General features: G+C 71.8%; 51 protein-coding genes (1 of these 51 running past the window's edge). 18 read left to right on the top strand and 33 right to left on the bottom strand.

Annotated features, from left to right (window positions below):
• A protein-coding gene (locus tag ETD85_RS14905; protein WP_138690291.1) for a TetR/AcrR family transcriptional regulator crosses the window boundary here: on the top strand, positions 1 to 555 show its 3' portion. The gene continues 102 nt to the left of window position 1, outside the view; only the last 555 of its 657 coding nucleotides appear in the window; its start codon lies beyond the left edge, outside the window; the stop codon is at positions 553 to 555.
• 237 nt (positions 556 to 792) lie between these two features.
• Here the strand turns inward: ETD85_RS14905 and ETD85_RS14900 are convergent, their stop codons facing one another.
• Genes ETD85_RS14900 through ETD85_RS14890 form a run of 3 tightly spaced genes read right to left on the bottom strand, consistent with a single transcriptional unit; the run spans position 793 to position 2,324 of the window.
• Positions 793 to 1,065, bottom strand: coding sequence for a hypothetical protein (locus tag ETD85_RS14900; RefSeq protein ID WP_138690290.1), 273 nt, complete (start codon positions 1,063 to 1,065; stop codon positions 793 to 795).
• On the bottom strand, positions 1,043 to 1,453 hold the full coding sequence (locus ETD85_RS14895; RefSeq protein ID WP_138690289.1) for a DUF2199 domain-containing protein: 411 nt from the start codon (positions 1,451 to 1,453) through the stop codon (positions 1,043 to 1,045). The genes ETD85_RS14900 and ETD85_RS14895 overlap by 23 nt, the downstream gene beginning before the upstream one ends.
• Positions 1,454 to 1,511: 58 nt before the next feature.
• Complete coding sequence (locus ETD85_RS14890; RefSeq protein ID WP_420847250.1) at positions 1,512 to 2,324, bottom strand: SDR family NAD(P)-dependent oxidoreductase; 813 nt, start codon at positions 2,322 to 2,324, stop codon at positions 1,512 to 1,514.
• Between the two features lie 74 nt (positions 2,325 to 2,398).
• On the opposite strand from ETD85_RS14890, the gene ETD85_RS14885 reads away from it, so the two are divergent.
• Positions 2,399 to 3,049 (top strand): TetR/AcrR family transcriptional regulator, encoded by a 651-nt coding sequence (locus ETD85_RS14885; RefSeq protein WP_138690287.1) that lies wholly within the window; start codon positions 2,399 to 2,401, stop codon positions 3,047 to 3,049.
• 391 nt (positions 3,050 to 3,440) lie between these two features.
• Here ETD85_RS14885 and ETD85_RS14875 read toward each other — a convergent pair whose 3' ends face one another.
• The 4 genes from ETD85_RS14875 to ETD85_RS63095 are packed head-to-tail and all read right to left on the bottom strand — an operon-like array spanning position 3,441 to position 7,891.
• Entirely contained in the window at positions 3,441 to 5,630 is a 2,190-nt protein-coding gene (locus ETD85_RS14875; protein ID WP_138690286.1) for a peptidase domain-containing ABC transporter, read from the bottom strand.
• 58 nt (positions 5,631 to 5,688) lie between these two features.
• On the bottom strand, positions 5,689 to 6,687 hold the full coding sequence (locus ETD85_RS14870; RefSeq protein WP_138690285.1) for a TIGR04500 family putative peptide maturation system protein: 999 nt from the start codon (positions 6,685 to 6,687) through the stop codon (positions 5,689 to 5,691).
• Positions 6,684 to 7,664: an MvdC/MvdD family ATP grasp protein gene (locus ETD85_RS14865; RefSeq protein WP_138690284.1), complete on the bottom strand. Its 981-nt coding sequence runs from the start codon at positions 7,662 to 7,664 to the stop codon at positions 6,684 to 6,686. Before ETD85_RS14865 ends, ETD85_RS14870 begins: the two co-directional genes overlap by 4 nt.
• A 56-nt stretch (positions 7,665 to 7,720) precedes the next feature.
• Positions 7,721 to 7,891, bottom strand: coding sequence for a hypothetical protein (locus tag ETD85_RS63095; RefSeq protein WP_170246678.1), 171 nt, complete (start codon positions 7,889 to 7,891; stop codon positions 7,721 to 7,723).
• Between the two features lie 238 nt (positions 7,892 to 8,129).
• Between ETD85_RS63095 and ETD85_RS14860 the strand changes: the two genes are divergently transcribed.
• Complete coding sequence (locus ETD85_RS14860) at positions 8,130 to 8,750, top strand: hypothetical protein (RefSeq protein WP_138690283.1); 621 nt, start codon at positions 8,130 to 8,132, stop codon at positions 8,748 to 8,750.
• 23 nt (positions 8,751 to 8,773) lie between these two features.
• Here the strand turns inward: ETD85_RS14860 and ETD85_RS14855 are convergent, their stop codons facing one another.
• On the bottom strand, positions 8,774 to 9,424 hold the full coding sequence (locus tag ETD85_RS14855) for a response regulator transcription factor (RefSeq protein WP_138690282.1): 651 nt from the start codon (positions 9,422 to 9,424) through the stop codon (positions 8,774 to 8,776).
• Positions 9,421 to 11,574 (bottom strand): sensor histidine kinase, encoded by a 2,154-nt coding sequence (locus tag ETD85_RS14850; protein ID WP_240779151.1) that lies wholly within the window; start codon positions 11,572 to 11,574, stop codon positions 9,421 to 9,423. Before ETD85_RS14850 ends, ETD85_RS14855 begins: the two co-directional genes overlap by 4 nt.
• A 399-nt stretch (positions 11,575 to 11,973) precedes the next feature.
• Between ETD85_RS14850 and ETD85_RS14845 the strand changes: the two genes are divergently transcribed.
• The 6 genes from ETD85_RS14845 to ETD85_RS14820 all read left to right on the top strand — a co-directional run bounded on the left by ETD85_RS14845 (position 11,974) and on the right by ETD85_RS14820 (position 16,427).
• On the top strand, positions 11,974 to 12,591 hold the full coding sequence (locus ETD85_RS14845) for a TetR/AcrR family transcriptional regulator (RefSeq protein WP_138690281.1): 618 nt from the start codon (positions 11,974 to 11,976) through the stop codon (positions 12,589 to 12,591).
• Complete coding sequence (locus ETD85_RS14840) at positions 12,588 to 12,779, top strand: ferredoxin (RefSeq protein ID WP_138690280.1); 192 nt, start codon at positions 12,588 to 12,590, stop codon at positions 12,777 to 12,779. Before ETD85_RS14845 ends, ETD85_RS14840 begins: the two co-directional genes overlap by 4 nt.
• Positions 12,780 to 12,789: 10 nt before the next feature.
• Complete coding sequence (locus ETD85_RS14835; protein ID WP_138690279.1) at positions 12,790 to 14,067, top strand: cytochrome P450; 1,278 nt, start codon at positions 12,790 to 12,792, stop codon at positions 14,065 to 14,067.
• 208 nt (positions 14,068 to 14,275) lie between these two features.
• Positions 14,276 to 14,623 (top strand): STAS domain-containing protein, encoded by a 348-nt coding sequence (locus ETD85_RS14830; RefSeq protein WP_138690278.1) that lies wholly within the window; start codon positions 14,276 to 14,278, stop codon positions 14,621 to 14,623.
• Positions 14,620 to 15,555 carry a sensor histidine kinase gene (locus ETD85_RS14825; RefSeq protein WP_138690277.1) on the top strand — a complete coding sequence of 312 codons (936 nt, stop codon included), beginning with the start codon at positions 14,620 to 14,622 and terminating at the stop codon, positions 15,553 to 15,555. Before ETD85_RS14830 ends, ETD85_RS14825 begins: the two co-directional genes overlap by 4 nt.
• A gap of 86 nt (positions 15,556 to 15,641) precedes the next feature.
• Entirely contained in the window at positions 15,642 to 16,427 is a 786-nt protein-coding gene (locus ETD85_RS14820) for a class I SAM-dependent methyltransferase (RefSeq protein ID WP_138690276.1), read from the top strand.
• Here ETD85_RS14820 and ETD85_RS14815 read toward each other — a convergent pair.
• The 13 genes from ETD85_RS14815 to ETD85_RS14755 all read right to left on the bottom strand — a co-directional run bounded on the left by ETD85_RS14815 (position 16,414) and on the right by ETD85_RS14755 (position 29,219).
• Positions 16,414 to 17,658, bottom strand: coding sequence for an amidohydrolase family protein (locus ETD85_RS14815; RefSeq protein ID WP_138690275.1), 1,245 nt, complete (start codon positions 17,656 to 17,658; stop codon positions 16,414 to 16,416). The genes ETD85_RS14820 and ETD85_RS14815 overlap by 14 nt on opposite strands.
• The gene (locus ETD85_RS14810; RefSeq protein WP_170246677.1) at positions 17,655 to 18,437 is read right to left on the bottom strand and encodes an IclR family transcriptional regulator; all 783 of its coding nucleotides are present in this window, start codon (positions 18,435 to 18,437) and stop codon (positions 17,655 to 17,657) included. The genes ETD85_RS14815 and ETD85_RS14810 overlap by 4 nt, the downstream gene beginning before the upstream one ends.
• A 19-nt stretch (positions 18,438 to 18,456) precedes the next feature.
• On the bottom strand, positions 18,457 to 19,662 hold the full coding sequence (locus ETD85_RS14805) for an aminotransferase class V-fold PLP-dependent enzyme (RefSeq protein ID WP_138690273.1): 1,206 nt from the start codon (positions 19,660 to 19,662) through the stop codon (positions 18,457 to 18,459).
• 11 nt (positions 19,663 to 19,673) lie between these two features.
• Positions 19,674 to 20,423: an amino acid ABC transporter ATP-binding protein gene (locus ETD85_RS14800; RefSeq protein ID WP_138690297.1), complete on the bottom strand. Its 750-nt coding sequence runs from the start codon at positions 20,421 to 20,423 to the stop codon at positions 19,674 to 19,676.
• An 11-nt stretch (positions 20,424 to 20,434) separates the two neighbouring features.
• Positions 20,435 to 21,307 carry an amino acid ABC transporter permease gene (locus ETD85_RS14795; protein WP_138690272.1) on the bottom strand — a complete coding sequence of 291 codons (873 nt, stop codon included), beginning with the start codon at positions 21,305 to 21,307 and terminating at the stop codon, positions 20,435 to 20,437.
• A 12-nt stretch (positions 21,308 to 21,319) separates the two neighbouring features.
• Entirely contained in the window at positions 21,320 to 22,045 is a 726-nt protein-coding gene (locus ETD85_RS14790; protein ID WP_138690271.1) for a transporter substrate-binding domain-containing protein, read from the bottom strand.
• A 362-nt stretch (positions 22,046 to 22,407) separates the two neighbouring features.
• Positions 22,408 to 23,253: a poly(ethylene terephthalate) hydrolase family protein gene (locus ETD85_RS14785; protein ID WP_138690270.1), complete on the bottom strand. Its 846-nt coding sequence runs from the start codon at positions 23,251 to 23,253 to the stop codon at positions 22,408 to 22,410.
• Between the two features lie 138 nt (positions 23,254 to 23,391).
• On the bottom strand, positions 23,392 to 25,506 hold the full coding sequence (locus ETD85_RS14780; RefSeq protein WP_170246675.1) for a protein kinase domain-containing protein: 2,115 nt from the start codon (positions 25,504 to 25,506) through the stop codon (positions 23,392 to 23,394).
• Positions 25,507 to 25,522: 16 nt separating this feature from the next.
• Complete coding sequence (locus ETD85_RS14775; protein WP_138690268.1) at positions 25,523 to 26,494, bottom strand: NAD(P)-dependent alcohol dehydrogenase; 972 nt, start codon at positions 26,492 to 26,494, stop codon at positions 25,523 to 25,525.
• 33 nt (positions 26,495 to 26,527) lie between these two features.
• Positions 26,528 to 27,052: an SRPBCC family protein gene (locus ETD85_RS14770; RefSeq protein ID WP_138690267.1), complete on the bottom strand. Its 525-nt coding sequence runs from the start codon at positions 27,050 to 27,052 to the stop codon at positions 26,528 to 26,530.
• Positions 27,049 to 27,417, bottom strand: a complete 369-nt coding sequence (locus ETD85_RS14765) for a metalloregulator ArsR/SmtB family transcription factor (protein ID WP_138690266.1) — start codon at positions 27,415 to 27,417, stop codon at positions 27,049 to 27,051. The genes ETD85_RS14770 and ETD85_RS14765 overlap by 4 nt, the downstream gene beginning before the upstream one ends.
• Before the next feature lie 48 nt (positions 27,418 to 27,465).
• Positions 27,466 to 28,449: a phosphotransferase enzyme family protein gene (locus ETD85_RS14760; protein WP_170246674.1), complete on the bottom strand. Its 984-nt coding sequence runs from the start codon at positions 28,447 to 28,449 to the stop codon at positions 27,466 to 27,468.
• Positions 28,450 to 28,607: 158 nt separating this feature from the next.
• Entirely contained in the window at positions 28,608 to 29,219 is a 612-nt protein-coding gene (locus tag ETD85_RS14755) for a hypothetical protein (protein WP_138690264.1), read from the bottom strand.
• 519 nt (positions 29,220 to 29,738) lie between these two features.
• On the opposite strand from ETD85_RS14755, the gene ETD85_RS14750 reads away from it, so the two are divergent.
• Positions 29,739 to 31,691 carry an NHL repeat-containing protein gene (locus tag ETD85_RS14750; protein ID WP_138690263.1) on the top strand — a complete coding sequence of 651 codons (1,953 nt, stop codon included), beginning with the start codon at positions 29,739 to 29,741 and terminating at the stop codon, positions 31,689 to 31,691.
• Positions 31,692 to 31,693: 2 nt separating this feature from the next.
• Positions 31,694 to 33,916 (top strand): PQQ-binding-like beta-propeller repeat protein, encoded by a 2,223-nt coding sequence (locus ETD85_RS14745; RefSeq protein ID WP_138690262.1) that lies wholly within the window; start codon positions 31,694 to 31,696, stop codon positions 33,914 to 33,916.
• Here the strand turns inward: ETD85_RS14745 and ETD85_RS14740 are convergent.
• Positions 33,909 to 34,508, bottom strand: a complete 600-nt coding sequence (locus ETD85_RS14740) for a TetR/AcrR family transcriptional regulator (protein ID WP_240779150.1) — start codon at positions 34,506 to 34,508, stop codon at positions 33,909 to 33,911. The two genes, ETD85_RS14745 and ETD85_RS14740, sit on opposite strands and share 8 nt — an antisense overlap.
• 70 nt (positions 34,509 to 34,578) lie before the next feature.
• Here ETD85_RS14740 and ETD85_RS14735 point away from each other — a divergent pair, with 70 nt between their 5' ends.
• Entirely contained in the window at positions 34,579 to 34,995 is a 417-nt protein-coding gene (locus tag ETD85_RS14735) for a VOC family protein (protein WP_138690260.1), read from the top strand.
• Between the two features lie 66 nt (positions 34,996 to 35,061).
• Complete coding sequence (locus ETD85_RS14730; RefSeq protein WP_138690259.1) at positions 35,062 to 36,903, top strand: glycoside hydrolase family 15 protein; 1,842 nt, start codon at positions 35,062 to 35,064, stop codon at positions 36,901 to 36,903.
• A 9-nt stretch (positions 36,904 to 36,912) separates the two neighbouring features.
• Here the strand turns inward: ETD85_RS14730 and ETD85_RS14725 are convergent, their stop codons facing one another.
• The 3 genes from ETD85_RS14725 to ETD85_RS14715 all read right to left on the bottom strand — a co-directional run bounded on the left by ETD85_RS14725 (position 36,913) and on the right by ETD85_RS14715 (position 40,643).
• Complete coding sequence (locus ETD85_RS14725; protein WP_138690258.1) at positions 36,913 to 39,093, bottom strand: xanthine dehydrogenase family protein molybdopterin-binding subunit; 2,181 nt, start codon at positions 39,091 to 39,093, stop codon at positions 36,913 to 36,915.
• A 61-nt stretch (positions 39,094 to 39,154) separates the two neighbouring features.
• A complete protein-coding gene (locus ETD85_RS14720) occupies positions 39,155 to 40,159 on the bottom strand; it encodes an FAD binding domain-containing protein (protein ID WP_138690257.1) in 1,005 nt (334 codons plus the stop codon).
• 4 nt (positions 40,160 to 40,163) lie between these two features.
• The gene (locus tag ETD85_RS14715; protein WP_206058315.1) at positions 40,164 to 40,643 is read right to left on the bottom strand and encodes a (2Fe-2S)-binding protein; all 480 of its coding nucleotides are present in this window, start codon (positions 40,641 to 40,643) and stop codon (positions 40,164 to 40,166) included.
• A gap of 131 nt (positions 40,644 to 40,774) precedes the next feature.
• Here ETD85_RS14715 and ETD85_RS14710 point away from each other — a divergent pair, with 131 nt between their 5' ends.
• Positions 40,775 to 42,832, top strand: coding sequence for a SpoIIE family protein phosphatase (locus ETD85_RS14710; RefSeq protein WP_170246673.1), 2,058 nt, complete (start codon positions 40,775 to 40,777; stop codon positions 42,830 to 42,832).
• A gap of 10 nt (positions 42,833 to 42,842) precedes the next feature.
• Here ETD85_RS14710 and ETD85_RS14705 read toward each other — a convergent pair whose 3' ends face one another.
• From ETD85_RS14705 to fes, 3 genes are read right to left on the bottom strand one after another with little or no spacing between them, the layout of a single operon-like run.
• On the bottom strand, positions 42,843 to 43,973 hold the full coding sequence (locus ETD85_RS14705) for an acyltransferase family protein (RefSeq protein ID WP_138690254.1): 1,131 nt from the start codon (positions 43,971 to 43,973) through the stop codon (positions 42,843 to 42,845).
• A 54-nt stretch (positions 43,974 to 44,027) separates the two neighbouring features.
• A complete protein-coding gene (locus ETD85_RS14700; protein ID WP_138690253.1) occupies positions 44,028 to 45,002 on the bottom strand; it encodes an ABC transporter substrate-binding protein in 975 nt (324 codons plus the stop codon).
• Positions 45,003 to 45,034: 32 nt separating this feature from the next.
• A complete protein-coding gene (gene fes / locus ETD85_RS14695) occupies positions 45,035 to 46,294 on the bottom strand; it encodes an enterochelin esterase (RefSeq protein WP_206058314.1) in 1,260 nt (419 codons plus the stop codon).
• 255 nt (positions 46,295 to 46,549) lie between these two features.
• Here fes and ETD85_RS14690 point away from each other — a divergent pair, with 255 nt between their 5' ends.
• Together ETD85_RS14690 and ETD85_RS14685 are read left to right on the top strand one after the other, a co-directional pair.
• Complete coding sequence (locus tag ETD85_RS14690) at positions 46,550 to 47,623, top strand: FecCD family ABC transporter permease (protein WP_138690252.1); 1,074 nt, start codon at positions 46,550 to 46,552, stop codon at positions 47,621 to 47,623.
• A complete protein-coding gene (locus tag ETD85_RS14685) occupies positions 47,620 to 48,663 on the top strand; it encodes a FecCD family ABC transporter permease (protein ID WP_138690251.1) in 1,044 nt (347 codons plus the stop codon). Before ETD85_RS14690 ends, ETD85_RS14685 begins: the two co-directional genes overlap by 4 nt.
• 292 nt (positions 48,664 to 48,955) lie before the next feature.
• On the opposite strand, the gene ETD85_RS63090 is transcribed toward ETD85_RS14685, so the two are convergent.
• The 3 genes from ETD85_RS63090 to ETD85_RS14675 form a co-directional block, all read right to left on the bottom strand.
• Positions 48,956 to 49,123 (bottom strand): hypothetical protein, encoded by a 168-nt coding sequence (locus tag ETD85_RS63090; RefSeq protein ID WP_240779149.1) that lies wholly within the window; start codon positions 49,121 to 49,123, stop codon positions 48,956 to 48,958.
• A 142-nt stretch (positions 49,124 to 49,265) separates the two neighbouring features.
• Positions 49,266 to 49,475, bottom strand: coding sequence for a hypothetical protein (locus ETD85_RS14680; protein WP_138690250.1), 210 nt, complete (start codon positions 49,473 to 49,475; stop codon positions 49,266 to 49,268).
• Positions 49,476 to 50,176: 701 nt separating this feature from the next.
• Positions 50,177 to 53,068: a DUF4132 domain-containing protein gene (locus tag ETD85_RS14675; protein WP_138690249.1), complete on the bottom strand. Its 2,892-nt coding sequence runs from the start codon at positions 53,066 to 53,068 to the stop codon at positions 50,177 to 50,179.
• Positions 53,069 to 53,662: 594 nt separating this feature from the next.
• On the opposite strand from ETD85_RS14675, the gene ETD85_RS14670 reads away from it, so the two are divergent.
• Positions 53,663 to 54,499 carry an SAM-dependent methyltransferase gene (locus tag ETD85_RS14670; RefSeq protein WP_138690248.1) on the top strand — a complete coding sequence of 279 codons (837 nt, stop codon included), beginning with the start codon at positions 53,663 to 53,665 and terminating at the stop codon, positions 54,497 to 54,499.
• Positions 54,500 to 54,734: 235 nt separating this feature from the next.
• Here the strand turns inward: ETD85_RS14670 and ETD85_RS14665 are convergent, their stop codons facing one another.
• Positions 54,735 to 55,487 carry a methyltransferase domain-containing protein gene (locus ETD85_RS14665; RefSeq protein ID WP_170246671.1) on the bottom strand — a complete coding sequence of 251 codons (753 nt, stop codon included), beginning with the start codon at positions 55,485 to 55,487 and terminating at the stop codon, positions 54,735 to 54,737.
• Positions 55,488 to 55,670: 183 nt separating this feature from the next.
• On the opposite strand from ETD85_RS14665, the gene ETD85_RS14660 reads away from it, so the two are divergent.
• Positions 55,671 to 56,597 (top strand): extracellular catalytic domain type 1 short-chain-length polyhydroxyalkanoate depolymerase, encoded by a 927-nt coding sequence (locus tag ETD85_RS14660; RefSeq protein WP_138690246.1) that lies wholly within the window; start codon positions 55,671 to 55,673, stop codon positions 56,595 to 56,597.
• Positions 56,598 to 56,603: the final 6 nt, after the last annotated feature.

Genomic DNA, 56,603 nt, shown 5'->3' with positions numbered 1-56,603 from the left:
GCGCTCGGCGTCACGACGGCCGCGATCTACCGCCACGTGCCGAGCCGCTCGGCGCTGGAGAGCCTGGTCGGCGAGGCGATCCTGGCAGGGCTCAAGCTGGTCGACGACCCGGCGGAGCCGGCCGTCGCCCACCTGGTCGGCTTCGCCGCGCAACTGCGCTCCTTCACGCTCGCGCACCCGGGTACGGCCCAGTACTTCCAGCGGCTGTTCCCCCGGGGGCCTTCGGGCGTGCGGCTGCTCGAACACCAGATCGTCGCCCTGGGCCGACGTGGTTACGACCCGGCCGCCGCCGTCGTGCTCAGCTCGGCGATCGCCACCATCACCCTGGGCGTCACCATGGCCGAGCAGGAGCGCGAGACCGAGCTCCGCTCCCAGGCCGCCGAGGAGGCGCTGGCCGCGATGGCCGGCTCCGCGCTGCTCCAGCAGGCCATGACGGGCATCCCCGAGCACACTCCCGAGGACTATTTCGTCCTGCTGATCACCTCGACCGCTGAGGGGCTGGTCGCCCAGCTCCCGCCCGGCCGGCCGATCGCGGTCCCGCGGACCGCCCGCTGATGGCCGGAGGGTACGGCGGCGCCGTCGCCACGGCGTTCGGGGCCCAGGACCACCCGATCACCGTGGTGGCGGTCAGGACGTCACCCCGCACTTCCGGCGCCTGACGTTCGGCGCGCCGACGCTCTTCGACGGCCCGCCGATCGAGCCGGCCGCCTGGGTACGCCTGCGGGCGCCCGACCCGGGCCGGCGGGGGCGCGAGCAGGCGGCGGGCTTGACCCTGGCCGGCGCCCCCAGCGGTCAGCCGTAGTTCTGCAGCCACGCCTCGGCCGTGTGCCGCTTCCCGGCGAGCTGGATGGAGACGCGGTACCTGGTGCCGATCTTCGCGTTGTAGATGCGGCCGTACTGCGGCTTGCCGTTGCAGGGCAGCTTCCGGCCGTACTTCACGGACTTGTAGATGCCGCCCGACTTGTGCTCCCAGATGGTGAAGTACATCCGGGTCTTGTCGCCGCCGTTCCAGCACCTGGCGACGAGCTGGAAGACCTTGGCCCTAGCCAGGGCGATGTTGAGCATCCGTTGAGAAGCCGTGCAGCAGGGTCTCGGCGATCTGCTGGACCCGGGCCAAGGTGATCCCGTTCCGCTGCTCGACGGCCAGCGGGTGGTCGGTCGGCTCCAGCTCGATGAGCGGGCGTCGTCCTACTGCGCGGGTGTGCAGGTTGGCCTTGAGGTTGATCGTTGACGGCGAGTAGATCGGCAGCTCCGTCGACAGCCAGCCGAAGTAGGGCGGCTCGCTCTCCCTGCCGGGCGTCTCCCAGAGCTTCACCGCGCGGGCGAAATTCTCAGGGCTGAGCGAGACCCACGCGCCCCAGCTGAACGTCTCGCCGAGGTCGGTCACGGGGATCTCGATCAGCCCGCGCACGAAGAACGCCTGCCCCTGGATCACGCACTGGTCGGAGCTCAGCCCGCAGCCCGGGGCATCGGCATTGAGCGGGGGACCGGGTCATGACCACGGTGCACGATCAACGGAATGCGGCCAGCGAGACCGGCTGCCACTTGCGCCAGGTGGCAAGCCGCTCCTCGTACTCGGCCGCGACCGGCTCGAACGACTTGCCGAAGAAGATCCGGGCCGGCGGGTCGTCGGTGTCGGCCAGCTCCAGGATCGGCCCGCGCGTCGCCTTCGGGTCCCCGAGGTCCCACTCGATCTCGGTGGCCGCGTGGACCTCGGCGTAGTCCGGGTGCTGGGCGCTCGTACGGATGCTCCCGCCGCCGAAGTCGGTCGAGTACGGCCCGGGCTCCAGGCAGATCACGTCGATGCCGAAGCCCTGGACCTCCTTGCGCAGCGACTCCGACATCCCCTCCACCGCCCACTTCGACGCGTGGTAGCCGCCGATGCCGGGGAACGCCCGGACGCCGCCCTCGCTGGTGACCTGGATGATCCGGCCGCGACCCTGCGCCCGCAGCACCGGCAGGGCCGCCTGCGTGACCCACAGCGTGCCGAAGAAGTTGGTCTCCATCTCGGCTCGGATCTCGGCCTCGGTCAGCTCCTCGACCATGCCGAAATGGCCGTAACCCGCGTTGTTGACCACCACGTCCAGCCCGCCGAAGTGCTCGGCCGCCTGCCGCACGGCGGCGAACACGGCCGCGCGGTCGGTGATGTCGAGCCGCAGGGGCAGCACGGCGTCCCCGTACTGCTCGACGAGGGGGCGCAGGTGGCCGAGGTCGCGTGCGGTGGCGGCCACCCGGTCGCCACGGTCGAGGGCGGCCTGCGCCCACTCCCGGCCGAACCCCTTCGACGTGCCGGTGATGAACCAGATCTTGGACAACGTCCTCACCTCTCCACAATCAATGCCGTTCGTTCTAAGAGTAGCATGGACTGCATTAATTGGATGGGTGGTAGAGTCACCGCATGGAAGGCCGGCGAGATCGGAAGAAGCGGCAGACCCGCGAGCGGATCCAGACCTCGGCGCTGGAGCTGTTCACGTCACACGGCTACCGCAACACGACCATCGCGGCGATCGCCGAGCACGCGGACGTCGCGACGCGGACCGTCACGCTGCACTTCCCCACCAAGGAAGACCTGCTGTTCGCGGACGACCCGTTCGCCCCGGAGTCGTTGGCCGCCCGCCTCGACAGCCGCCCGGGCGCGGCACTCGACGCCGTCGGCGAGTGGATGCGCGACACGATGCGCGCTCTGGACGAACACGACGCCGACCAGGGCTCCGAGCCGGGCGAGACCTGGTCCCGCCGCATCAGGCGGGCCACCCTGATCGCCGAGGACGAGGATCTCCGCGGTCGGGCCCGCGCGAGCTACTACGAGCTCGAACGCCTGATCGCCGCCGCCATCGGCAAGGACGTGGGCCTGCCGCCCGACGCGCTGGCCCCGCGCCTGACCGCGTACACCGTGGTGGGCGGCCTGCGCGAGCTGTACATGACCCACGAGGCCCGCCACCGCGACACCGCTACCGGGGAGCTGCTTCCCCTGGTCGGCCGCGTGCTCGACGTCGCCCGCGCGGGCCTGGCCGAGCTCACCGCCGGGCCCGCGCCGGAGCGCCCGTGAACGCGCGCCGCCTCGTGCTCAATCCCCGGCGAAGGCCGCCGAGGGCCCTCGCCGCGATCACCCGCTGAGGCCGCCCCAGCGCGCCGGACGGATGTGTCTGGATGCAGCGAAGGTGACAGTGAGCCCTGCCCTCGACCTGGGCACTGTCAGTTCGACGGGTGTCGAAATATCGGCGCTTGCGTCACCGAAGTTGACAGTACCCGGCCGAAGATCATTACCACCACCGCAGTGCGTGCAGGAAGCACGCGACGGTCAGATGGCTCAGGCTGGGTGAGTTGTACGATCACTCGCTCCCCGATGGGAGGGTGATCTGCGTCGATGAGTTCGGGCCGTTGGACCTGCTGCCGCGCAAGCGCAAGCGGTGGCGCCTGGCCGGCGCTGCTCGCATTCCTCACCCGGCCCTGACCCCGCCGCCCCCACGGTCGGGCGGCGGGACCGGGACAGGCCGCCAGGATCCGGCCTGGGCGGCGAGGAGCTCGGCGTACCTGCCGGGCACGGCGATCAGCTCCTCGTGGGTGCCGCGCTGCACGACGCGTCCCCGGTCGAGGACCACGATGAGGTCGGCGTCCCTCACCGTGCTGAGACGGTGGGCGATGACGATGCGCGTCTGCGGGAGCCAGGCCAGGTTGGCTTCGACGATGGCCTCCGTGGCGCTGTCGAGGTTGCTGGTGGCCTCGTCGAGCAGGAGCACCTTGGGCCGGCACAACAGGGCGCGGGCCAGGGCCAGACGCTGCCGCTGGCCGCCGGACAGGCCGCCGCCCTCGATCAGCATCGTCTCGTACCTCATGGGCATGGCCATGATCTCGTCGTGCAGCGCGGCCACCTCGGCGGCCGCGACCACCCGCTCCAGCGGCGCGTCCGGGTCGTTGAGCGCGATGTTCTCGCGGATGGTGCCGTTGAACAGGGACGGGTCCTGGGTGACGACGCCGAACTGGCGGCGCAGGGTGCGCAGGTTGAGCTCGCCCGCGGGCACGCCGTCGTAGCGGATCTCGCCCTCGACCGGGAGGTGCAGCGCCAGCAGGAGCCTGGCCAGCGTGCTCTTGCCGGAGCCCGAGGCGCCCACCAGCGCGACCTTCTGGCCGGGGCTGATCGACACCGACACGCCGCGCAGGGTCCACGGGCCGCGCGGGTCGTGGCGGAAGCCGACGTCGCGCAGCTCGATCCGGCCACGCAGGCGCAGCACCTCGATGCCCTCGTTCGGTTCCGGGGCGGAGACGAGGATGTCGGAGAGCCGGTCGAAGTGGGCGCCCGCCTGCTGGAGGCTCTGCAGGCTCGTCATCAGCGAGCCGAGCGGGGTCAGCGCGGCCAGGGCGATCGCGTTGAGCGCGATCAGCGCGCCGGCGGAGAGCTCACCCTCGAGCACCCGCCAGGCGCCGATCCACAGCAGCCCGAGCGGCGTGACGACGCGGATCGCTGACACGACGGCGTCCAGGAGGCCGTGGGTGAGGCCGATGCGGACGTCCGCGTCGAGTTGCTGGGCGAAGTGCTCCGACCACTGGTCCATCGCCCTGCGCTCGGCGCCCGACGCTTTGAGCGTCTCGATGCCGCTGAGCGTCTGGATGAGGGTGCTCTGCGACTTCGACAGCGCCGCCAGCTCCTGCTGCGTCAGCAGGTGGACGCGCCGGGACGTGGCCAGCAGGAGCAGCGACTGGAGCAGCACCACGCCGGTCAGCGCCGCCCCGAAGACCGGGTCGCGGGCGTAGACGAGCACCAGGTAGCCGATGGCGAGCGGCCCGTCGAGCACCGCGGTGATGATCTGGCCGGTGAGCAGCTCCCGCAGGGTCGAGACGCTGGAGGCGCGGGTCACCAGGTCGCCGGTGCCCCGCCGGGTGAAGTACGTGTAGGGGAGGGCCACCAGATGGCCGACCACCCCCTCACTGAGCTCCTGGTCGGCGCGGGCGCGTACGGTCACCAGCAGCGCCGACCGCAGATACCCCAGGAGGAGCTGGGCCGCCCCCGCGACCAGCACCGCCGCCCCCAGCAGCGGCAGCAGGCCGGCGGCATGCCGCGGCAGGACCGTGTCCAGCAGCAGCTCGGAGAAGAGCGGCAGGGCCAGGCCGACCAGTTGCAGCAGCAGCGAGGCCACGATGACCTGCGCGAGCAGCCCGCGCCGTCGCCGCAGCAGCGTCCGTACGAACTCCCGCCGCCACGCCCCGGCCAGCGACGACGACCCGCGCCGGAACCCCGCCCCCGGCTCGAAGGCGAGCAGCACCCCGCTGAACCCCGCCGCGAACTCCGACGGGGTCAGCCGCCGCCGCCCCTGGCCGGGATCGACGATGTCCACCCGGTCGACGGCCCACCGCTCGACGACCACGAAGTGGCTGGACTCCCAGTGGACGATGGCCGGGAGCGGCACCCTGGCCAGGTCGCCGGGGGCGAGCTGGAACGCCTTGGCGGTCAGCCCGTGTTCGCGTGCGCCCGCCACGATGGCGCGGGCGCTGAGGCCGTCGCGGCCGACGCCGAGAAGGTCGGCCAACTCGGTGACGGTCGTGCGGTGGCCGTGATGGCGCAGCACCATCGCCAGGCACGCCGGCCCGCACTCGGTCTGCGTGTTCTGGAGCACCACCCGCAGGCGGCTCACCGGGCATCCCCGGTGAGCACGGCCTCGCCCGGCGGGAAGGCGCGGCGTCCCGGCACGGTCACAGCCAGTGCCAGGTGATGTCGGCCGCGGCCCGCCGCCCGGCCATGTACTCCGCGAAGCCCGCGCGGCCGGCGGCGGTGAGGGTGCGCGGGTCGGTGGGATCGGCGGGCCGGCGCTCGCGGACGACGCCGAGCAGATGGGCCTTGCCGTGGGGGACAGGGCCGACGACGGCGCCCTGGGGGGCGGCGTGCAGCGGTTCGGGCAGGTCGAGGGCGGGGCCGTCGGCGGTGGTGACGGTGATCCGCTCGCGGGAGGCGAGGGCTTGGAGGAGGGCGGCGGCGGGGTCGGGCGCGCCTGCCATCGCGGCGAGGCGATCTTCAGGGCCTTCCGCCCACAACGCCCACACCTGGTCGAACTCGGCCGGGTGGCGCTCCAGATAGGCGCGCGCCGTCTCCTGCTCGACGCGTGCACGGACCCGCTGCTTGAGCGCCAGGCCGTCGATGTGATGCGCGTAGGCCGTTTCGTTCAGGCCGACGCCGGCGAGCCAGCCCATCAGCGCGGCGCGGCTGTGCAGGCCATTCCTGATCCGGTAGGCGTCGGACGCCCGCTGCAGCTCCTCCTGGGTGGGCGGGGGCTCCCTGCCCGCCAGGTCGCTCAGGATGCAGTGATCGATCAGCTCGTCCTGGACGGTGGAGCTCCGCCCGGCCCACGACCGCAGGGTGAGCAGCGCGTTCTGGACGAGCAGGGCGTAGCCGTCCACGGTGACGACCCGGCCGGAGGCCCAGTGGGTGGAGTGGTCCACGGTCCAGGGGACGCCGTCCTCGGCCGGTGCGGTCAGCGCCACGCTTCCCCCGCCGGGGTGGGCCAGCACGAGGTCGTAGTCGACGAGGGGGCTGCCCGGCCGTACGTCGGCGACGAGCTGGGCGCGGGCGTCGGGCCTGGCCGCACGCCACTCGGCGACGGCCCGCCGCGCCTCGGGCACGCCGTCGCGGCGGCGCGGCAGCGCCCGCAGCAGGTCCACGGCTTCGGTAAGGGTGGCGGCGAAGGTACTGGTCATGCGGATTCACCCGGGTGTTCTGTGGCGGTGAGCCAGTCGGCGATGGCGGCGGAGATGGGCAGGCCGGTGGCGCTCTCGATCCAGCCCCACTGTCCGGCGGGGTTGATCTCCAGGTACACGTACTCGCCCTCGGGGGTGAGGATCACGTCGATGCAGCCGTAGTGCAGGCCGAGCGCGGCGGTCAGCTCCAGGCAGCGGCGCTCGACCTCCGCCGGCAGCCGGTGGACCGCGTACGTGGAGAACGTCTGCTCGTAGTGGCGGTAGTCGTAGCGGGTCGCGCGTGACCCCTGGGAGTGGATCTCGGCGGCGAACACCCGCTCTCCCACCACCGTGATCCGCAGCTCGACGGCCTTCCTGACGTACGGCTGGAGGATGGCGGGCGAGAGGGCCAGGCGGTGCCTGTCGGTGAGACGGCGGCGGGTGATGGGCGTGGTGTAGTGGGAGTGGTCCTCGCCGTCGACCTGGAACTCGACGAACTCCACCTCCTTGGCGATCAGCTCGCCGCCGGCCTCCTCCCAGAACGGGATGAGGTCCTCGCCGTCGTTGGTGACGAGGGTGTCGGGGGTGGTGAAGCCCAGCGCCGCCGCGACGCCGAGGTTGACGAGCTTGTTCTGGGTGCGGAAGACGTCCAGGCTCCTGGCCGGCAGCCAGCGGCCCGCGAGGGTGTGCTCCCACCCCTGCAGCAGGATGGCGGCCATCTTCTCGACGTAGCGCCGGTGCCCGTCGTCGGTGACCCCGGGCGCGCGCGGACGGGTGGGGTGGCGGTTCCAGATCGTGGTGAACCGGGAGCAGTCGTATGCACGGCCGCCGGCGCGCAGGGTGTGCCGCCAGGAGCCGCCGGTCAGGCGCGAGCTGATCGCGGCGCCGGCGGGGTAGTCGCCCGGGTCCCACCACAGGAACTCGGCGTCCCGCCTGACGAGCTCGGGGACGACCATCTCCACCGAGTCGTCGTCCTTGCCGCTGAGGATGAGAATCAACGAACTTCCTATCGTCAGAGGCGGCGTGCCCGCGGGACGCGGCCACGCCGCCTCCTCTACAGCACGACTACGGTCATGTGGTCCTGCCTGTCGACGGTCTGCCCCAGGTGACTGCTGGCGGTCCACAGGCACATCTTGACGTGGCGCTCCGCGCCGCCGACGATGGCGTCCAACGCGTCCTCGGGCAGCTCGGCTGCGCTGTCGAGGTCGTCCAAGCGAATGCTCATTCTTCTTACACCTCCCCCTGTAACGATCTTTCGTGTTCCGGACAGGACGAGATCATTCACGCCGGGCGTCCCGGGCGCCCAGAGTGCGGAGTCCCGATGCTGCCCGCGGAGGGCGGGGCCGGTGTCCCGGGCCGCGCGAGGTCAAGCCGTGACGGCGCGCGTGGCTCCGCTCCCTGGCCGCCCGGGACGCCCGGCGGGGATCGTGCTGCCATCGTCCGGCTACGAAGGAGTCACGACAGTGTCCGAGCGCATCGTCCCCAGCAGCGTCGACCCCAGCGGTACCTTTCCGCCCGCGCGCCCGGCGGCGCGTCCTGGCCACGTCCGGGCCACCGGGCTGCTCCTGGCCGCCGGCGCCACCGCCTGGGCGGTCTCCACGGTCATCGTGGGAGACAGAATCAAGGACGGCATCCACGACCTCGACACCATCACCGGGATGGTGTTCGTCGCGGGCCTGCTCGCCTTCGTCCGGCTCGTGTCGGCCACCCGAGGCGCCGGCGACGGCTGGACGCGGATCATCCCCCATGGCCTGCTGGTGGTGCTGGCCGGGGCGTTCCTGCTCAACGCGCTGTCCTTCGGCTACGCCCGCCACGACGACTTCCCGCTGCCACTGATGATCCTGGACGCCTGCTGGCCGCTCGGCCAGCTCGGCATGCTGGTCCTCGGCGTCGTCATCGCGGTGAAGGGCCGCTACCGGGGCGCCGTCCGCTGGCTGCCGCTGCTCGCGGGCGCCTGGTTCCCGGTGACCGTGATCGCCGACCTGACCGGCGGCTCGGTGGTCTCGGTGTACGTCAGCGCGGCCTGGCTGCTCGGCGTGCACGCCCACCTCGGCGTACGCCTCGCCGCCCGCCCCACCCTCTGATCAGCGGCGGGGCGGCACGCCCGTCACTGGCCGAGGCCGGCCTGCCGGGCCTGGATGATGGCCTGGGCGCGGTCGGCGACCTGCAGCTTGGCGAAGACGTTGGAGACGTTGTTGCGCACCGTCTTCGGCGACAGGGACAGGCGCTCGGCGATCAGCCGGTTGGACAGGCCGGTCGCGATGAGGTCGAGTATCTCCCGTTCCCTCATGGTGAGCTGCGGGAACGGTTTCTCGACCGGCGGGCGCAGGGTGGCGAGCCTGGCGAAGTAGCGCGTCACCCGCTCGGCCAGCGCGGGCCCGAAGATCACCTCGCCGCTGGCCACCGCCGTGATCGCGCGCAGGATCTCGGTCTGGTCGGCGCCCTTGAGCAGGTAGCCGCGGGCGCCGGCCAGCATGGCGGCGAAGACGCTCTCGTCGTCCTCGTGCATCGTGAGCACGAGGACGTGGGTGCCGGGGCAACCGGCGGTGATCCGCTCGGTCGCCGCTACACCGTCCAGCCGGGGCATCCGCAGGTCCATGACGACCACCTCGGGACGCAGCCGTACGGCCTCGGCGACCGCCTCCTCGCCGTCGGCGGCGGTGCCCACCACCTCGGCCTCGCCGGTGGAGTGGAGCATCATCCTCAGACCGTCGCGGTAGACCGGATGGTCGTCGGCCAGCAGCACGCGGGGCGTCACGGCGCGGCCACCGCCTCAGACGGCAGTGCGGGGGAGGCGGGCAGGACGGCGTGGACGCGGGTGCCGCCGGCGTCGCCCGCCGCGACGGCGCAGCGCCCGCCGAGCTCCTCCGCCCGTTCACGCATGCCGACCAGCCCCACCCCGACCACCGCGCCGGGCCGCAGCCCGCGCCCGTCGTCCGTCACCTCGACCTCCAGTTCGTCGCCCGCCACGGCGACGCGCACGTGGCAGGTGGCCGCGCCCGCGTGCCGGGCGACGTTGGTGAGAGCCTCGCAGACTATCCGGTACGCCGCCACCTCGGTCGCGGCCGGCAGCGCCGCCAGCTCACCTTCGGTCTCCACCTGGACGGCGAGGCCGCCGTCGCGGAACCTGGCGGCCTCGTGGCGCAGCGCACCTGCCAGGCCGAACTGGTCGAGAGCCGGGGGCCGCAGGTTGTGCACGAGCCGCCGGACGTCGCCGAGCATGGTGCCCAGGTCCGTCTTGACCTGCTCCAGCGCCTCGCGGGCCGCGTCGGTGTCGCGGGCGAGCAGGTTGTGCGCGGCCTGCACCTTCAGCGCGGCGGCGGCCAGCGTGGGGCCCAGCCCGTCGTGCAGGTCCCTGCGCAGGCGCCGCCGCTCCTCGGCCACGCCGGTGACCAGGCGTTCGCGGCTGTGCTGCAGCTCCTCGGTCAGCGCGGTCGCGCGGATGGCGGCGGCGGCCTGGCGGACGACGTCGGCCAAAAGGCGCTGATCGGACTCGGCCGGCCAGGTGCCGGGGCGCGGCACGAGGGCGAGCCGGCCGATCGCCGCCTCGCGGTAGGCGAAGGGCAGCACCACGACGTCCCCGGCCGGGACGCCGTGCTCCACGATGACGGTCCGCCCGTCCGCCCGGTCCAGCTCGACCCGCGCGTACGGCGAGCCGAACGTCGCCGACACCGCCTTGGCGACCTGCAGCAGCAGTTCCTCCGGCCGGGCCGACTCCTCCAGCCGCCGGGCCAGGGCCGAGACCACCTCGTACGGCTCGGCGCGTCCGGCCAGCACCCGGTCGACCCACCGCCGCACCCGCTCCCGCAGCGGGGCGTAGATCACGCCCACCGCGACCGCCGCCAGCACGGCCGCCTCCGGCTCGCCGATCAGCGCCCCCAGCCCGGCGAAGATCGGCACGTCGACCGCGACGACGGCCAGCGCGAGGCCGCCGTACAGGAGGGCCCAGCCGAGCAGCGGGTCGATGTCGTAGAGCCGGTACCTGCTCACCGCGATCAGGACCGCTGCGGCGAGCGCCACCAGGGAGGCGACGAACGCGAAGTCCTGTGGCAGCCCGGTCACCACGGCGGGCACCACGATCAGGATCGCGTTCAGCAACGCCGCCAGCGACATCCAGCGCAACTGCGCCCGCAGCGCGCCCCGCGAGCCCCTGAACCGCCACGCGAACGTCGCCACCGAGATGAGAAGGCTCACCACCAGCAGGGCGGGCGCCAGCGCCGTCCCCGCGCGCCACACCGCGTCCGGGATCGGGGGGAGCGGCGCGTCGATCCCGGGCCAGTGGCCGCCGGACGACTCCAGGCGCCAGGGGACGCCGAGGAACACCACGATTGTCAGGGTCGTCGCGCCGAGCGAGAGCCAGGCGGCCGGCCGCCAGCGCGGCGAGGGCAGGCGTCCGTCGGGGAAGAACAGCAGCACGAGCAGCGGCAGCAGGTTGAGCAGCGGTCCCAGCCGGGCGCCGGCGTATACGGCGGCCGGGGTCAGCGGGAGCGCGCCGCCGTGCCGGGTCAGCGACAGCACCGCGTACGCGCCGGCCAGGCCGTTCACGCCCGACACAACCCCTCCGACGATCAGCAGCCAGGTCATGAGATGGCGCGGCACCCGGACCGCCAGCACGCCTCCGGCGATCGCCAGGGCCACGGCGGGGACCGCGGACCCCCACACGGCCCAGTCCAGCGGCTCGGGCCGGGTGACCGTCCCCGTCGCCACGTCGATCCAGATGGCGGCCACGGCGGACAGGACGGACAACGCGGCGAGCGCCAGCGCCCCTGCCGCGAGCCGCCGATCGGCCGCGGTCGTGGACGCCCGCCACATGACGTCCGGGCGAGCCGCGGCGGAAGCATCCTGGGTGGCAGGGGCGCGCTGATCCGGCGGGACCGGGATGCGGCTGTCGGCGGGAGGGTCGGGCACGCCGCCCAGATTGTCACAGAGATCCCCGGCAGCACATGGGAGCGGTGTCCCTTCCCGGCCGGGTCACCTGTCCCGGCCGCTGTCCTGCCGGGGTCGTCCGGCTTCGCTCGCCCCAAGATGTTCTTTGTGGTGAATGCTGATCGGCACGGAGGCGATCCGAACCGCGCGCACGCACCTCACGCCGGTGCCACCACCAGCGCCAGCCGTCTGGGCAAGACCGCCGCCATCTTTCGGGTTGAACCTCCTGCCGTACACGCCGCTACTGCCAACTTCGATGACGCGCTTCCACGTCTGCTTCCGGTTGCCGTGACGGACTGTCGTCTTCAAAGCCGTCAGACAGGATGAGTCCGGGCAAGTGGAGCCCTTGACGTAGCAAATGAACGGTTTTTTAATTCGTTCATGGGGCGCATCGCAGGCGTGACCGCCGCAGAAACCCGTGACCGGCTGCTCCAGGCGGCCGCCGACGTGTTCGCCGCCCGAGGCTACGACGGCACCCGCGTGAGCGACATCGCCGCGACCGCCGGGGTGAGCAACGGCGCGCTGTACGCGCACTTCGGGTCCAAGGCCGAGCTGCTGGTCGCCGCGCTGCGGGCGCACGGGCCGCGGCTGCTGGCCACGTTGTTCGCCGCCGATCCCGACCGGTCGATCGCGGACCTGCTGCTCGTCGTCGGCCGGCGGCTGCCCCGACGCCGTGAGGCCTGCGGGCACCTCATCGTCGAGGCGATGGTCGCGGCCCGCCGTGACGAGGAGGTCGCGCGAGCCATGCGCGACTACGCCGGCGAGCGGGCCGACTGGCTCGCCGCACTCGTCCGGGTCGCCCAGGCGGGGGACGAGATCGATCCCGCGCTGTCGCCGGACGCGGTCGCCCACTTCTGCCTCCTGCTGGCGATGGGCAGCGCGCTGGTCACGCCGGCGCTGCGGGCGGTGGACGACGGCGAGTGGAGCGCGCTGCTCGCCCGCGTCGTCGGCGCGCTGGCCCCCACCGACACAACAGCACAGAGGGGAGCACCCCAGTGAAGGTGCAGATCGACTCCGGGCGCTGCCAGGGGCACGGACGCTGCTACGACCTCGCGCCCGGCCTGTTCGGCGAGGACGACGAGGGTTACGGTCAGGTGCTCGGCGAGGGCATCGTGCCGCAGGACCAGGAGCGCACGGCGCGACTGGCGGTCTCCAACTGTCCAGAACATGCGATCGAGGCACTCTAGGAGGCGTGGCATGACCGTCGACGACCGCTTCAGCCGGGACTTCCAGGAGGCGCAGAAGGACCGGCCGCTCGGCACCCGCAACGAGATCATCACCGGGCCGGTCGCGGACTGGGCGACAGACTTCTCCCACGCCGAGCCCGAGTGGGCGGCCGACCCGTACCCCATCCAGGACGAGCTGCGCCAGAGCTGCCCGATCGCGCACACCGAGCGGTTCGGCGGGGCGTGGCTGCCGACCCGCTACGAGGACGTCGCGGCCATCGCCTACGACACCGAGCACTTCTCCTCGCGGGCGATCATCATGAGCAACTTCCGGCCGCCCAAGGAGCTGGCGCCGGTGGGCGGCGTGCCGCCGATCTCCTCCGACCCGCCCTTCCACCACCACGCGCGCAAGCTGCTGCTGCCCGCCTTCACCAAGAACGCGGTCGCCAAGCGGGAAGAGGCCACCCGGGCGTTCTGCCACGCCCTCATCGACGCGATGGAGGGGAAGGAGGTCGTCGACGCCGCCCACGACTACGCCCAGCACATCCCCATGCGGGTCATCGCCGACATGCTCGGCTTCCCGGCGGAGGACGGGCCGAGCTTCCGCGGGTTCATCGAGAGCGCGCTCGAAGGCGTCAACCTGCCGCCGGAGGAACGCCTGGCCCGTACGGAGCAGCTGTTCGACTACCTGCTCGCGCAGATCCGCGACCACGTCGACCACCCGCGCGACGACCTGACCACCTATCTGATCAACGCCGAGCTGGGCGGGCGCAAGCTTGAGCCGTCCCACGTGGCCGGCACGATGGCGCTGCTGCTCATCGCGGGCATCGACACCACCTGGAGCGCGATCGGCGCGTCCCTGTGGCACCTGGCCAAGACGCCCGCCGACCGGCGGCGCCTGGCCGGCGAGCCCGGCCTGCTGCCGACCGCGATGGAGGAGCTGCTCAGGGCGTACGCGCCGGTCACCATGGCCCGGCTGGTCAAGCAGGACATGCACTGGAACGGCGTGGACATGAAGTCCGACGACTGGATCCTGCTGTCGTTCCCGGCCGCCAACCGCGATCCCGCGCAGTTCGACCGGGCGGGCGAGGTCGTCATCGATCGCGAGGTCAACCGGCACGCCGCGTTCGGCCTGGGCATCCACCGCTGCGTCGGCTCGCACCTGGCGCGCATGGAGCTGCGGGTGGCCCTGGAGGTCTGGCTGGAGCGGATCCCGGACTTCACGCTCGCCGACCCGGCGGCGGTGACCTGGGCGACGGGTCAGGTACGCGGGCCACGCACGTTGCCGCTCCGCATAGTGTGGCCGTAGGGGGCAAGCAGGACGGGGGAGACAGAATTCTTCAATTTTCGCCATATTTCATGACATGTGGACGCGGTAGTGTCTCCGTGTCGAGAGCCGCCGGGCCGGCCTGGCCGCATCCGATCGTCGCCGAGGCCGGCAACGGGTTCATCGGCGCACCGGGTTGAGGCTGGTCACCGGGCCTGGGCCCCTGCCGGAGCGGACCGAGGACGTGCGGATGGATGCCCTGTTCCACGACGGATCGCTGTGCGTCTTCCCCGTGCTCGCCGATGACGGCAGCCTGACGCTGCGCCTGGAGGGCTCGATCGACCGTACGACGAGCCCGGCCTGGCGGTCGGCTCTCATGTGCGCCACCGGCCGGGAAGGCGATGTCGTCGTGGACATGGCGGATGTGGAGTTCATCGACGTGGCGGGGCTGCGCGAGCTCGTGAGCGTCGCCCTGTCGCTGCCCGCCGGCCGGCGTCTGCGGGTCCGCCGCCTGGCCCCCGCGATGGCCAAGGTCGTCCGCCTCGCGGGGTGGGACGGGGTCTTCGGCCTGGTTCTGGAGGAGGCTGGACGCCCATGAACACCGCCACGCCCGAGCTGGTCCACCAGGCGCTGTTCTATGACAGCGACCAGGCGTTCCCGGCCGCGCTGACCGGCTTCTGCCTGGACGGGCTGGCCGCCGGCGACAAGATCCTGGCCGTGACGACCGAGACCAACCTCGCCCTGCTCGCCGGCGAGCTGGGCCCGGCCGCGGCGGACGTGGAGTTCGTCCCCGCCCGGAGCTGGTACGACGCGCCGGGCCGGACGCTGGCCGCCTACAACCGCTACGTGGACGCGCACAGGCCCTTCCACCCCCGCGTGCGCATCATCGGCGAGCCGATCTGGGCCGGCCGCGACCCGGTGGCCGAGGCCGAGTGGACCCGCTACGAGTCGGTGATCAACGCCGCCTTCGCCGGGAGCCCGGTCTGGGTCGTGTGCCCCTATGACGAGCGGGTGCTGCCCGAGCGGATCACCGCCGACGCCCGGCGTACGCACCCGTCGCTGGTGACCGGCACCGGTACGCACCACAGCCCCGCCTACACCGACCCGGCCGCCTTCACCTGCGCCATCGACCACCAGCCGCTGCCCGAGCCGGCGGGCACGGTGATGGAGATCCACTTCGACGTCCACCTGCACCGGATGCGCCGGCGCCTGAGCGCGCACGCGATCGAGCTGGGCCTGGGCGCGGAGGAGGTCAACCGGCTGGTGCTGGTGGTCAACGAGGTCGTCACCAACGCCGTCCACCACGGCGGCGGGCACGGCCGGATCCTGCTGTGGGCCGACGAGGACACCGTCGTCTGCGACGTCACCGACCCCGGGCGGATGGACATTCCGTACCCCGGCTACCTGCCGCCCGATCCGACCGCGGGCCACGGCCACGGCCTGTGGATCGTGCGCCAGCTGTGCGAGCTGCTGGAGATCCGTACGGGCGAGGACGGCACCCAGCTCCGCCTCCACCTGGCCCGCGCCTGACCCCATCCGGGGCCCTGGCCGCGGGGGCGGCGGTACGGCAGACTGGGAGCAATCGATCATCGCGCCGGGTCGCCGGGGAGGATTCGTTGAGCGAGCGGGACACGCTGCAACGCAGGACCTGGGCGATCGGCGACTACCGGTTCGTCGGCGCGCGCTTCGTGCTCGCCGCGGAGCTCCTGTGCGAGGCCGCGCGGCTGCGCGCGCAGGAGTCGCATCTCGACGTGGCCACCGGCACCGGGAACGTGGCGCTCGCCGCGGCCCGGCGCGCCGCCCGGGTCACCGCCGTCGATCTGGTGCCCGAGCTGCTCGCGCACGCCAGACGGCGGGCCGAGGCCGAGGCGCTGGAGATCGACTTCATCGAGGGCAACGCCGAGGCGCTGCCGGTCCCCGACGGCTCCTACGACCTCGTCACCTCGACGTTCGGGGTGATGTTCGCCCGCGACCAGGAGCGGGCCGCCGCCGAGCTGCTGCGGGTGGTGCGGCCGGGCGGCCGAATCGCGCTCGCCTGCTGGACGCCGTCCGGCTACATGGGCCGGATGCTCGCGCTCAACGCCGCGTACGTCACTCCGCCGCCCGGCACCAGGCCCGAGAGCCGCTGGGGGACGATCGAGGGCCTGCGCGAGCTGTTCGGCCCCGAGGCCGGCATCGAGGCCGTGCCGCGCGAGCTGTGGTGGCGGTTCGCCGGCCCGGAGGAGCACGTGCGGGCGTGGTGCGAGACGTACGGGCCCACGGTGGTGGCGCTGGAGGCCCTCGACGCCGCCGGGCGGGAGTCGCTCGTCGCCGACCTGACCGAGCTGGTCCACGGGCTGAACACCGATGGCGAGACGCTGCTCATGCCGCTCGAATATCTCGAGATCGTCATACGCCCCTGAGCGGGAGCGCCGGCTCCTTGACCACGCGGCCCCCGGCCAGCACGAACGGCGGGTCGAGCAGGGCGCGCACGTCGGCGAGCGGATCCCCGTCCACGGCGATCAGGTCGGCCAGATAGCCCGGCTTGATCGCCCCGGCGCCGTCCAGGCCGGCGGCCCGCATCCCGGTCTCGGTGGCCGCCATCAGCGCGTCACGCGCGGAGAGCCCGCCGGCGATCATGCCCTCCAGGCCGTCCACCACCCCGCCGACGTGCGGGTGGCGCGGGATGCCCGAGTCGGTCCCGGCCAGGATCGGCACGCCGGCCGCGTGCAGCATGGCCACCCAGCCGCCCCGGATCTCGATGGGGATGGGATGGGCGTGCGCGCCCGCGAGCCCGAGCGTCGGGCACACCCCCGCGCCCGCCGCCACCAGGTCCCGCACCACGGCCTCGTCGTAGCCGTCGCCGCCCTCCGGCGAGATGAACGTGCCGTGCTCGACGGAGTCGACCCCGGCGGCGGCCGCGGCCCGGATGCCCGCGGTGGACAGGGCGTGCGCGGCGACGGTGACGCCGAGCAGGTGCGCCTCGTCCACGACCGCCGCGAGCGCCTCGGGCGACACCTCGAACCGCACCGGATCCGTGCCCGGCGTCATGCGGCCGCCGGTCACCATCACCTTGATCAGGTCGGCGCCGGCCTCGATCTCCTCGCGCACCGCGCGCCTGGCCCGGCCGGGGTCGCCGATCTCGTTGCCCATGAACCAGCAGTGGCCCCGCGGCCGGGTCAGCGGTCGGCCCGCGACCATCATGCGCGGGCCGGGCGTCTTGCCGTCCCTGATCTCGTCGCGGATCCGCGCGGCCAGGCCGCCGGGCGCGCCGAGGTCTCTGGCGAAGGTCACGCCGCTCTCCACGAGCTGCCTGGCCGAGGTGCGCATCGAGTCGATCAGGGCCGGCTCGTCGCGGGCCAGCATGGTCGCGACCGGATCGCTCCCCGCGTCGAAGGCCAGGTGGACGTGGGCGTCCATCAGCCCGGGGAACAGGGTCCGCGTCCCGAGCTCCACGGTGGCTAGGCCGCCCTCGCCGGCGAAGTGGCCGGGCCTGTCGGCGGTGCGGCCCGCCCAGAGGATGCGATCACCCCGGACGACGACCGTGGCGTCCTCGACGACCGTCCCCGAGGCGACGTCGGTGATCGCCCGCGCCGCCCGGTACGCGGTCACCCGCCCCTCGCCCCGATCCGGGATCGCCTTGTGCTCGGTCATCGTTCCGTTCCCCCCTCGCGATAGCCCAGGCTCTGCGACACGGCGGTCGCGGTGTCCTGCACCGCCGCCGACACGCTGGCCAGCCGCCGCTCGTCCACCCGCCGGTCCAGCATGGTCACGCAGACGCAGTATCTGACCTCGCCCTCGGTGTCCCAGACCGGCGCGGACACGCCGACCGTGTGCGGCGTGATCTCCCCGTCGCTCACCCAGACGCCCTCCGCCCTGATCCTGGCGAGGCTGTCCCTGATGGCGTCCGGGTCGGTCGGGGTGCGGTCGGTGTAGCGGGGGAGCGGGGCGGCCAGCACCTCTTGCAGGAAACGCTCGTCCTGGTAGGCCAGCAGGGTCTTGCCCGCTCCCGCGTTCAGCCCGATCGTGTCGCCGATCTCCACGGTGACGGCGGTCTCCGCGTTGATGTCGAGCCGCTCGACGCAGACGTAGCGGTGGCCGCGCAGCGTGTAGAACAGCACGACCTCGCCGGTCTGCTCGGCCAGCCTGATCAGGTGCCGGCGGGCGGCCGTACGCGGGGCGCGCCGCCCGGCGGCGCGGCCGAGCGCCACGGCGGCCGGACCGAGCGAGTAGGACCCCCTGGCCTCGGCCTGCTCCAGGTAGTGGCGCGCCTCCAGGGACCGGACGATCCGGTGCGTCACCGCCTTGTGCATGCCCAGGTGCTTGGCCAGGTCGGACACGCGCCACTCGGCCTGACCGGCGAACGCCTCCAGCACGGTCAGGACCCGGTCGACGCCCTGCAACGCCGCGGGCTTGGCGGGCTCGTCTGTCACGTCTTCCTCCAAGCGCCCATCAGTCCCGTGGATCATGGGGACCATTGTCGGCCACGAGCCGCTCCACCAGCGAACCGGCGTACGCGATCTCCTGCTCGGTGTTGTAGTAGTGCGCCGAGGCGCGCACGACGCCGGTCAGGCCGCGCGCCGGCAGGTCCCACTGCGAGGAGGTGGACCTGGACACGCTGACGTTGACCCGCTCGGCGGCCAGGGCGCTCTTGACGTCTTCGGGCGCCAGGCCGTCCACCGTGAAGGAGACGATGCCGCACCGGCTGCCGCCCAGGTCGTGGACGCGGACGCGGTCGATGCCGGCGAGCGTGCGCCGTAGCAGCTCGCCCAGGGCGAGCACGCGCGCCTCGATGGCCGCCGTGCCGAGACTCAGGGCGTAGTCGGCGGCGGCGCCGAGCCCGGCCACGGCCGCGTAGTTCTTCTCCCACGTCTCGTAGCGGCGTGCGTCCTTGCTCATCTCGTACGTGGTCGGGGAGGTCCAGACGGCCGAGCCGTTGTCGAGCACGGCCGGCTCGAACAGCTCCATCGCGCTCTCACGCACGTAGAGGAACCCGGTGCCGCGCGGGCCGCGCAGGTATTTGCGGCCGGTCCCGGTCAGCACGTCGCATTTGAGCTCGGCGACGTCGAGATCGAGCTGCCCGACCGACTGGCAGGCGTCCAGCAGGAACGGCACGCCGGCGGCCGAGGCCAGCGCGCCGACCGCCGCGGCCGGGTTGATCAGGCCGCCCTGGGTGGGGATGTGCGTCATGGACACGAGCCGGACGCCCGGCCGCGCCAGCTCCCTCTCCAGCTCCCGCAGGTCGATCTGCCCGCTGTCGTCGTCGCCGATCACCCGTACCTCCACGCCGGTGCGGGCGGCCTGCTGCAGGTAGGCGATGGCGTTGCTGCCGTACTCCGAGCGGCAGGTGAGGATCCGGTCGCCGGGGCCGAGCCGCAGGCCGTAGAAGACCATGTCCCAGGCCCGGGTCGCGTTGTCGGCCAGCGCGATCTCCGCGGGCCTGGCGCCGATCAGGGCCGCGAGCGAGTCGTACGTCGCCGCGAGCTGCCCGGCCCGCTCCCGCTGCGTCTCGTATCCGCCGCGCGCCGCCTCGGCCCGCAGATAGTCCACCGTCGTCTCCAGCACGGAGGCGGGCGGCAGCGCGCAGCCCGCGTTGTTCAGGTGGACGAGGTCCCGGGTGCCCGGCGTGTCGTCGCGGACGCGGTCGATGTCGATCATCAAGATGTACGTCAGCCTCGCTTCAGGAATTCTCGGGCCCGTGCCGTCCGCGGGTTCGTCAGCACGGTGTCCGGATGGCCCTCCTCGACGATGACGCCGTCGTCCATGAAACACACGTGATCGGCGACCTCGCGGGCGAAGCCCATCTCGTGCGTGACCACGATCATCGTCATGCCCTCGGCGGCGAGGTCGCGCATGACGGCCAGCACCTCGCCCACCAGCTCGGGGTCCAGCGCGGACGTCGGCTCGTCGAAGAGCATGACCTTGGGCCGCATCGCCAGCGCGCGGGCGATGGCGACGCGCTGCTGCTGGCCGCCGGACAGCTCGTTGGGGTAGTGGTCGCCGCGCGCCGAGAGCCCGACCTGGTCCAGCAGCGCCAGTGCCAGGCGCCTGGTGTCGTCCCTGCCCGCGCCGCTGACCCGCAGCGGCCCGGCCATGACGTTCTCCAGGGCGGTCATGTGCGGGAAGAGATTGAAGCGCTGGAAGACCATGCCGATGTGGCGGCGCTGGTCGGCGATCTCCTTCTCCGGGAGCGGCACGACGTGGTCGCCGTCCACCCGCAGGCCGATCAGCTCGCCGTCCACCCAGACCTCGCCCTCGTCGGCGAGCTGCAGCCCGTTGACGCAGCGCAGCAGGGTGGACTTGCCCGACCCCGACGGTCCGATCAGGCAGCTCACCGAGCCCCTGGCCACCGAGTAGTCGACGCCCTTGAGCACCTCCACGGAGTCGAACCGCTTGCGGATCCCGTGCATCACGATCATGGGGGAGTCCACTAGGCCTCCTTGGCGACGGGGCGGGAGCGGGGGGCGTACCCCTTGGAGTACTTGCGTTCGAGCAGCGACTGGACGTAGCTCAGCAGCGAGGTGAGCAGCAGGTACCAGAACGCCGCGACGATGAGCAGCGGGATCGTCTGGTAGTTGAGCGCGTACACGACCTGGGCGCTGTGCAGCAGGTCCGCCAGGCCGATGACGCTCACCAGCGCGGTGTTCTTGAACGTGGTGACGAGCTGGTTCGCCGTCGGCGGGATGATGGTCCGCACGGCCTGCGGCATGACGATCCCGAAGACCTTGCCCGGCCGCATGCCGAGCGCCTGCGCCGCCTCGTACTGGCCGCGGTCCACGCCGAGCAGCCCGCCGCGGACGATCTCGGCCATGTACGCGCCCTCGTTCAGCGACAGCGCGAGCACCGCCGCCGTCCACGGCGTGACCAGCGCGTTGGCGTCGATGCCCGCCAGCGTCGGCCCGAACGGCACGGCCAGCTCGATCCGGGGGAACAGGGCCGCGATGTTGAACCAGAAGATCACCTGGATCAGCAGCGGCGTGCCGCGGAAGAACCAGATGTAGCCCCACGCCGCCCTGGACACGAACGGGTTGGCCGAGGTTCGCATGACGGCCAGGATGACGCCCAGCACGGATCCGACGATCATGACGACCGCGGTCAGCTCCAGGGTGAGCAGCAGGCCGCGCAGCATCACGGCGCTGAACAGGTACTGCCCGACGGTCGGCCAGCCGAAGTTGGGGTTGGTGATCGCCGCGTCGAGCAGCGTCAGCACCACCAGGATGATCACGGCGATGGCGGCGTAGCGCCACGGGCTCGGCCTGGGTTCGCGGCGGGCCCGCCGCGCGGGCCCTGCGGTGACAGTCACGGGTACGCTCGCCTAGCCCTTGAGCCGGCCCAGCTCGGCGGCGGGCAGTGCGTAGCCGGGCATGCCCCACTTGTCGTAGATCTGCTGGTACTCGGGCCGCCCGTGCAGCACCTCCATCGCCTTGACCAGCGCCTCGGTGAGCTCGCTGCCCTTGATCACGGCCATGCCGCCCGTGGAGGTCAGGCTGGACTCGTCCTTCAGTACCTCGAACTTGGCGCCCTGCGTCTTCTGCGCGTAGCCGAGCACGGGGCCGTCGGCCATGACCGCCTTCACCCGGCCGCTCGCCATGGCCTGCAGGACCTGGCTCTGGTCGGGCAGCTCGACGCCCTTAACGGCGGGCTTGCCCTGGCTCTCGCAGCTCTCCTCGCTGAGCTTCGGCAGCCGGGTGGTGGCCTGGAACGATCCGACGGCCACGCCGACCTGCAGCCCGCACAGCGTCTTCGACGTCAGCTTCTCGGGGTTGCCCGATGGCACCGCGACGGCCGAGCCGCCCTTGGTGAAGGCCACCATGTCGAGCACTTCGAGCCGCTCGGGGCTCGCCGACATCGAGGCCAGCGCCATGCCGTACTTCTTGGACTGCAAGCCGGGGATGATGCCGTCGAGCGGGATGGACACGAGCGTCGGCTCCAGCCCCATCACCCGGGCCAGCGCCCGGCCTATGTCGGCGTTCAGCCCGAGGCTCGTCCTGCCGTCGCCGGCCACGAACGAGGTGGGCGGCGCCCCGGCGCTGAGCACCATCGTGATCTTCTTGGATTGCCGCAGATCGGCCGGCAGCAGGGCCTGGACCTGCGGATCCGGCTGGATCTGGGAAAAGGTGTCAGCCTGTTCGAGGCTTGCGCCCCCGGTCGATTGCCCGCCCTGCGGGGCGTCGGTGGGCGTCGAACAACCGGCCAGCGAAACCACTGACGCCAGTGCCGCGGCGGCAAACTGCACCCTTTTCACGTGCTTCACATCCCCTAGATGAGTCTCTGTGAGAGAGACGATGTATCGCAGAGAGGGACGTTATTAGAGAAGGTCGTCCGCGGTCAATGTTTACGGTTGTCCGAAAAGGGAGGGTCCGTGACCGCGCGCTGGTCACGGACCCGGCTGGGCGGTCGCGCTCAGGTGAGGTTCTTGCGCATGATCTGCCAGGGGCCGGAGCACAGCCCGCAGCCCGTCCCGACGAACATCGCCTTCGCCGCCGCGTCGCCCTTGAGCTGCCACTTCAGCCACGCCGCGCCGACCCGGCCGAACTCGCCGCCGTTGGGCTGCGAGTACGTGCCCAGGTGGCCGACGTCCAGGTTGCCCATGAACGCCGGCAGCCCGGCGGGCAGGCGGCCCCAGTCGTCCATGGCGTTCTCGTAGGCGATGTCGCTGGGCCCGCCGATGAAGTAGCCGATCGGCGCGTGCAGGCGGGCGAGCTGCCCGTTGTCGGCGTCGCTCAGCATGCCGCTGTTCCAGATGCCGGTGGTGGTGACGCGCGGGTCGTCCGACACCTCGTACGCCTCCAGCCCGCCGCACGACTGGCCCATCACGGCGACCTTGGTCGTGTCGATCCGGCCCCTGAGCCGGCTGCCGAGGCGGCTGTTCTCCGCGACGGCCCAGTCCACGGCGTCGATCAGCATCTGCGCGTCGGTGCTGCCCGTGCCGCCCGGCCGGCCGTTGGCGATGACCAGGAAGCCGTGGGAGGCCAGCTCCTTGAGGAAGACCTCGAACAGGGTGCCGTCGGCCCGGCAGGCGCCGTTGCCCCAGGCCACGATGGGCAGGCGGAGGCCGGTGGGCAGGCTCGCGGGCCGGTAGACGGTGTGGCGGGGCAGGCGGAGGGTGGTCTCGTAGTCGGCCGGATAGGGCCCGGAGCCGCCGGGCGCCGCGTGCGCGGGGGCGGCCGGTGCGACCAGGAGCGCGCCTGCCACCACGATCCCGGCGCCCGCCGTGGCGACGCCCCGGATGAGCCGCTTGAGCTTCATGAAACCTCCTGAGTCGGGTCGGCTCGGTGCCGTGACCGTCGCACAGGCGTCAGAAGGCAATCAACGGATGGCGGGCGAAACTGGTGATATTACCGATGCCGGTCGTCATGTATAGGTAATGCATTCTGGTGCCGCGGCTCAGCCGTGTGCCTGCTCCCGCCGCGCGAGGATCGCCAGGCGCTCCCCGCCGAAGAAGGCGCGCGCGAGGCTGCCGCGCACCGCGGGCCCCGCGCCCACGCACTTGCTGACGTAGTGCACGCCTATCGTGATGACGACGAGGATGAAGACGTACGCCCAGATGTCCTTGAGCAGCCCGGCGGCGACTCCGCCGGCGATGATGACGATCGTGACGGCGTAGATGAGCATCGTCCACCACCACTGCTCGAAGCCGCGGGCGAAGACCTTGCCGGGCTCGGGAACGGTGGAGAACTCCCTGCTGGAGGCCCGTACGGTCTGCGTCGCCAGGCGCAGGGTGATGCCGTTGCAGGCCGCCACCGCGAGGGCGCCGGCCGCGCAGGTCCACGGCCAGATCCAGTACAGCCCGGCCCAGAACGTGGACAGGATCGTCGTCGGAACGGCGACGATCGCCATGGAACGCATGAGAAGCTCGGTCGTCCGGGCCAGCCTGCCCGGTATCTCCTTGACCGAGAGCCTGGCGAGCACGGTCTGGTAGTACTTCGCGGCCACCAGCCCCTGGCAGAAGGCGACGATGTTGGCCGCCAGCCCCGCGTCGGCGGCGAACGCGGCCAGGTCGAGCTCGCCCGCGACGAGGTCGTCCAGCTTGAGCAGCGCGGTCTTCGCGGCGATGAACCACCAGGACGCGGTGGCGATCACCGAGAACAGCAGGAGGTATTCCTCGTGCCTGGGCCGGTGGTCGCCCAGCCGCCGCCACTTCATCACCTGCTTGAACTGGGTCGCCACCTCCCGTGACGTGGGCGCGTATTTCGCGAACGGCCGGGAGAAATGGTCGTCCTTCGCCTCGGATTCCTGGCGCACCAGGGAGAAATGGAAATCGAGGTGCACGCGCAGGTCGTCGAACGTGAAACCCCGCTCGGCCGGGCCGAGCAGCAGGCGGCGTTCCGGGCGCTCGTCGATCAGGTCCTCCAGGACCCGGCCGAGAATGGGGCTGGTGGTCCAGATCTCCTCAGGAGTGCGGCCGTCCCGGGGCGGGCTGCCGGCCACGATCTCCATCAGGATGATGCCCAGCGAATAGGCGTCCGCGGTGACGGATTCCGGCCGCCTGTTCTTGATCTCCGGAGCGATGTAGACGGAGTCGTCGTGCTCGGCGATGCCGACCTGGCGGCTGTAGAGATGGTTCACGCCCAGGTCGATCAGGCGGAACTCGCCGGTCTCGCGGTCGAGTATGACGTTGTTCGGTGACAGGTCGAGGTGCTGGTGCTGCGGATTGTTGGCGTCCACCGGAGCGCCGCCGGCGAGCAGGTGGAGCGCGGCGGTGAGTTTCGCGGCGATGTCGTGCGCCTTTTCCAGGCGGGCGGCCATGCTCGGCCCTCCCGCGGCGAAATCCGACATGTGCTCGCCGAGGGTGTTTCCCGGCTGGAACGGCATGATGACCCAGCGGTCCGACGACGCGATGGGTTTGACTATCACGGAGGTAAGCTCGTCGCCGCCGTACGTGGCCGCGTACGCGTCGGTGGCCCTGGCGATGGCGGCCAGCTTGTTCCACGGGAAAAGGACGCATTTCACGGCCAGGGCCGGCCGGGATCCCGCCTCGTTCACCGCCCGGCTCATGCGGCCCTTCAGGATGAACGACGTCGTGCCGGCCTTGTGATATTCGAGGGTGCCGAAATCGAGGTCGTCCCACGTGCGCGCCTCGCTGGAGTCGGCCGCGTGGCCCGCGGGCCGGTAGACCAGCCTGATGGCCTTCTTGATCTGCGGATCGGCGAATAGCGCTGTGCAGTATTCGTCGGCCTCCCGCTGCGCCTCCTGGTCGGGGGACTGGAAACGGCGGTCGAGGAGTTTGAGGGTCAGGCAGACCAGCGACATGACGCCGTAGAGCGACGAGTCGCGTTGGCCGGCGGCGATCCTGAGCCGCGCTTCGTCGCAGGCCGACAGGAAATCGGCGCGGTGCTCCATCTCGTAATTCGAGATGTGGTCGAGGATGTCGTTGAGAAAGGTCTCGGCGCCTTTCTGGACGGTGTCCTCGTCCTGTTCCGCGAGCCTGGCCGTCTGCCGCTCTCCACTCCGGCCCTCGATTTCCTGGAGAAGGGCCTTCGCATACGATCTCGCCGACATCTGCGCCATGAGCGTCCTAGTCTGAATGATCGACGCTGATCACGACATTTCCTATTTTCTGGCCTGTCTCGACGTACCGATACGCCTCAAGGATCTGCTCCAGCGGATACCGGCGGTCGATGACCGGCTTGAACGCCCCTGACTCGATCAGCTCCTTGAAGTGCCGCGCCATCCCCGGGTCGTTCCGCGGGAGCGGGAACAGCACTCTCCGCCCGCCGAGCAGCGGGGTGACGAGCGGCAGGAACACGTTCTGCGACCAGGGGCCCACATCGCTGGCCAGGAAGACCCCGCGCGGCTTCAGCAGCCGCCGGCACCGGCCGAACGAGGTCTTGCCGACCGCGTCGATGACGGCGTCGTATCGCTGCTCGTCTTTCGTGAAGTCCTCGGCCGTGTAGTCGACGACCCGGCTCGCGCCCAGAGATCTGACCAGCTCCAGGCCCTTCGTGTCGCAGACGGCGGTCACGGTGGCGCCGAGGTCGCGCAGGAGCTGCACGGCCGCCGAGCCGATGGCCCCGGTCGCGCCGTAGACGAGCACGTCGTGCCCGGCGCGGACCTTCGCCACCCTGAGGATCGTGAGCGCGTAGTGTGACCCCTCGGTGCTGGGGGCGGCCTCCTCGTAGCTCAGCCCGTCCGGCATGATCGCGAGCTTGCCGTCCTGCGAAATCGTCATATAAGCGGCATGGGCACCGAAGGTCTCGTCGTTGTACCCGAACACTTTGTCGCCGACCTTGTACGACGTGACGCCCGCGCCCACCGCCGCGACCTCGCCCGCGAACTCGGTGCCGATGACCGCCAGCTTCGGCCGGACGAGCCCGGCGAAGAGCCGCCAGATGAACGGCTTGGCCGCGCGTAACGCGCAGTCGGTGCGATTGACCGTGGTCGCGTGGACCTTGACGAGCAGCTCACCGTCCCTGGCCGAAGGTCGCGCCACTTCCGAGACGCTGACCACGTCCGGCGGACCATATCTGGCGCGGACTGCTGCCTTCATGCCTGAATTGTAGCGATCATAAGAAGATCGAATTCAGTACTCGCCCGGCGTTCGGCGCTCGTCGTTTTCCCGCTGTTTCTCGAAGTACGGCTTCATCGCCGGGTAGTAGTCGCCGAAATCCGGCCTGGCCCCGCCCTCTCTCGCGGTCACGAGCATGTCGAGGTAGTACTCCCAGCCCGCGCCCACCTCGCCGACGCCCTCCTCGGTGTCGAGATGGTGCACGAACTCCAGCTCCGTCACGCCGTCCGTCTCGCGCAGGAGCAGCTCCATCCGCCAGTTGCCGTGCCCGTCCGCCATCGAGAGGGCCAGCCGGTGCGGGGGCTCGCACGCGTCGACGCGCATCTCGCACCACGGCGCCCCCTCCTCGTACGCCATCTGCACCTTGATCGTCCGGCCGGGGGCGGCGACGCCCTCCCAGGGCCCGAACCAGCGGGCTGTGCGTTCGGACTCGGACACGCTGGCCCACACGTCCTCGGCGGACGCGCGGAACGTCCGGCGCAGGACGAGATCGCTGCCCGCGCCCGTGCGGAAGAGCCGTCCGGTCGGTATGAGGCTCATGCGATGTTCTCCCTGTCGTCGTGGGTCGTGTCGCGCTGCGCGCGGCGGTCGCGGCGGGTCCGGTAGACCTCGGTCTCCAAGGCGTCGAAGCGGCTCTCCCAGCCCGACGGCTGCCGCACGAGCCCGCTCAGCCACTCGACGAGCTCACCGAGCGGCTCGGGGTCGAGCACGTAGAAGCGCTGCCTGCCGACGAGCTCGTCACGCACCAGCCCGCTCTCACGCAGAACGCGCAGGTGGCGGCTCACTGCGGGCCTGCTGATCGCGAACCGGCGGGCGATCTCGCCCGCGGGCAGGCGCTCGTCGCGCAGCATCACGAGGATCTCCCGCCGCACCGGATCGGCGATCGCCGCCGCTGCCCCGTCCACCCGGAAAGCGTAACCTGTAGGTTACGCGTTCGGCAACCGGCCGCCGGCTCACTCATGGCGGCAGGCCAGCTCCAGCACGTCGGCGAGCTGCCGGGCCGTCGGCAGGAGGCGCAGGGTCTCATCGATCTCGCGCTCGGCCCACTCGCGGTGGCGCGGCTCGGCTTCCGGGTCGATCGCGACGCGCGACTGGACCAGCAGGAAGTTCATCCGGGAGGCCAGCAGCATCGAGAAGTCGGCCGGTCCGGTGACGCGGCCGGGGCCGCCCGCGCGCACGTACGCCTCGTACATGCGTCCCATGGCGCCCAGGTCGGCGACGTGGTCCTCGTAGAACCAGTCGAACAGCGCCCTGGCCAGCTCCCTGCCGGGCGCGGCCGGGCCGAGGTTGTCCCAGTCGACGACCACCAGCGCGCCGTCTTCGCCGGCCAGGACGTTCTCCGGATGCAGGTCGCGGTGGCAGACGACCAGCCCGGCGGGGTCGGCAGGGGCGACCGCCGCGCACAGCTCGGGCACCGCGGCGGCCACGGCGGCGACCTGCGCGGCCCAGGCGGCGTCCGACCCGGTCACCTCAGCCCAATCGGATGCGGCGGGGACGCGGTCGTACCAGCGGTCGGGCGGGCCGCCGTCCGGTTCGGCGGTCGCGGCGGGAGCGCAGCGGTGCAGGCGGGCGAGCAGCGCCCCGAGCAGCTGCGGCGTGGCCGGCGCGGCCGGTGAGACCGGTCGCAGGTCGAGCCAGTCGTACAGGCGCAGCCGCGTCCCGCCGGGCGCGGTCAGCAGGTGGCGGCCCTCGCGGTCGGAGTGGCTCGCCGGCAGCCGCACCCCCGACGCGGCGGCCCGGCGCGCGAACGCCAGCTCCGCCTCGACCAGTGCCTCCGACGGCGGCTCGGCGAAGATCTCCTTGAGCGCGTAGCTGGCCGGGCCGACGTCCAGCCGCCAGATCTGCCCCAGCGCACCGCGCGGGCCCGCGGACACCACAACGTCCGCGTCTCCCCACCCGAACGCGTCCCGCACGTGCGCGACCAGGTCATCGACCACGATCAGCCCTCTCGCCGAGCATCCCCCGACCAGTGTGGTGCGCGGGCACCCCGGCTGGGAAACCGTTTATGCCCGGGTTGTCCAGGCATAGCAGGGTTGGGCCCGGACGTCCCGGCGTGACGGGCGGGTCGCCGCGACGGAAAGGGTTCGCGAAGGCGTCAGGTGCCGAGCTCGCTGACCGCGATCTCGCCCTTGGAGGCGTACTCGGCGATCTGCGGCGAGAGGGTGCCGTCGACCATCACGTCCACCCGCCCGCTGTCCGGCCCGTTCGGCTTGGCGACGCCGTCCACGCGCGCGTTCGGCACGAGCACCCGGCTCTGCCCGGCCGTGGCGGTCCTCGGCACGTGCACGATCTGCACGCGATCGCCGGCCGCCAGGCCGTCGGGGATCTGCCCGGGCCCGAGCAGCAGCCCGACCCGGGCCTTGCCGGGCACGTGCTCGGTGGCCGCGGGTGTGGTCATCGCCCGGGTGAGCAGGGTGCCGGGCGGGATCGTCACGGTCGTGACGGTGCCCGCCAGCCGCTCGCGTTCGGACCACGGCAGGTACGTGCCCACCGGCGCCACCTCCCGCTTGCTCATCGCGGCGAGGGGGATCGGCTGCCCCGCCCCGAGCCGCTGGCTGATGGTGATGACCTCGGTACGCTCGCCCGCCCGCATCGCGCTCACGACGGTCGCGACCGCCCCCGCCAGCACGAGCAGGACGCCGAGCAGCGCGAAGCCGGGGCGGCGCTCGCGCGGCACGTCGGGCAGCCGCGATGAATGTGCATACATCGGTATTTCCTGCGGCATTTCCGGGTCGTGCGGAATATGGGCACCATTGGCAGACTTTCGATTCTTCCACATGGCAAAAAACCTTGCCCGATGGCCTCCGGCGACACGTCGCAGGCCAAAAATGGGAACCCCAGGAATTTCCTCCCTCGACTCAAGGCCGTCGTCGCCAGGCACATCGGCGCTGGTCGCGACCGCAACGCCACGGCGAAGGGTACTCATCGTCAAAGGAGGCGACAATTGCCGAGTCGCCGCGCATCGGGAAACGAGGTCAAGCCCAAGTTTGGCGGCCGGGACAATTGCGTGGCGGCGACCGGCTCCGCACTTGCCGTCACACTCGGGCGCCTCCGGGAGTGAGACCGGGCGCCGGCGGCCCCCGCGCTCCCACCGGCCGGACGGCTGTTGACAGCATCGCGATCAAGTTATTACGGTCATGACCGTTACCAGCGATCTGGGAGGCAGCTCCTCGGAGATCTGCTATTCCAGCTCAGGCCGTAATCTCTTGATCCCGTCGGGGGCCGCATGCACTCATTACGCCGGCTGATCGTCCTCACCACCGCACTCTGCCTGGCCCTGCCGGGCCCGCCCCTAGCCGCGCAAGCGGCCACCTCCCGCTGCGGCCCCGCCGAAGGCACGATCACCTCCCTCGGCCCCGCCAGCGTCACCAACGCCCTCGGCAACGCGGAGTTCGTCGGTGACACCCTCTACGTCGTCACCCGCGGGCTCTCGCCCAACGTGGCCGGCGCGTACGACGTCACCGCCGACCGGGTGACCGCCCACCACGACATCCCCACCGGCATCGGGGCCTGGGCCATGACGAAGGTCGGCACCGACGTCTACATCGGCACCCACGTCCCCTCCGACCTGTACAAGCTGGACACGCTCTCCGGCCAGGTCACCAAGGTCGCCTCCTTCGACGACCACTTCATCTGGAACCTGGCCGCCTCTCCGGACGGCAAGGTCTACCTCGGCATGTCGGAGACGGGCCGGGTGGCCGAGTACGACCCCGCGACCGGCGCCACCCGCGACCTCGGCGTCGCCAGCCCGGGCGAGCAGTACGTCCGCAGCATCGCCGCCGACGCGGACACGGTCTACGCGGGCGTCGGCGCGCACGCCCACCTGGTCGCCATCGACCGGGCCACCGGCGCGAAGAAGGAGATCCTGCCGCCCGAGCTCGCGACCCGCGACTTCGTGGCGAGCATGGCCATGAGCACCACCCACCTGGCGATGGGCATCTCCTCGCAGGGCGAGCTGCTGGTGCTGAACAAGGCCGATCCGAGCGACTACCGGATCGCGAGCGTGCCCGGCGAGAAGTACGTCACCTCCGTGGCCTTCCTCGGCAACCACGTCTACTTCACCGGCCGCCCGACCGGCGCCCTGTACCGCTACCACCTCGGCACCGGCCAGGTGGAGACGCTCGGGGTGCCCTACCCGGAGGCGGGGACGCCGGCCCTGGTCGCGCACGACGGCAAGATCTGGGGCGTCCAGGACGGCGCGGTGTTCTCCTACGACCCGGCCGGCGGCGACCTCGACTACCGCAACCTGGTCGCCCGCGGCCTCAGGGCCGGTCCCGAGCAGCCGATGAACGTCTTCTCCGACGGCCGCTACGTCTACGCGGGTGGCAAGGGCGGCGTACAGGTCCACGACGCCTCCGGCGGCTCCCGGCGCATCGGCGTGCCCGGCGAGCCGAAGTCCATGGTCGAGGCCGGCGGCCGCGTGTACATGGGCGTCTACACCCAGGCGCTGCTGTACGGCCACGTGCCGGGCTCGGACACGGCGGACCTGCTGGCCAGGATCGGCAACCGGCAGGACCGGCCACGTGACATGGCCTACGACGCGCGTACCGGCACGATCGTGATCGCCACCCAGCCGGAGCCGGGCCAGGAGGGCGGCGCCCTGTCGCTCTACGACCCGGACACCGGCGAGCTCGACGTGCGGCGGCCCGTCGTGCCCGGGCAGAGCGTCTACTCCGTCACCGCCGAGCGCGGCACCGCCTACCTCGGCACGTACATCCAGGAGGGCTTCGGCCTGCCGCCCAAGACCACCACCGCCCGCCTGGCCGCCTACGACCTGCGCGCCCGCGAGCTGCGCTGGCAGCTCGAACCGGTCGAGGGCGCGGCCTACCTCGCCGGCGTCGCGCGCCTGGACGGGCGGATCTACGGGGTGTCGGACACCGGGGTGTTCTTCGAGGTAGACCCCGTACGCAGGAAGGTGACCAGGACCGTGCGGGTCGGCACCTACGGCGGCCAGCTCGTGGTCCAGGGCGGCACCGTGTACGGCGTCTCGGGCGAGGCCGTCAGCAGGGGAGACCGGGTCTACCGGATGGACCTGCGCACGTTCACCGCCCGCACGATCGCGGACGGGCTGGCCGGCGACTGGTTCGACGGGGCCAAGCTCGCCGCCGACCCCCGCGGTTGCGGCCTCTACACCCTGCGCGGGCGGGACCTGATCCGGATCAGCACAGAGAGGGATTGAGCATGCGACTGACCACGATTCTGCTGTCGGCCTTGTTAATCGCCGGCGTGGCGGCGGCACCTGCCTCGGCGCAGGACGAGCCGCAGCCGCCCATCGGCTCGGTGACCGACTTCGGCGTCCAGTCGACGGCGCTGACCGTGTTCGAGGGCCATTTCGGCACCGACAGGACAGGGCGCCCGGTCGTCTACAGCGTCCAGATGGGGACGCCCGGCGTGGTGGCCGTGGTCGATCCCGTGACCCGCGAGCACCTGCACACGGCGACGATGGCCGGCTCGTCGGGCGCCTGGGGCATCACCCAGGCCGGCGACGGCACGGTCTACGCGGGCAGCTACCCGAACGCCCACGTCTACCGCTACGACCCCGACAGCGGAGAGGCGGTCGACCTGGGCGCGCCGGTGGCGGGACAGACCGTGCTCTACGGGTTCCAGCCCGGCAAGGACGGCAAGATCTACGGCGGCACCTACCCGGACGCGCACGCCTTCTCCTACTCGCCCGCCGAGGGCTTCCGCGATCTCGGCACGATGGCCGAAGGCCAGCAGTACGTCATGGACGTCGCCGTGGACGCCGAGCGCGAGGTGCTCTGGGCCGCCGTCGGCACCGGCGGCCACGTGATCAGGATGGACCTGAAGACGGGGGAGAAGCGCGACATCTGGCCCGAGGCGCTGCGCGGCGACCCCAACTACCCGTACGACCTCAACCTGGTCGGGGGCAAGCTGTTCGTCAAGCGCAGCAAGCTCCAGGCGATGGTGCTCGACCCCGACTCCGGCGCGATCCTGGCGGAGAACTTCGTTATCAGCTCGCGCGGGACCACCCGCGTGGCCGACGGCAAGTACGTCTACTTCACCTCGGGCACCGCGCTGTGGCGCTACGACCTCACGACCGACACCCCGGAGGCCGTCCCCGGCCCGGTGGCCTCGGGCGGGCCCGGCGTGGGCTGGGGGTTCGTGAACGGCCGGCTCTACGCGCTGATCGGCAACTACTTCGGCGACGCGCTGTCGTACGACCCGGCCACCGGCGCGTCCGAACGGTTCAAGCTGCCCTTCCCCGCCCAGCCGATCGACATCAACAACGTCAGCGCCGGCCAGGACGGGAAGATCTACACCAACCTCTACATCAACGGCAACGTCGCCACCCTGGACCCGGCCACGGGGAAGGTGACCGAGCTGGGCCGGGTCGCCCAGACCGACGGCTGGTTCTGGCACGAGGGGAAGATGTACCTCGGCACCTACCCCAACGGCGGGGTCATGGTCTACGATCCGGCGCAGCCGTTCAAGAGCGGCACCAACCCGGCCGAGCTGTTCCGCCTGATCGGCGACGGCCAGAACCGGCCCCAGGCCTTCGCCACCGGCGGCGGCAAGCTCTACATCGGCAGCACCCCCGACTACGGCCTGTGGGGCGGGGCCCTGACCACCTACGACTACGCCACCGGCGAGCACACCGTGCTCCGCGCCCCCGTCGCCGACCAGGGCGTGATCTCCATGCTGGTCCGTGACGGCACCCTGTGGGGCGGCACGACCGTCAACGGCGGCGGCGGCACCACCCCCAAGGCGAAGGAGGCCAAGCTCTTCACCTACGACCTGGCCACCGGCACGAAGAAGAGCGAGCTCACCCCCGTGCCGGGAGCGAGCTCGATCACCTCGATCGTCGAAGGCCCCGACGGCCTGATCTGGGGGCTGGCCGACGGCGTGCTGTTCATCCTCGACCCCGGCTCGTCGACGGTGCAGCAGCGCGTCGAGCTCCCCGCCGCCTACAGCGGCGTCCAGGACGAGCTGCACGTCAACCCGGACGAGCACGTCTACGCCTCCATCGACGGCAAGCTGCTCAGGATCGACCCGCTGTCCAAGGCCGTCACGGTCCTGCGCGGCAGCGGCACCTACCGCTCCACCCAGGACGCCGCGGGCAACCTGTGGTTCCGCAGCGGCACGAAGGACGCGAGCAACGCCGTCCAGGGAGGCGCCCGGCTCCTGCGCTACGCCCCGCCCGCCGACGCCTGCCCGGGCTCCGACCTGTCGCCGCACGTGGTCGTCAAGTCGGCCGACAGCGGCGTGCGCAACCGCTACCGTCCGGACGGCTGCACCATCGAGGACCTGATCCAGGACGAGAAGTACGCGGGCCGGGAGCTCACCCGGCACGTGGCCCAGGTCGTGGCCGGGCTCGTCGCCGCCAGGGCCATCACCGCCGTCGAGGCCGCGAAGATCCTGCGCGCGACCCGCGACGCTAGCTGAGCCGCAACCCCTCCAGGATCCGGGACAGGGCGGCCCAGGCGTCGTCGAGGTCGCCCTCGTCCCCGGATCCGGCCAGCCACAGGGCGGCCTCGTTCATCGCCCCCGACAGCAGGTGGGTCAGGGGCGCGACCGGCTGCCGCTCGATGACGCCGGCCTCGATGAGACCCGTGAGCGCCTCGGCCAGATGGCGGGCCGAGGCGGCCTCGTCCAGCGCGCGCCACTCGCTCCAGCCCAGGACCGCCGGGCCGTCGATGAGCATGATCTGCTGGATGTCCGGATCGGTGCCGGCCGCGAGGAACGCCCGGCAGCCGGCCGTGAGCTGCTCCCACGGGTCGTCCCTGGCCTCGGCGGTCGTGGCGACCGTCCGGGCGACCTCGCCCTGCACCTGCTCCAGGACCGCGCGGAACAGGTCGGCCTTGCTGCCGAAGTGGTGGTAGAGAGCGCCCTTGGTGACCCCGGCCGCCGCCACGATCTGCGACAGGCCCACCGCCGCGTAGCCGTGGCTCGCGAACAGCCGCCGGCCCTCGCGCACCAGCGTCCGCCTGGTCTGCTCGCGCTGCTCGATCCTGCTGCCCTGGGGCGTCACGGCCACCTCCGTTGACGTACCGATGGTATGCCAGTACCGTACCTTGACATACCAACGGTATGTGAAGGAGTTCTCCATGATGCTGACCAGCTTCTATCCGGTCCTGTGCACCTCCCGGCTGCGCGCGGCGCGCGACTTCTACCTCACGTGGCTCGGGTTCGAGGTGACGTTCGAGGCGGACTGGTACGTGAGCCTGCGCCGGCCGGGGCCGCCGGCGTACGAGCTGGCCCTGCTCGACCACCGCCACCCGACGCTGCCCGAGGGCCATCGCGAGCCCGTGCGCGGGCTGCTGCTCAACTTCGAGGTCGAGGACGTGGACGCCGAGTGGGAGCGGCTCGTCGTACGCGGGGGGCTGCCCGCCGTCCTGGGCCTGCGCAGCGAGGACTTCGGGCAGCGGCACTTCATCGTGGCGGATCCCGACGGCGCGCTCATCGACGTGATCACCCCCATCCCGCCCGCTCCCGAGTACGCCGCCCACTACCAGGAAGGCTGAGAAGATCTGCCGGCCCGTCCCGCGCGGAAGCGGGCACAAGGGCGCTGAGCTGCGTACTTTGGGGATATGCAGACAGACGACGTGGACGCCGCACCCGGCGCCGGCGACGACTCGCGTTACCTGCCGATCGGCGAGCACGGGCTGATCGGCGACCTGCGGACCGTCGCGCTCGTGGGCACGAACGGCACGATCGACTGGTACTGCTGCCCGCGTTTCGACGCCCCCAGCGTGTTCGCCGCGATCCTCGACGCGGACAAGGGCGGGGCGTTCGAGCTGGCGGCCGACCTCCCGGCGACGACCAAGCAGTTCTACTTCCCTGACACCAACGTCCTGATCACCCGGTTCTTCGCCGTCGACGGGGTGGGGGAGATCCAGGACTTCATGCCGATCGAGAAGGACTCCCGCGAGGCCGACCGGCACCGGCTGATCCGCCGGGTCACCTGCGTACGCGGCAGGCTGCCGTTCCGCGCCAGGATCGCGCCCCGCTTCGACTACGCCAGGCAGCCCCACACCGTCCGCTTCGACGGGTCCAAAACGATCTTCGAGTCGGAGTCCCTGACGCTCTCGCTCGCCGCCAGCGTGCCCGTCGAGCACGACGGGCGGGACGCCTGGAGCCGGTTCGAGCTCCAGGAGGGCGAGCACGCGGTGTTCGCCCTCGACCGGGTCGGCGCGGGCATCTCGGTCCTGGACTGCCCGATCGAGGAGGCGGAGGCGCAGTTCGCGGCCACGGTGCGGTTCTGGCGGAAGTGGCTGTCCGCCTCCCGCTACCGGGGCCGGTGGCGGGAGGTCGTCCACCGCTCGGCGCTCACGCTGAAGCTGCTCACCTACGCCCCGACCGGCGGGATCGTTGCCGCTCCGACGACCAGCCTGCCGGAGCGGATCGGTGGCGGGCGCAACTGGGACTACCGCTACGTGTGGGTGCGCGACGCCGCGTTCTGCGTGTACGCCCTGCTCCGGCTGGGCTTCACCGAGGAGGCAGAGGCCTTCATGGGGTTCCTGTCGGAGCACGTCCCGCTCGGCGGCGGCGGCCGTACCGGTCCGCTGCAGATCATGTACGGCATCGACGGCCGCCGGCACCTGCCGGAGCACGAGCTGACCCACCTGGAGGGCCACCGAGGCTCCAGGCCCGTACGCGTCGGCAACGCCGCGGCCGACCAGCTCCAGCTCGACATCTACGGCGCACTCATCGACTCCATCTACCTGTTCAACAAGTGGGGCCACCCGATCTCCAGCGACCGCTGGGACGAGGTGTGCACGCTCGTCAACTGGGTCTGCGACAGCTGGGACCAGCCGGACGAGGGCATCTGGGAGACCCGCGGCGGCCGCAAGAACTTCGTGTACTCACGCCTGATGTGCTGGGTGGCCATCGAGCGCGCCATGCGGATGGCCTTCCAGCGCGGCCTGCCCGCCGACATACCGCGCTGGCGGCGAGCCCGCGACACCATCTACCGCGACATCATGCGGCAGGGCTGGTCGGACACCATGCAGGCGTTCGTCCAGCACTTCGACGAGGACGTGCTGGACGCGTCGATCCTGATGATGCCGCTGGCCAAGTTCGTCTCGCCCACCGACCCCAAGTGGCTGTCCACCCTCGACGCGCTCGGCAGCGGCCTGGTCTCCGACTCGCTGGTCTACCGCTACGACCCCGAGGTCAGCCCCGACGGACTGGAGGGCCCCGAGGGCACGTTCTCGATCTGCTCCTTCTGGTACGTCGAGGCGCTGGCCCGCGCCGGTCGCCTCGACGAGGCCCGGCTGGCCTTCGAGAAGATGCTCACCTACGCCAACCATCTGGGCCTGTACGCCGAGGAGATCGGGCACACCGGCGAGCAGCTCGGCAACTTCCCGCAGGCCATCACCCATCTCGCGCTGATCAGCGCCGCCTTCAACCTCGACCACGCGCTCGGCTGAGCCGGGCGCTCAGAGCACGTCCTCGATCAGGATCGGCAGGCGGCGGACGCGGCGGCCGGTGGCGTGGTGCACGGCGTTGGCGATGGCGGCGGCGACGCCGACCAGGGCGACCTCGCCGAGGTTCTTGACCCCCATCGGGTTGAGCACGAAGTCGGGCTCGTCCACGAAGGCGACGTCGATCCGGCCGATGTCGGCGTTCACCGGGATCACGTAGTCCGCCAGGTCGGCGTTGACGAAGCCGCCGTAGCGCGGATCGACCTCGCTGTGCTCGCGCAGCGCGGCGCCGACGCCCCACACCACCGCGCCGCGCACCTGCGCCTCCGCGGTCACCGGGCTGGCCACCCGGCCGCAGTCGGCCACGCTGACCACCCGGGGGACGCGGATGCGCCGAGTCCCGGGCTCGATCCTGACCTCCGCGAAGTGCGCGATGAAGCTGAAGGAGACGCAGTCGGGGAACTCGGGCCCGGCCAGGGCCACCAGGCCAGCGCGCATCCGCTCGATCATCTCGGGCGGCTGGCCCGGACCCTGGGTGACGGCCTCGGCCTCGACCTGCTCGCGCCCGGTGGCCGTGACCGCGGCGGCCAGGTCCACCGGGCCCTCCTGCGCGGTCCCGAGCCGCTCCCGCAGCTCCCGCAGGGCGGCGTGCACCGCGCGCAACGTGCTGTTGGTGCCCCAGGCGCCGGCGGTCAGGTGGTGCGGCGCGAGCGCGGTGTCGCCGACGGCGACCGTCACGGCCTCCGGATCGATCCCGAGGTCGCCGGCGATGGCACAGGTCAGCGCGGTCGTCAGGCCCTGGCCCATCTCGTGCCCGCCCACCTCGGCCACGATCCGGCCGCCGCTGTCGGCGCGCAACCTGGCCAGGGTCGGCACCGTGAGCGACGGATAGGCGCCCGCCGCCACCCCCCAGCCGATCAGGGCGCCGTCGTCGCCGGTCATGGAGCGGGGATCCGGCGTGCGCTCGGCCCAGCCGAACAGCTCCGCGCCGCGGCGCAGGCACTCCGCCAGGTGCCTGGAGGAGAACGGCTTGCCGGTGACCGGGTCCGCGGCGGCGTCGTTGGCCAGCCGGAACTCGACCGGATCCCGTCCCGTGGCATAACAGAGCTCGTCCACGGCCGACTCCATCGCGAACGCGGCCGAATGCTCGAAGGGCGCGCGCATGTAGCCGGGCGTCTGGGTGTCGGTCTTGACGTGCCGCTGCCGGCCGCGGAAGTTCGGGATGTCGTAGAGGCGGGAGGTGATCTCGGTGTACGTCGCCGGGAGCAGGTCGAACCGGGACGCCTGCTGGTCGACCTCGTGGATCGCGGCGAGCAGCCGGCCCGACCTGTCGGCGCCGAGCCGTACGCGGTGCCGGGCCACGGGACGGAAGCTGGCCGCGTGGAAGGTGTGCGCCCTGGGCAGGACCAGCTTGACCGGCCGCCCGATCCGGCGCGCGGCCACCGCCAGCGGCGCGAGGTGCGGTTGCAGGGAGTTCTTCTGCCCGAACCCGCCTCCCACGTAAGGGGAGACGACCCGGATCCGCTCGGGGTCGATGCCGAGCTGCCTGGCCAGGCCGCCGCGCAGGGCCCCGACGGCCTGCGTGCCCTCGTGCACGAGGAGCGAGTCGCCGTCCCACTCGACCACGCCGCCGATCAGCTCCATCGGCACCTGGTGCTGCGGGCCGCTCTGATAGATCTCGTCCACCCGCACCGGGCTGTCGGCGAACGCGCCGTCGGCGTCGCCGGTGACGATGTCGGCGAGGAAGGGCAGCGGGATGGCCTCCTCCTGGAGCACCGTCTCGGTGCCGGCCGCGCCCGGCACCACCGCGAACGGCTCCCTGTCGTACCGGGCGCGGACCAGGCCGGCCGCCTGCGTGGCGGCGACCAGCGTGTCCGCCACGACCAGCGCGATCGGCTGGCCGCGGTAGGCGATGTGGTCGTCCAGCAGCGGTTGCAGGCTCTGGAACGCGTACCCCTCCGCCATGATGTAGCCCGCCGGGCCGATGCCCAGGTCGTCGAGGTGCGACAGGATCAGCAGGACGCCCGGCACGGCGGCCGCGGCCTCGGTGTCGAGCCGGGTGATGCGGCCCTTGCCGGCGGTCGCGACGACGGGCATCGCGTACGCCAGGCCGTCGGGCGTGTGGTCGGCGCCGTAGCGCGCCGCCCCGGTCACCTTCTCCCTGGCGCCGACCCTCGGCACCCGCGCCCCCGTCATCGCGCGGCCCCGTCCATGGCCCCTGCCATCGTGCGGCCTCGTCCCCGCCCCACGGCCCCCGTCATCGCGCGGCCCGCTCTCCGGCGATGCGCAGGGCCTCGGCGACGGTGCGGATGCCCAGCTCGATGCGGAAGGCGTTGTGGGTGCCCGGACGGGCGCCGGCGAACGCGGTCTCGCCGGCCCGGCGCGCGCTCCGGCCGTTCAGCACCTCGCCGAGCAGCTCCCGCTCGGCGCCGTGACACCGCCAGGGACGCGTGGCGACCCCGCCCAGCGCGATCCGGCAGTCCTGCACGATCCCCCCGCCGTCCAGCGCCACCGCCACGGCCGCGGAGACCAGCGCGAACGCGTACGACTCGCGGTCCCGGATCTTGTGATAGGTCGAGCCGCGCCCTGTGGGCGTGGCCGGCACCCGGATGCGCAGGATCAGCTCGTCGGCCGCCAGCGTGTGCTCCTTGTCGGGCGTGTTACCCGGCTCCAGGTGCAGGTAGGCGAGCGGTACCGTGCGCTCGCCGCGCGGGCCCGCGACGTCCACGACGGCGTCGAAGGCGAGCAGCGCGACCGCCCAGTCTCCCGGGTAGGTGGCGATGCAGGAGTCGCTGACGCCGAGCAGGGCGTGCCCGCGGTCCAGGCCGCCGATGGCCGCGCAGCCGCTGCCCGGCCGCCGCTTGTTGCACGGGAACGGCGGCCCGCCCCGGAAGTAGGCGCAGCGAGTGCGCTGGAGCAGGTTGCCGCCGACGGTGGCCATATTGCGCAGCTGCTGGGAGGCCGCCTTGACCAGGGATTCCGCCAGCGCCGGGTAGTCGCTGACCAGCACCGGGTCCGCCGCGACGTCGGCCATCAGCGCCCCCGCGCCGAACGACAGCTCGCCGGGCCCGGCCGTGTCGATGCCCGCCAGCTCGCTGAGCGCGTGGACGTCCACGACGGCCGACGGGGTCTCGATGTCGAGCTTCATCAGGTCGTACAGCGTGGTGCCGCCGGCCAGGACCTTCGTGCCCGGCTCGGCGGCGGCCAGCGCCTCCAGGGCTTCGGCGAGGGTGGCCGGGGCGGTGTAGGCGAAGGAGTGCACGCCTTCACCCCTCCCACCGGATGGCGGTCTCCCGCACCGCCTCCAGGATGCCCGGGTACGCGCCGCACCTGCACAGGTTGCCGCTCATGTACTCGCGGATCTCGTCGTCGTCGCCGGCGTGCCCCTCGGCGATGCAGGCCAGCCCGGACATCACCTGTCCCGGCGTGCAGTATCCGCACTGCAGGGCGTCGTGGTCGATGAACGCCTGCTGCAACGGGTGCAGGGGCCCGCCGGGGTCGGACACCCCCTCGATCGTGGTGACCGCCCTCCCGTTCGCCTGCACGGCGGGCAGCAGGCACGAGACGATCCGGCGGCCGTCCAGGTGGACCGTGCACGCCCCGCACTGCCCGTGGTCGCAGCCCTTCTTCGTCCCGGACAGACCCAGCCGCTCGCGTACGACGTCGAGCAACGACTCCCGCGGGTCGACGTCCATGCGGACGGCCCGGCCGTTCACCGTGAACGCCGTCGCTACCTGGAAGGTCATATGCGCCACGCTAATGCGCGAAATCCCTGTGGTCCGCATATGCCGCGATAAGTCACGGTCAAGAATCGCCGCAGGTCAGACGTACTATGCTGGTCTGCGAGCTGTCGCTCGACGCGTGGATGGATGCTGATATGCCCGCACCCGACAAGCCGGCAGGCGGCACGGCGGAAGAGACGTTTCCAGCGGTCGTCGTGATCGACGACACGGGCGCCGTGACCGGCTGGTCGCGGGCCGCGGAGGAGCTCTTCGGATACCGGGCCGCCGACGTCCTCGGCCGATCCTGCGCGCCCCTCCTCATCCCGCCGGTCACACCTGGCGACCGCGAGGCCCGCGTGGCGACCTGGGCCGCGCGGTTCGGCGACCAGGAGCGCTGGTCCGGCCTGCTCGAAGCCCGCCACCGCGACGGCCGGCAGCTCCTCATCCGGGTCTCCGGGTCCCGGCTGCGCACCCCTGAGGCGCGGGCCGCGTGGCTGCTGTGCATGACGCCGGCGACGGCGGAAGAGCCCGGCCGGGCGGCCGACCTGCTGGAGCCGCTCATCAACCACTCTCCGGTGGCCATGGCCATCTGGGACCGCGATCTCCGGTGCGTCTGGCTCAACTCGGCGGCCCAGGAGCTGCACGACGTCTTCCCCCACTACGAGATCGGCCGCTCCCTGCGGGATCCCATACCGGGGATCGACGTCGAGGCCGCGCGGGACGCCATGTCACGGGTGCTCAGCGAGGGCATCCCCATGATCGACCGGGAGGCCCGCTGGACCGCGGCCGACGGGAGCGCGCAGCTCACCCTGTCGACCTCGCTGTTCCGCCTGGACGGCGTGGACGGGCTGCCCCTGGGCGTGTGCTCGCTGGCCCTGGACATCAGCCGCAGCCGCGCCCGCGACCGCCTGGCCCTGCTGCGCGAGGCGAGCATCCGGATCGGCAGCACGCTCGACGTCACCAGGACCGCCCAGGAGCTGGCGGACCTGGCCGTGCCGGTCATCGCCGACTACGTCACGGTCGATCTCGCCGAGTCGGTCCTCCCGGACACCGAACCCCTGCAACGGCTGGCCGGCTCCGAGGCGCGGATCCCCGTCTTCCGCCGCGCGGGCGTGGCCTCGGTCCACGACGGGGTCCCCGAGTCCCTCTGGCCCCGGGGGCAGGCGGTCTTCGTCCCCCCGTCGTCCCCGTTCACCGAGGTCCTGTCCTCCGGCCGGTCGCATTTCGAGCCGCTGCTCGACACCTCGTCAGGCACCTGGCTCGATGAAGACCCGGCCAGGGCCGAGATCATTCACGGCACCGGGATGCACACGCTGATCATCGTCCCGCTGGCGGCGCGCGGCGAGATCCTGGGCGTCACGGTGTTCGTCCGCAACGACAACCCCGCGGCGTTCACCAAGGACGACCTGATCCTCGCGGAAGAGCTCGTCGCGCGGGCCGCGCTGAGCCTCGACAACGCCCGCCAGTACACCCGCGAGCGCACCGCCGCCCTCGCGCTGCAGCGCAACCTCCTGCCCCGCAACCTGAGCGGCGGCGACGCCGTGGACGTGGCCTCGATCTACCTGCCATCCGACACCCACGAAGGGGTGGGCGGCGACTGGTTCGACGCGATCCCGCTGCCCGACTCCCGGGTCGCCCTGGTCGTCGGCGACGTGACCGGGCACGGCATCAACGCCGCGGCCACCATGGGACAGCTGCGCACCGCCGTGCGCACCCTCACGTACATGGGGCTGCCGCCCGACGAGCTGCTCGGCCACCTCGACGACCTGGTCGTCCGCCTGACGGAGGAGGACGCGGGCGCCGACGGCTTCCCGCTCGGCCCCACGGGCGCCACCTGCCTGTACGCGGTCTACGACCCGGCCACCCGGCGCTGCACCATGGCCACGGCCGGGCACCCGCCGCCCGCGCTCGTGGACCCGTCCGGCGTGGTCAGCTTCCCGCGCCCGCCCAGCGGCACCCCGATCGGCGTGGGCCTGGGCTCCTTCGGGTCCCTGGAGCTCGAGCTCGCCGAGGGCACCCTGATCGCCCTCTACACCGACGGGCTGATCGAGACCAGGGAGGCCGACATCGAGGCGGGCATCGACCGGCTCGGCGCCGCGCTGGCCGGGGCCGCGGTGCCGCTGGAGAGCCTGTGCGGCACGGTCATAGACATCATGCTGGGCGGCACGCCATCGGAGGACGACATCGCCCTCCTCGTCGCCCGCACCCGCTGACCCGCCGGCGTCATCGGGGCTCTTCCGCCTGGGCGCGGGCGGACAGGCGCCTGCCGAGGCGCTGGGCCGGAGCCTCGATCAGGTGGTAGGTCAGCAGGCTGAGCGGGATCAGCACCAGGTAGTACAGCAGCGGGTTCGGCAGCACGTACAGCAGGATCGGGTGCAGCAGGTAGAGGGAGAAGCTGATCACGCCGAGCCGCGTCAGCCAGCGCGGGAACGCCCGCTCGCGCAGCCCGAACGCCAGCGCGAAGACGGCGAAGGCCAGCACGAGCGCCGGGGCCCAGCCCGGATCGTCCTTGGCGGGCACTCCGCACACCAGCACTAGGGCCACCGCGACCGCCGCCGTACGCCAGGAGATCGTCCCCTGCTGGGCCCGGTGCACCGCCGTTCCGGCGAACATGGTGGCCAGGATGATCACACCCTGCCAGGTGCCGCCCCGGCTGCCCACGATCACCAGCGCCAGGCCCAGCAGGCCGCCCGCGACCGCCGCCACCGTGCGGATCCGGCCGGTTCCCAGCGCCGTCACCGCGACGGCCGCGACGGCGGCGAGGGCGAGCAGCGCGGCCGTGCGGTCGGCGCGGCCGTCGATCACCGACCCGTTCATCAGCAGGCCGAGTGGCACCGCCGCCAGCGCCAGCGCCACCGCGATCCCCGCCGACCGGTGCGCCTGCCGCGTCGCGAACAGCGCGACGCTCATCAGGTAGAACGCCATCTCGTAGGAGAGCGTCCACGTCACGCTGATGACGGAAGGCAGGTTGAGCAGCTCCTGCAGCATCGTCATGTTGCCGAGCACGACGAGGGGCAGCGGGCGCTCGGCCAGCTTCGGCTCGGCGGGGACTAATCCCGCGTACGCCAGCGACAGCGCCAGGCAGCAGGCGGCCAGCAGCAGCGGGAGGAGGCGGAAGGCCCGGCCGGTCCAGAAGGCGCGCAGGTCGCCGCGCCGTTCCAGGGAGGCGGGGATGATGTACCCGCTGACCAGGAAGAACACGAACACGCCCCACGTGCCGAAATCGAGCCGGCGGTCCACCTCCGCCCAGAGGCCGGGCAGGAAGGTCCAGCCGGCGTGGTGCGCGGTGACGGCCAGCGCGGCGGGCCCCCGCAGGGCGTCCAGCCAGGCCAGCCGGTTGGGGGCCGGGAACATCTGAGGGATTCTAGGCCATGCGTCGATTTGTCCGACTCCGGCCGGCCGCCGGGGTCAGCCGGCCAGGGCCCGCGTGATGTCGTCCAGCACGGTCTGCGCCGCCAGCGGCCCACCGGCGCTGTTCCAGGCGGAGCCCTCGACCACCACCACGTGGCCGCTCTTCTCGGCGCCCAGCTCGGTGAAGTTGGGCACCTTGGCCGCCTCCTCGTACGCCTGCTGCCCCGCCGTCCGGTCACCCAGCGCGCCGAGGAACATCCAGTCGCCGTCGATCGTGTCGAGCTTCTCCAGGCTGACCGGCTCGCTGTGGCCGGAGCTCTCGCCCTGCTGTCCGGCGGGCCGGCCGAGGCCGAGCGCGGACAGGGTGGAGCCGACGTGGCCGACGCCCTTGCCGACCACGGAAGGGGCACCGTTCTGCCAGCGGATGACGCTCACCGTCGCGCCGGCGTTCTTCCCCAGCTTCGTCTTGACCGACGCCACGCTCGCGTCGAAGTCCGTCAGCCACTTCTGCGCCTCGGGGCCCTTGCCCAGCACGTCCGCGGTGACGGTGAACGCCTTGCGCCAGTCCTCGTTGAGCTTGGCGGTGAGCACGGCCGGGGCGATGGCCTGCAGCTTGTCGATCATCCGCTTGGCGCCGACCGTCTCGTCCAGCAGGATCAGGTCCGGCCTGAGCGTGGCCAGCCGCTCCAGGTCCGGCTCGGCGACCGTGGCCACGATCTGCGCCTTCCCGGCCTTGGCGGCCAGGTACGTGGACACGCCGCTCTGGCCCCTGCCCGCGGTGGTCCCGACCGGCTGGATCCCCAGCGCCAGGGCCGCGTCGAGGGTCGGCTCGCTCAGGGCGACGACCGTTTTCGGCGTGGCGGGCACCTGCACCGTCCGGCCCGCGGCGTCGGTGACCGTGCGCGTGGCGGCGGACTCGTCCGCCGCGTTCGTCGTGCCGCTCTGCCCGCCGCCGCAGGCGGTCACGACGAGCGCGCCGGCCAGGAGGGCGGCGGTGCTCACGGCTCGCCGGAATGCCTGCTTGCACATCATGGGGACGTTGCTCCTCGGAGTCGAGATGATCATCAGGGGGCCAGGAGGGCGATCAGGCCGTCGGCCAGCGAGCCGCGCCAGCAGGCGTAGTCGTGGCCGCCGTTGTACTCGGTCAGGACGACCGGGCAACCGTGCGAGCGCAGCACGGCGTCCAGGATGCGGGTGTAGCCGACCATCGGCCCCTCGTGCAGGCCGACGTCCAGGCGCAGCCTGATCGGCGGCCCATCGCGCTCCGGGAGCAGCTCGGCGAACCGCTCGGCCAGCCAGGGAGCTCCTTCGGCCGAGAGCTTGGGCACACCGGGCTCCAGCCCGGGCCGCCACCACAGCGACGCCGACTGCGCCAGCACGTTGCCGAACCGCTCGGGCCGCAGCAGGCCCGCGTACAGGGCGGCCATCCCGCCGAGGCTCTGCCCGGCGACGACGGTCCGCGCGGGGTCGCCGGTGATCGGCCACCGCTCCGCCGCCCAGCCGAGGACCTCGTCGGCGAGGAAGCGCACGTACGGCTCGCGCGCCCCCAGCTCCTCCCAGCGGACGGCGTTGCCGACCGCGTCCGGGGCCACGACGACCAGCGGAGGCACGGCGCCGTCCGCGATGAGGGCGTCGAGGGTGTCCTGGAACGCGAGCCCGCCGAACCACGCGTCGCCGTCGCACAGGACCGCCACCGGAGCTCCCGCGGGCACGCCGCCCGGCGGGACGTACGCCCACACCGTCCGCTCGGCGCCCAGCGCACCCGCGGGCAGCCGGTGCTCGTGCACCTCGCCGCGCGGGATCCCGGCCCGCCGGCCCGCCCAGGGCTGGGGCGGCGCGGCGGGCAGAGCGACCACGGAGGCGTCCGCCCAGCCCCAGCGGCCGGGCAGGCGATGGGGATTGAGCGGATCGGGCCGGCCGCGCTCCATCAGCGCGGCCTTGGACGGGTCGCCGCCGGCGGACACCATGCGGTAGGAGCCGCGGTGGTCGGCGCGCAGCCGGTAGGTGAGGTGCCAGACGTCCGTGCCGGGCAGCCGGCGCATCCGGGAGGCCGCCGGATCGTCGCGGTCGGCGACGCGGTTGAGGGCCACCAGCATCTGCTCCTGGGCTGGGCCGCCGCGCCAGAGGAAGGTGACGGCACGGTGGCCGGGATCGCCGTCGATGGCCTCCACCAGCGGCGTGCCACGGCGCTCTGCCGACGCCCAGAACTCCGCCAGCAGCTCTGCCCGCCCGGCGGAGCCGTGCGCGCCGGCCAGGCCGCGCTCCAGGCGCTCGACGCACGGCCCCGTCGTGACGTGGGCCGCGGGCCGCTGAATTTCCGACACGGGTGTCTCCGGTGCTCGATGTGGTCAGTTATGGGCGGGGTTGCGCGCGTGGCCGTAGGGGTGGTTGGAGGTGTGGCCGTGGGGGCGGTCCCGCGCGTGACCATGGGCCGGTTGCGCACGTGGCCGTGGGCCGGTCCCGCGCGTGACCGTGGGGTCGGTCCCGCGCTTGGCTATGGAGCCGCCGGAGCCCGGAGCACGGAGCCCCATCAGCCCCCCGATCACCACCAGCAACTTAGCTTAGCCTAAGCTAACTTCATGCCATCTCGACCCTCCCCGTCGGGCGGCGCGCCCGGGGTCCTGACGCGCCCCGACCAGGGAGAAGCCAGGCCGCGACGCGGTCGCCGCGCGGCGCGCGGGGGCGGGCTCCTGCTGGGTCTGGCCCTGCTCGCGGCGGTGGTCCTGGCCAGCCTGGCGATCGGGACCAAGCAGATCCCCGCCGACCAGGTGTGGTCGGCCCTCTTCCACCCCTCGGGCACGGCGAACGACGCGATCGTCCAGCGGCTGCGCCTGCCCCGCACGCTCATCGGCGCCGCGGCCGGGGCCGCACTCGGCCTCGCGGGGGCCGTGATGCAGACACTGACCCGCAACCCGCTCGCCGATCCCGGCCTGCTCGGCGTCAACGCCGGCGCGTCCGCCGCCGTGGTGACCGCGATCAGCGTGTTCGGGATCACGTCCTTCACCGGATACCTCTGGTTCGCCCTGGCCGGCGCGGCCGTCGCCGCCGCCCTGGTCAACGCGCTGGGCGGGAGCCGCAGCGCCACCCCCATACGCCTCGCGCTGGCCGGGACGGCCGTCAACGCCGCCCTGTTCGGCTACATCAACGGGCTGCAACTGCTCGACCTCGGCACCCTGGACAGCATGCGGCACTGGTCCATCGGCACCATCGCCGGCCGCGAGCTCGACCTGCTGGTGACGGTGCTGCCGCTGCTGGCCGGAGGCGGGCTGCTGGCCCTCGCGCTGGCCAGGCCGCTCGGCGCGCTCGCACTGGGGGAGGAGGCGGCGCGCGGCCTCGGCGCCAGCCCCGGGCGTACGAGGGCGCTGTCCATCGTGGCGATCACCTTGCTCTGCGGCGCGGTGACGGCCGTGTGCGGGCCGATCGGCTTCGTCGGCCTGCTGGTCCCGCACGCGGTGCGGCCCTTCTCCGGACCGGATCCGCGTTGGCTGCTGCCCTACTGCGCCCTGTACGCGCCGGTGCTGCTGCTCGGCTGCGATGTCATCGGGCGCGTCGTGATCCCGCCGTACGAGATCGAGGCGGGCGTCGTCACCGCGTTCCTCGGCGGGCTGATCTTCATCAACCTGGTACGTCAGCGAAGGATGGCCCGGCTGTGACCACGAGGAGAGGGCCCGTCACGGCACGCTGGGGGGACCGGTCGCTGCGCTTCGACCAAAGGGCCGCGCTCGCCTGCCTGGCGTTCGCGGCGGTCGCCGCCGTGATCGTCGTGCTCTGCCTCGGCACGGGGACGTACGCGCTCAGCACGCTCGAAGTGATCCGTACGCTGGCCGGCGACGGCCCACCGGGCGCCGAGTTCATCGTCCAGGGGCTGCGGCTGCCGCGCGCGCTCGACGCGCTGCTCGTCGGCTTCGGCATGGGCCTGGCCGGCGCGATCTTCCAGTCCCTGTCGCGCAATCCGCTGGGCAGCCCGGACATCATCGGCTTCGGCAACGGCGCCTCCGCGGGCGCGCTGGTCGCCATCATCCTGCTCGATGTGGGCATGGCGCAGACGGCGCTCGGGGCGGTCTGCGGCGGCCTGGCGACGGCGGCGGCCGTGTACCTGCTGGCCTGGAAGCGCGGCGTGCAGGGCTACCGGCTCGTGCTGGTGGGCATCGGCGCGTCGGCGGTGCTGGGGGCGGCGACAAGCCTGCTCTACGTACGGGCGGAGATCGGCAAGGCCGCCCAGGCCGCCGCCTGGATGATCGGCTCGCTCAACGGGCGCGGCTGGGCCGAGGTGTCGACCATCGCGGCGGGCCTGGTCGTGCTGGTGCCGGTCGTGCTGGCGTACGCGCGCCGGCTCACGCTCCTGGAGATGGGCGATGACGGCGCCGCCGCCCTGGGCGTGCACCCGGAACGCAGCCGCCTGGTGTTGATCGCGACCGGCGCTGGGCTGACCGCCGTGGCCGTGGCAGCGGCCGGGCCGATCCCGTTCGTCGCACTCGCGGCCCCGCAACTGGCCCGGCGGGTGACGCGTGCGGCGGGGCCGAACCTGCTGCCTGCCGCCTGGATGGGCGCGATACTCGTGGCCGGGGCCGACTGGGCCACCCAGGCCGTCTCCGGCTCGGCGATCCTGCCGGTCGGGGTGATCACGGGGATGGGGGGCGGGGCGTACCTGGCCTGGCTGCTGCTGCGCGAACGCCGGTCCGGGGGACTGTGATGGCGGGCGTCGATCGCGCCCTGCTGCCGTCCGAGCCCGTGCCGACAGCGGGATCGCCCTCACCGCAGAGGATGCCGGACTCGGGGTTGCCTGTCCGGAACGACCGTCGCGTTGCTCACCCTGATCTGGGCTTGCCGATCGGGGACGCTCGATCGTGCGGCACCGGTTTTTGGAAAACGGGATCCCGGCTGAGTCACCGGCACCGAGTGTGACGGATGTCTCCTACCTCAAGCTGATCATCGTGGCTCCCGGGCCGGGTTCGGAGGCCGCCCGGGAACCACGCAATCTTGGATCAGAGTTTGAACAGCTTGACGTACGGAGCGGTGATGCGATGCACTTCGGCGCCGAAATCCACGAGGACTGCGATGCCCTCCTCGACACCGATCACCGAGCCGAGGCCGTATTTGTCATGGGTCACCCTGTCCTGGAGCGCGAAGTGCTCGGCAGGCGGGAGGGGCACCTCAGGTACGTTGAACGGACTTCCGGGCAAGCGCTGCCGGGTGGCGACTCGTTTCGGCCTCATTTACACAGTATGCGCTGTTCCGCGGCCGATTTCTCGACGTCGCGGTTGAATCATCGCCACACATAGGGCGCAGCCGCGGTCAACGGGGCCTGTCGGACGGGTTTCTTCGCCCGCGAAGCCCGGCGAAACCGAGCACCAGCCCGACGATGAGAACGATGGGCCCGATGATCGCCCAAGTGGTGTCACCGCTCATGACGCTGCCGCCGACGATGCCCAGCCCTTGGAGCGTCCATACGGCGCCGGCCACGACCAGGAGCAGGCCGAGGGCGAGAAGGATCCATGCTTTCACCGCTTGCCTCGTTTTCCTGTCATGGCTGGGGTGGCTCTGGGTGGGCCTCAGGTCGCAGCCGGGACATGGCCGCGAACGGGGGCACCTTCAGCATGTCACGATCAGCGGCCCCCGTGCAGGTAACCCCGCCCACACCGGCCCCTGGGCGCGCCCCGCGCACGCCGGCTCTCGGGGACACGTCGCCACATTTAGCCCCGGGACGGGCCCTCACGGACACCGGGCACACCCGCTGCTGCCTCTTCGGGTAGGGGGCGCAGGCCGTAACGGGCCCTCGTGGGGCACCGGGCACACTCCCGCTGTATGCCCTTGCCGGTAGGGGCAGGCCGTGACAGGCCCTCGTGGGCACCGGGCACTCTTCCGGCCACGCGTCGCCACCGACGGCTCTCCTGGGCACGCGCCCCCGGATGCCGGGCACCGCGTCGGGGCGCCCCGGCCTTCGCAGTAGCGCGCCTAAGAGAGCCGTGCGCAGAGGCGGGGCCCAGGAGAGCGTACGCAGGGGCGCGGGCACTGGAGAGCCGTACGCGGAGAGGCAAGGGCCCGGGAGTGCCGTACGCGGGGGCGCGGGCCCTGGAGAGCCGTACGTAGGGGGTGCGGGCCCAGGAGCCGGACGCGGAGAGGCAGGGGCTCGGGAGGGTCGTACGCGGAGAGGCAGGGGCTCGGGAGAAGCGCCCAGAGGGCGAGTCGGCAGGTGACTGGTGACCTCACCCCTTGATCTGCCTGACGATGCTCTCATCGGTGATCCGGCTGTCCCCGGCCAGGAGCAGAGCCTTGCTGAGGATGAGCGCGAGGCGGCCGTCCTCCTCGAAGGGCAGGAACAGCCCGGTGTCCTGGCCGTGTGCGGGCACGATGCAGAGGTAGACGTCGCCGGGATCCATGAGGATGTTGGCACTGCCCAAGTGGATGCGGTAGGTGCGCAGATCGCCGCGGACGACGAGGTGGCGATCGGTGAGAGTGCAACGGCCGGCGATGGCCATGCGCGGGAGGAGACGGGCCAGCGCGTCGCGGCGTACCTCGCCTGAGGGCGGCAACGCGCCGAAGGACGTCTCGCGCCAGTAGCCGAGATGGCGGTCGTCACCGCGATCGGCCCACTCGGGATCGGCCGCGATCGAGGTCACCGCCACGAACAGGTCCACGTCCCGCATGGCCTCGCTGAACACCAGCGTGGGCACCTCGGCCAGCGGCGCCTCCTGCCAGTCGCCGTCCACCCGCCGGTGGAAGCGCACCTGGTCGGTGGAGGCGTACTCGCCTGGACCGTCGTGGACGTAATCGTGGTGGAACGAGGCCCGCCACGAGCCCTCGGCCAGCGCCTTCGTCGCCTCGCCCGTGCTGCCGCCGTCCCAGGGGCCGAGCATCGCGGTCTGCCACCCGCGCTGCTTGAACATCGCGTACAGCCGCCGGTAGTCCACGATGTGGGCGGCGAAGCGGTTGGAGTAGGTGCCGGTCGCCTCCTCCGCCGGTGTCAGCGGATAGACCTCGCGGAACGCCTGCTTGAACGGCTGCCGTATCCGTCCCTCGGCCACGGCCTCCCGCCAGTGAGCCACCTCCCGCTGCGTAGCCCGAGCCGGATGCCACAACCGCACCCGCACACCCGCCATCCCATCGCCCAGCCCGTCCGCCAGCCCATCAACCGTGCCGTTGCCGCTGGTCGTGCCGCAGTCGGGCGTCCGGCTGTCACTGGGCTCGCCCTCTAGGTCGGGCGTGCTTGCTTCACCGGGTGCAGGGCTGTCACCGGACTCGCTCGCTCTGCCGAGTGTGCGGCCATTGCCGGGGGCACTTGCTCGTCCGGATGTACGGCCGTCGTCGGACGCGCTCGTTTCGCTGGGTGTGCCGGAGGTGATGGGGCGGCTGATGATCTCAGCCTGCGTGTCGAGTGCGTCGAAGCCTCCGAGCGCGGCTCGCCATTCCCCGGGCGCGACCTCCGCCTCCCAGATCAGGCGTCCCGCCACCGAGGCGGCGATCGGATGGCCGCCGATCTGCCGCCGCCACATCCCGTACGGGAGCGCCGCCTCGCCCGCGAACCCCGCCTCCAGGGCCCTGACCAGCGTCTTCACCTGCCGCTGCACCTGCTTCACGAGCTCTCGCAGCCGCTTGACCTCGTCGGGATGCTCCTTGCGCACCGCAGCGGGCACGCTCTTGAGCCGCCGCTCCTCCTGCCACCAGCTCAGCTCGAACTCGCCCCGTTCGCCTGCCGAGATGACAGCCCGGTGTTCGCCCAGCTGCACCTCAAGCCGCCCGCCGGGCTCGAATCCCAGGTCCGGCATCCGGAACGCCACCTCGACGCGGTCCGCCAGGCCCGGCTCGATGCGCTTGATCATGCGGTCGAGCTGCTTGACCACCCCGGCGTGCCGCGTCATCGTGCGTGCCGTGCGCAAGGCCGTGACCGCTTCCGGTGTCGGGAACTGCTCGGCGGCGCGCGCGATCTCGTACAGCAGTGCTTGTGAGGGCAGCGTCTTGGCCGCCGTCGGCGCGACCGCGACGTGGGCCAGCATCGTGCTGAGCAGCTCGGGTAGCCACGGCTCGTCGCAGGCCAGCGCCAGCCGCGCCGCCCGTCCGATCGTCGCCGTCTCGGCCGGTCCGAACGCCTTGTCGGCCCGATAGGGGAGCTCGCGTGCGTGGATCGCCGCCAGCCTGGCCGCGGCGGCCTCCAGGGTTGAGCGGGCGAAGCTCGCGCACGCCGGCATGGCGGCCAGCCGTTCCCACACGTCGGAGAGCTCGGGCGGCGCCCCATACGTCCGTTGCGCGACCTCGGCCAGGAGCGCCCTTTCCGTCGGCTCCAGGGTCATGAGGAGATCGAGCTCAGCGGCCGCCAGTGGCTGCGCGCCCTCCGCCGCCGACAGCCCCATGGCCGCCACCACGGCGTCGATGATGGCGTTGGTCGCCGTGTTGGTCGTCGTGTCGGCCGCCGTGTCGGCCATGGCTTCCGTCACGGTGTCGGTCCTGGAGTGCTCGGCTGTCCCATCGTCTCTGGCGTCCTCACGAACCACCGCGCCCTTGCCCTCGCTGACCTCAGCGCTTTCGCCAACCCCAGGGTGGTCCCCATCGGCCGCGGCGCGTTCAGTGGCTCCAGCGCTCGCATCAACCCCGGCCCTCCCGCCGATCTCGGCGCTCGCATCGATCCCGGCGTGTTCACCGACCCCGGCGCGCGTACCGGGCTCGACCATCCCGGCGACTCCGGCCACGGTCAGCAGCGCGTACGGCTCCTGGATCCGGTTCTTCCTGACCATGAACTCGGTCAGCGTGCGCGCAGCCCCGGCCAGCTCGGCCAGTGGCGCGCCCCCGGGGCAGCGCAGCAGCGCGGCCGCCGCCAGGCACAGGTCGGCCCAGCCACGCCTGTCGAGGCCGTCGACCAGCGCTTCGTACAGGGCCAGGCACGACTCCCGGGTGAAGGACGGTTGCCGCTGCTTGACCTCGTCCTCGACGACGACCCGCATCGAGAAGGCCGGGCCGCTGCCCGTGACCCGGTAGGCGAGGGGCAGCAGGTGACCCAGATCAACCGCCGTCAGCTGGGAACCGTCGGGCCACGAGTCCGGGTAACCGGCCTCCGGGTCGGTCAGATGGCGGTGGAGGTGCCGGGCGGTGGGGGAGAGCTGCATGCAGGTCGTTCCTTCGATCTGTCCGAGGGCCGTAGGGTCGCTGATCCTCAAGGCAGCACCCTGCCGGATGGCACCGACAGAATCCAGCCGAGGGGTGGCGCAGGTGCGATCACTCGAGAAGGGCGCGTCGCGTGCGCGAATGGGGTCGATCATGTCTCCCGCGCCGATATTCGGACCCACGGCGAAGTGATCATTCTGATTGTGTACGGCATCGCTCGCCGCCCGCCTTTCCGGCGAGTATCGGTTCATTACGGATGCCACGGCAATGATCACAAGTCACACCCGGCCCTGTCGCTCCCTCGGTCCGTCCACTCACTCAAGATTCGGCGGGATCGGCGCAATCGGCCGACCGTCCCGCCCCGGTTCCGCGCCACGCCGGATCTTGCTGGATAGTGCGAATCGGCAGGTCAGAGTCGATATGGCGGTGATTCTGCCGCTCGTTCAGGAGAATTAGGAAACAAACATTTCCCGAAGTAACCGGTCTATCGCTTGTCATTGTCTGGAATTGTTGGAACATATGGTTCGAGTCCGTCGAGTGAAGTCCATTGATCGCTTACCGGAAAAAGGTGGCGGCGAGGGAAAGGGGCAACGCTCATGCGCCAGCGTGCTGTCCGAAACCTGGCCAAGCTTGATACCACGCAAGCCAGGATCACCCGGATACTCGACGCTGCGGCGGGCGGGAAGAACAACTTCCTCGCCGACAAGGACATGGTGCGTCATTTCGATCAAGCGGCTCCCGCCATCACGACCGCGGCCCGAGCCGTGCTGCAGTATTTGTCCCGGGTCGTACGTCACCTCGCCGCCGCAGAGGGCGTGGCGCAGTTCATGATCGTGGGAGGCGGCGTCTCCTGCGGCCTGTCGGCCGGCCGCCGGCTGCACGACATAGCCCGGCAAACCTCCTCCAGCCCAGCCCTACGCGTCCTGTACGTGGAGAACGACCCGATGGCGGTAACAATGGCGCAGGCCACCATCGAGCCCTTCACCCCCATGGTGCGCGTGGTGGACGGCGACGTACGCGAGATCGACGAGATCCTCGGTGACCGCGTCGTCCAGACGTTCCTCGACTGGGAGAGCCCTCTCGCCGTGCTGCTCCTGTCGACCCACAGCCTGGACGACGACGAGTACGCCCACTATGTGATCAAGCGACTCCGTCACGCGGCGCCGCGCGGGAGCTTCCTCAGCCTGTTGCACACCACGTTCGACGGCATCCCTGCGGAGCTGCTGCCCGCCGTCAGCGGCGTGCTCGCCATGACGCTGCCCGGTCTGGCGATCCGGTCGAAGGACGAGGTGGAAGCCCTGCTGGACGGCCTCGACCTGGTCGAGCCCGGGCTGGTGTGGGTGCCGGAGTGGCGTCCTGACGAGAATGACCCCGCCTGTGCCGACGAGCCCAGCTCATCGGGCAACTTCGGCGTGGTGGCCCACATCCCCTGAGACGAGCCAGGGCCGGCTGAGGTCCGGTCAAGTCTCGAGAGCGAGGGTCCGGTCAAGGCCCGAGGGCGAGGGTCCGGTCAAGGCCCGAGGGTTCGGCTATGCCTCCGGGGGTTCGTCAAGGCCCGGGGTCGGGCCAAGGTCCCGGAGCCCGGTCTGTCCTGTTCCAAGTGATCGCCGACCCAGGCGGGCCACTTCCAAGGGCGCCGGCCCGTACGGGGCCGCCCAGCCCCGCAGGCTAATCCGCCCGGCGACCGAGGAAGAGGTCGGTGGTGAGGGTCATGTCCACCTCGTCCCCCAGCAGAGCGCCGATCTCCCGCAGCAGCCGCTCGCGCGACTCCGCGTCCAGGATCCGGTACGCGGAAATGGACCTGACCAGGTCCAGATAGCGCCCGGCCGAGTACCGGTCGGCGTGCGCGTAGTGGCGATAGTCCAGATCGGTGAAGCGCGGGTCGTCCGCGAGCTCGTGCTCCACCACCTCGGCCCGGTCCGAGTGGTCCAGGTGCAGGCTGGACGTGGTCACCCCGTAACGCCGGTCCACCGCGGCGAGGGCGGCCCGCAGGTCCGGGTCGGTGACGCCGTACAGGTTCCAGAAGACCGCCACCGCTCCCGACGGTGCCAGGGCCGCGTGGGCCAGGTCCCAGCGCCGGTCCCGGTCCACCCAGTGCCAGGCCTGCGCGGAGTACAGCAGGGCGAATGCCTTGTCGGGGACGTAGTCCTCGAAAATCCCGATCTCGACCTTGGCCTGCGGGCACCTCCGCGTCAGCGCGGCGGCCATCCGGGGATCCGGCTCGACGCAGGTCAGATCCACGCCATGGGCGGCGAACCCGGCCGTCGCCTTGCCCGTCCCCGCCCCCACCTCCAGCACCGGTCCGTCCGGGGCGTACTCCAGCACCTCCGTGACAAGGCGGTCGGGGTAACCCGGCCTGGCCGCCTCATACTCCTCCACTGCCTCACCGAACACCACGCTGCGCTTGCGATCGACCGTCATGGTTTCCTCCTCGACATCAGGCGGGTGCCGATTCAACCACGCGGGCGGATCCCCGGGCCGGAGGAGGGCGTGGCGAATGGTGCGGCTCCACATGCTCACCAGCCGGAAATCGGAGCTGTGACACATATCCGGTGCCTTCCGTGAAACGTACGGTCACGGGCAAGTGCCAACCCCCCGGAGCCGATGATGCACGCACTTCTCGCCCGCACCCTGACCGGCCTCTCGGCGGCGCTGATCCTCGCCCTGGCGCTGATCGGCGTCGCGAACCCGTCCCAAGCCGCCACCCTGACGAAGGTGTCCGGGTTCGGCTCGAACCCCGGCGCGCTCAACATGTGGGTGTACGTCCCCGACGGCCTGCCGGCCGGCTCGCCCGCCGTGGTCGCCCTGCACGGCTGCACCCAGAGCGCCAACGCCTACTACACCAACTCCGGCTGGCGGAAGTTCGCCGATCTGCACGGCTTCGCGCTGATCTTCCCGGAGGCGACCACCCTGCCGTCGAACTGCTTCCAGTGGTTCCAGGAAGGCGACATCAAGCGCGGACAGGGCGAGGCCCTGTCCATCGCCCAGATGGTCACGTACGCCACCGGCGCGTACGGCCTCGACGCGGCCCGCGTCTCCATCACCGGGCTGTCGGCCGGCGGCGCGATGACCGCGGTAATGATCGCGACATATCCTGACCTGTTCAATGCGGCCTCGATCGTCGCCGGCCTTCCCTACCGCTGCTCCCCGCCCGCCTCCACCAGCACCTGCATGAACGGCCCCGTCAGCAAGACCCCCGCCGCCTGGGGCGCGCTCGTCCGGGCCGCCCACTCCGGCTACACGGGCCCGCGGCCGAAGGTGGCGATCTGGCACGGCCAGGCCGACTACACGGTCAACAAGGCCAACGGCGACGAGCTGCGCGACCAGTTCACCGACGTCCTGGGCCTCTCCCAGACCCCGTCGGGAACGCAGAGCCTGCCCGCGGGGACCACGCTGGAGACGTACGGCGCCGACGCCCTGCGGTACTACCGGATCGCCGGCATGGGCCACGGCACGCCGGTCGACCCCGGCACGGCGGCCGGCCAGTGCGGCACGGCGGGCGCGTACTTCCTCGACACCTGTCTCTTATAAACATCT

Origin of the sequence: Nonomuraea zeae (genome assembly GCF_005889725.1) — a bacterium.
GTDB classification, from domain to species: domain Bacteria; phylum Actinomycetota; class Actinomycetes; order Streptosporangiales; family Streptosporangiaceae; genus Nonomuraea; species Nonomuraea zeae.
The sequence above is the reverse complement of the archived record's forward strand: the minus strand, read 5'-3'. Positions and strand labels throughout refer to the sequence as shown.

Excerpts from the sequence above, each read along its gene's own strand:
- ETD85_RS14775 (WP_138690268.1), bottom strand. The coding sequence starts at position 26,494 with ATGAAGGCAGCAGTCCGCGCCAGATATGGTCCGCCGGACGTGGTCAGC.
- ETD85_RS14830 (WP_138690278.1), top strand. The coding sequence starts at position 14,276 with ATGGATGCCCTGTTCCACGACGGATCGCTGTGCGTCTTCCCCGTGCTC.
- ETD85_RS14835 (WP_138690279.1), top strand. The coding sequence starts at position 12,790 with ATGACCGTCGACGACCGCTTCAGCCGGGACTTCCAGGAGGCGCAGAAG.
- ETD85_RS14735 (WP_138690260.1), top strand. The coding sequence starts at position 34,579 with ATGATGCTGACCAGCTTCTATCCGGTCCTGTGCACCTCCCGGCTGCGC.
- ETD85_RS14690 (WP_138690252.1), top strand. The coding sequence starts at position 46,550 with ATGCCATCTCGACCCTCCCCGTCGGGCGGCGCGCCCGGGGTCCTGACG.
- ETD85_RS14670 (WP_138690248.1), top strand. The coding sequence starts at position 53,663 with ATGCGCCAGCGTGCTGTCCGAAACCTGGCCAAGCTTGATACCACGCAA.
- ETD85_RS14770 (WP_138690267.1), bottom strand. The coding sequence starts at position 27,052 with ATGAGCCTCATACCGACCGGACGGCTCTTCCGCACGGGCGCGGGCAGC.
- ETD85_RS14675 (WP_138690249.1), bottom strand. The coding sequence starts at position 53,068 with ATGCAGCTCTCCCCCACCGCCCGGCACCTCCACCGCCATCTGACCGAC.
- ETD85_RS14710 (WP_170246673.1), top strand. The coding sequence starts at position 40,775 with ATGCCCGCACCCGACAAGCCGGCAGGCGGCACGGCGGAAGAGACGTTT.
- ETD85_RS14900 (WP_138690290.1), bottom strand. The coding sequence starts at position 1,065 with ATGCTCAACATCGCCCTGGCTAGGGCCAAGGTCTTCCAGCTCGTCGCC.
- ETD85_RS14790 (WP_138690271.1), bottom strand. The coding sequence starts at position 22,045 with ATGGTGCTCAGCGCCGGGGCGCCGCCCACCTCGTTCGTGGCCGGCGAC.
- ETD85_RS14800 (WP_138690297.1), bottom strand. The coding sequence starts at position 20,423 with ATGATCGTGATGCACGGGATCCGCAAGCGGTTCGACTCCGTGGAGGTG.
- ETD85_RS14815 (WP_138690275.1), bottom strand. The coding sequence starts at position 17,658 with ATGACCGAGCACAAGGCGATCCCGGATCGGGGCGAGGGGCGGGTGACC.
- ETD85_RS14725 (WP_138690258.1), bottom strand. The coding sequence starts at position 39,093 with ATGACGGGGGCGCGGGTGCCGAGGGTCGGCGCCAGGGAGAAGGTGACC.
- ETD85_RS14785 (WP_138690270.1), bottom strand. The coding sequence starts at position 23,253 with ATGAAGCTCAAGCGGCTCATCCGGGGCGTCGCCACGGCGGGCGCCGGG.
- ETD85_RS63095 (WP_170246678.1), bottom strand. The coding sequence starts at position 7,891 with ATGAGCATTCGCTTGGACGACCTCGACAGCGCAGCCGAGCTGCCCGAG.
- ETD85_RS14730 (WP_138690259.1), top strand. The coding sequence starts at position 35,062 with ATGCAGACAGACGACGTGGACGCCGCACCCGGCGCCGGCGACGACTCG.
- ETD85_RS14825 (WP_138690277.1), top strand. The coding sequence starts at position 14,620 with ATGAACACCGCCACGCCCGAGCTGGTCCACCAGGCGCTGTTCTATGAC.
- ETD85_RS14660 (WP_138690246.1), top strand. The coding sequence starts at position 55,671 with ATGATGCACGCACTTCTCGCCCGCACCCTGACCGGCCTCTCGGCGGCG.
- ETD85_RS14715 (WP_206058315.1), bottom strand. The coding sequence starts at position 40,643 with ATGACCTTCCAGGTAGCGACGGCGTTCACGGTGAACGGCCGGGCCGTC.
- ETD85_RS14805 (WP_138690273.1), bottom strand. The coding sequence starts at position 19,662 with ATGATCGACATCGACCGCGTCCGCGACGACACGCCGGGCACCCGGGAC.
- ETD85_RS14845 (WP_138690281.1), top strand. The coding sequence starts at position 11,974 with ATGGGGCGCATCGCAGGCGTGACCGCCGCAGAAACCCGTGACCGGCTG.
- ETD85_RS14750 (WP_138690263.1), top strand. The coding sequence starts at position 29,739 with ATGCACTCATTACGCCGGCTGATCGTCCTCACCACCGCACTCTGCCTG.
- ETD85_RS14700 (WP_138690253.1), bottom strand. The coding sequence starts at position 45,002 with ATGATGTGCAAGCAGGCATTCCGGCGAGCCGTGAGCACCGCCGCCCTC.
- ETD85_RS14665 (WP_170246671.1), bottom strand. The coding sequence starts at position 55,487 with ATGACGGTCGATCGCAAGCGCAGCGTGGTGTTCGGTGAGGCAGTGGAG.
- ETD85_RS14780 (WP_170246675.1), bottom strand. The coding sequence starts at position 25,506 with ATGTCGGCGAGATCGTATGCGAAGGCCCTTCTCCAGGAAATCGAGGGC.
- ETD85_RS14745 (WP_138690262.1), top strand. The coding sequence starts at position 31,694 with ATGCGACTGACCACGATTCTGCTGTCGGCCTTGTTAATCGCCGGCGTG.
- ETD85_RS14870 (WP_138690285.1), bottom strand. The coding sequence starts at position 6,687 with ATGACCAGTACCTTCGCCGCCACCCTTACCGAAGCCGTGGACCTGCTG.
- ETD85_RS14705 (WP_138690254.1), bottom strand. The coding sequence starts at position 43,973 with ATGTTCCCGGCCCCCAACCGGCTGGCCTGGCTGGACGCCCTGCGGGGG.
- ETD85_RS14755 (WP_138690264.1), bottom strand. The coding sequence starts at position 29,219 with ATGTATGCACATTCATCGCGGCTGCCCGACGTGCCGCGCGAGCGCCGC.
- ETD85_RS14885 (WP_138690287.1), top strand. The coding sequence starts at position 2,399 with ATGGAAGGCCGGCGAGATCGGAAGAAGCGGCAGACCCGCGAGCGGATC.